Here is a 57,671-nt window from a genome sequence, read left to right as displayed (position 1 = left end):
GAGCTGTCCGGGCAGGCTCCAGGCTCCCAGGCGCACCTGTTCGGCATGGCGGGCGACTCCCTGGCCGATGCGTACGTGTCGGCCCTTGCCGCGGACTCGCAGCTCCAGCCACAGCAGGGCCAGGCACAACAGCAGCAGGACGGCCGACAGCATCGCCGCATTGGCGTTGCTGAATTCCAGTTCGAATTGCTGGTAGATCGCCGTGGTGAAGGTCTGCAGGCCCATGATCGACAGGGCGCCGAACTCCACCAGCATGTGCAAGGCAATCAGCAGCGATCCGGCCAGTAGCGATGGCCAGAGCAGGGGCAGGGTGATCTTGAAGAACACTCCCCAGCGGTCCTGCCCCAGGGTGCGCGCGGATTCCTCCAGGGATGGGTCGAGATTGCGCAGGGTAGCGGCTACTGGCAGGAATACCAGCGGGTACTTGGAGAGGGTCATCACCAGGATCGCCCCGCCCAATCCTTCGAAGCTGGCGCTCAGGGATACCCAGGTGAAACTGCTGACGAAAGCCGGCACGGCGAACGGCAGGCACAGCACCACGCCCCAGATCCTCCGGCCCGGCAGGTCGCTGCGCTCCAGCAGCCAGGCCAGGGACAGGCCGATGATCGCGCAGGCGCCGGTCGTTCCGAGCATCAGCAACAGCGTGTTGCGTAGCAGGCGGAATACGTAGGGGCGCCATAACAGGTGCCAGGCTTCTGCCCAGCCGGCTTGCCAGGCCTTGAGCACCACATAACCCAGGGGCAGGAGGCTCAGGCAGACCAATAGCAGGACCGGCAGTAGCAGCCAGGCAGGAGGGGGCTTGCGCCCCGGTGCGCGATGGGCGCGTGCTGCGGAAAACGAAGGGCCCATCAGTTCAGGCCGACATCACGTTCCAGCTCCAGGGCCTGTTCGGCATTGCCCAGGTCGGCGGGTGTCACCCGTGGAGGGTTCAGCTCGCTGAAGGGCTTGAGACCGCGGTTGGACTCCATGCCCTTGTGCAGCGGATATTCCGCGGTGGTCTGGGTGATGACGCGCTGGCCTTCTTCGCTGGCCATGTAGGCGAGGAATTGCTGGGCTTCCTTGGGATGCTTGCTGGACTTGAGTACCGCAGCACTGGAGACGGTGATCAGGCCGCCGGCGTCGCCATTGGTGAAGTAGTGCAGCTTGGAGTCCAGCTGGCCTCTTTCCCGTTGTAGGGCGAACCAGTAGTAGTTGTTTGCCAGGACCGCGGCCACTTCGCCGTTTTCCACGGCCTTGAGCGCGACCATGTTGTTGCTGTAGACCTTGCCGAAGGCTCGTAGCCCGGTCAGCCATTCTTCGGCTGCGTCCATGCCGTGCAGCTTGATGATCGCCACGGCCTGTTCCTGGAAAGCGCCGCTGGTGGGGACGAAGCCGATCTTGCCTTGCCATTGGGGCTGGGAGAATTCCAGTACCGATGTGGGCAGGTCCTTTTCAGCGACTAGCTTGGGATTGAAGGCCACCACGCGGACGCGGGCGGTGATGCCGATCCAGGTACCGTTGCTGGCCACATACTCCTTGGGCAGTAAGGCCAGGGTGGCGGTGTCGATCTGGGCCAGCAGGCCCTGTTCCCCCAGTTTGTTCAGGGGTGGGGATTCTTCGGAATAGATCACGTCGGCGGGGGAGCGCTCGCCTTCTTCGACTACCTGGCTGGCCAGCTGGTTGCTGCTGCCCTTGCGAACATTGACGTGAATGCCGGTCTTGGCTTCGAAGGCCTTGGCGACCGCTTCGCCGACTTCCTTGTGCTGGCCGTTGTACAGGGTCAGGGAAACGGGTTCAGCGGCCTGGGTGATTGAGGTTGCCAGGGTCAATCCCAGCAAAGTGATGGTCAAGCCACGCAGAAGGGATGTTGGTAGGAGGGTATTTCTGAACATCATTCGCAGGTTTCCTCACTCTTGCATTGCAAAAACTTGTAACAATCATAAACGATATCGTTTCTCATGTGCGCTTTGCGGAGGGCGAGTCTGGTGGAGAGAGGGAAAAACTGGAGGGCAGAAACGCAAAAACCCGCTTTCGCGGGTTTTTGTGAGACTTCAGAAAAAATCCTGAAGTTTTGAATTGGTGCCCAGAAGAAGACTCGAACTTCCACGGCCTTGCGGCCACCAGCACCTGAAGCTGGCGTGTCTACCAATTTCACCATCTGGGCAGTATCGCTGACGTCTCCGTCGTTGATGGGGCGAACTATACGGGCAGTATTTTGATCTGTAAACCCCTGTTTTGCTTTTATTAAATCAAATACTTAATAAAATCAGGGGCTTAGAACGCAAAAACCCGCTTTCGCGGGTTTTTGTCCGAGTCTTGAAATTGATCTAATCTCAAGCTCTTGAATTGGTGCCCAGAAGAAGACTCGAACTTCCACGGCCTTGCGGCCACCAGCACCTGAAGCTGGCGTGTCTACCAATTTCACCATCTGGGCAGTATCGCTGACGTCTCCGTCGTCGATGGCGCGCACTATACGGACGCTGTTTTGAGCTGTAAACCCCTGGATTCAAAAAAATTTGAAAAAATGCTCCGGGGGTAGACGGAAGGATGTATCAGAGGAGTGACGAGGTGTTTTCCAGCTTTGTCCAAGCCTGAAATTTCCCGTTTCAATACGCGTATGCCAAACTAACCGGGATATAGACAAGGTGAAATCTATCTAATGGCCGATTGGCAGTCCCTCGATCCCGAGGCCGCTCGTGAAGCGGAAAAATACGAAAACCCTATTCCTAGCCGCGAACTCATCCTCCAGCATCTGGCTGACCGGGGTTCGCCAGCTAGTCGCGAGCAGTTGGTGGAAGAGTTCGGTCTGACCACCGAAGACCAGCTCGAAGCCCTGCGCCGCCGCCTGCGTGCCATGGAGCGCGACGCTCAACTGATCTATACCCGCCGCGGCACCTATGCGCCGGTGGATAAACTCGACCTGATTCTCGGCCGCATCAGCGGTCACCGCGACGGTTTCGGCTTCCTCGTGCCGGACGACGGCAGCGAAGACCTGTTCATGAGCCCGGCGCAAATGCGCCTGGTATTCGACGGCGACCGGGCTCTGGCCCGGGTTTCCGGCGTGGATCGCCGCGGTCGTCGTGAAGGCGTGATCGTCGAGGTGGTATCGCGCGCCCATGAAAGCATCGTGGGTCGCTACTTCGAAGAAGGCGGCATCGGCTTCGTGGTCGCGGACAATCCGAAGATCCAACAGGAAGTGCTGGTGACCCCAGGCCGCAATGCCAATGCCAAGATCGGCCAGTTCGTCGCGGTGAAGATCACCCATTGGCCAACTCCGCGCTTCCAGCCGCAAGGCGATGTAGTCGAAGTGGTCGGCAACTACATGGCGCCGGGCATGGAGATCGATGTCGCCCTGCGTACCTACGATATCCCCCATGTCTGGCCCCAGGCCGTGCTCAAGGAAGCCGGCCGGCTCAAGCCGGAGGTAGAAGAGAAGGACAAGGAAAAACGCATCGACCTGCGAGACCTGCCCTTCGTCACCATCGACGGCGAGGACGCCCGGGACTTCGACGATGCGGTCTATTGCGAAGCCAAGCCCGGCAAGCTGCGCCTGTTCGGCGGTGGCTGGAAGCTGTACGTGGCGATCGCCGACGTCTCCAGCTACGTGAAGATCGGTTCGGCCCTGGATGCCGAGGCCCAGGTGCGCGGCAACTCGGTGTACTTCCCCGAGCGCGTGATTCCGATGCTGCCTGAGGCGTTGTCCAACGGCCTGTGCTCGCTGAATCCGAAGGTCGATCGCCTGGCCATGGTCTGTGAAATGACCATCTCCAAGTCCGGCGAAATGACCGACTACCAGTTCTACGAAGCGGTGATCCACTCCAAGGCGCGCCTGACCTACAACAAGGTCAGCTCGATGCTCGAGCACCCCAAGACCGGCGAAGCCAAGCAACTGCGCGGCGAATATGCCGACGTGGTGCCGCACCTCAAGCAGCTCTACGCGCTGTACAAGGTATTGCTGGGCGCGCGCCATACCCGTGGCGCCATCGATTTCGAGACCCAGGAAACCCGGATCATCTTCGGCTCCGAGCGCAAGATCGCCGAGATCCGGCCGACTACGCGCAACGATGCCCACAAGCTGATCGAGGAGTGCATGCTGGCGGCCAACGTGGCCACCGCCGAGTTCCTCAAGAAGCATGAAATTCCAGCGTTGTACCGGGTGCACGATGGCCCGCCGCCGGAGCGCCTGGAAAAACTGCGGGCCTTCCTCGGCGAGCTTGGCCTGACCCTGCACAAGGGCAAGGAAGGTCCGACGCCGAAGGACTACCAGTCCCTGCTGGAAAAGATCAAGGATCGCCCGGACTACCACCTGATCCAGACCGTGATGCTGCGCTCGTTGAGCCAGGCGGTGTACAGCGCCGATAACCAGGGCCACTTCGGCCTGAATTACGAAGCCTATACCCACTTCACCTCGCCGATCCGTCGCTATCCGGACCTGTTGACCCATCGGGCCATTCGCAGCGTCATCCATTCCCGGCAGGAGACGCCGCATGTGCGTCGTGCTGGCGCGACGAGCATCCCCAAGGCGCGTATCTATCCATACGACGAAGCCATCCTGGAGCAGCTCGGCGAGCAATGCTCGATGAGCGAGCGGCGTGCCGACGAAGCCACGCGGGACGTGGTGAACTGGCTCAAGTGCGAGTTCATGAAGGATCGCGTAGGCGAATCCTTCCCAGGTGTGATCACCGCCGTGACTGGTTTCGGCCTGTTCGTCGAACTGACCGATATCTATGTCGAGGGCCTGGTGCACGTCACCGCGCTGCCGGCGGACTACTATCATTTCGACCCTGTGCACCACCGCTTGGCGGGTGAGCGCACGGGTCGCAGCTTCCGCCTGGGTGACACGGTGGAGGTGCGGGTCATGCGCGTCGACCTGGACGAGCGCAAGATCGACTTCGAAATGGCGGAAAAAACCTTCAGCGCCCCTGTTGGCCGCAAGAAGCGCGGCGCGGCCGATGCTCCGGCGAGCAAGGTGGTCGAGGAGCGCGCTCCGGCCAAACCCGCTCGGCGCAGTTCCAGCAAGGAAAAGGCCTCCGATGCCTACCGTCCCAGCGATGCCGCGGCGAAAAACGCCGAGGTGCGCAAAAGCCGGGAGATGAAGAAGGCGTTGCTGGCCGAGGCCAAGGCCGGCGGCAAGCCCGCGGCTGGAAAGTCCGGCAAGCCGGCGTTCGACAAGCCTGCCAAGCCCACCAAGCATCGCAAGGGGCCGTCCAAGTCAGGCTCCGGCGCAAAGAGCGGTGGGGCGCGTAAACCTAAGGCCAAGCCATGAGTCAGTTGGAAAAAATCTACGGCGTACATGCCGTGGAAGCATTGCTGCGTCACCATCCCAAGCGGGTCAAGCAGATCTGGCTGGCCGAAGGCCGCAGTGATCCCCGGGTCCAGGTGCTGTTGGACCTGGCGGGGCAGAACCGGGTTGCGGTCGGTCAGGCCGAGCGTCGTGAGATGGACGCCTGGGTCGAGGGCGTGCACCAGGGCGTGGTGGCGGAAGTCAGTCCCAGCCAGGTCTGGGGCGAAGCCATGCTCGATGAACTGCTGGATCGAACTGAGGGTGCGCCGCTGTTGCTGGTGCTCGATGGCGTGACCGATCCGCATAACCTCGGTGCCTGCCTGCGTACCGCCGATGCTGCGGGGGCCTTGGCGGTGCTGGTGCCCAAGGACAAGTCGGCGACCCTGACGCCAACCGTGCGCAAGGTCGCTTGTGGCGCTGCAGAAGTGATTCCACTGGTGGCGGTGACCAACCTGGCCCGTACCCTGGAGAAGCTCCAGCAGCGTGGCCTGTGGATCGTCGGTACTGCCGGCGAAGCCGAGCAGGAACTGTACGATCAGGACCTGACCGGGCCGACCATCATCATCATGGGGGCCGAGGGCAAGGGCATGCGCCGCCTGACCCGCGAGCACTGCGACTATCTGGTGCGCTTGCCGATGGCCGGTAGTGTCAGCAGCCTCAACGTCTCCGTGGCCACAGGCGTCTGCCTGTTCGAAGCCATGCGCCAGCGCGGCGCCAAGGCCAAGGCCGCGCGCAAGTAACAGGCGGCGAGTCATGGGCGGCAGGTGCTATTGCCTGTCGCTCGCGACCCATGGCTTGCAGTTGTTGTTCAAATATTCACCAATTTCCTTGCGCCGCTGTTTCCCCTTCTCTACAATTGCGCCCCTTGCCGTACGGCAGGTATCCCTTTGTTCGTTTCTTGGGGGCCTGCGACCAGGCAAGACACACAAAGTGTCATTCACTCCTTGTCTGACCGCTTACAGGCGGCAGGCTACAACCCGTAAGGAGCATTCATGCGTCATTACGAAATCATCTTCCTGGTCCACCCGGATCAGAGCGAGCAAGTCGGCGGCATGGTTGAGCGTTACACCAAGCTGATCGAAGAAGACGGCGGCAAGATCCACCGTCTGGAAGACTGGGGCCGTCGTCAACTGGCCTACGCAATCAACAATGTTCACAAGGCTCACTACGTGATGCTGAACGTTGAGTGCACCGGTAAAGCCCTGGCTGAGCTGGAAGACAACTTCCGTTACAACGATGCAGTGATCCGTAACCTGGTCATCCGTCGCGAAGAAGCCATCACTGGCCAATCCGAGATGCTCAAGGCCGAAGAAAACCGCAGCGAGCGCCGTGAGCGTCGCGACCGTCCTGAGCATGCTGACAGCGCCGATGGCGACGACAGCAATGACAGCGACAACAGCGATAACGCTGACGAGTAATCCACGGATCTTTTGAGGAGCCAATCACATGGCACGTTTCTTCCGTCGTCGTAAATTCTGCCGCTTCACCGCTGAAGACGTGAAAGAGATCGATTACAAAGATCTCAACACTCTGAAAGCCTACGTATCCGAGACCGGCAAAATCGTTCCAAGCCGCATCACCGGTACCAAAGCTCGTTATCAGCGTCAGCTGGCCACCGCTATCAAGCGCGCCCGCTTCCTGGCCCTGCTGGCCTACACCGACAGCCACGGCCGCTGAGACCGGGCAGTCGACAAGTAGTAAGGGATTGAATGCATGCGCGCCTTAGCTGAGTTCATCATGCGCGGTCGTGTGCAGGCCACTCTGGTAGTGGCTGGCTGTTCGGCATTGCCGTTGTTGTATTGGTTGGGTGCTGCCGCTGCAAGCCTTGTGCTGCTGCGGCGCGGATTGCAGGGCGCCATTGGTGTCCTGGCTCTGGGAGTGCTGCCGGCGTTGCTCTGGTGGCTGACGTTCGATGATCCACGAGCGCTTCTGGTGCTGCTGGGGTCTTCGAGCCTTGCGTTGGTTTTACGCGCAAGCGAATCCTGGAACCGCGTGCTGCTGGTCAGCATAGCGATGGGGTTGGTGTTCGCTGGAGTCCTGGGTGCGGCATTCCGCCCTCAGATCGAAGCGCTGTCACAGGAACTGATCAAGATCCTGCCGATGGCCTTGGGTGAGGTCTACCAGCAGCTTTCGGTGGAAGAGCGAGCGCGCCTCGCCACGCTGATCGCTCCGATCCTGACCGGCCTGATAGCGGCCTTGCTGCAAGTCATCAGCGTGCTGAGCCTGATTCTTGGGCGTTACTGGCAAGCTGTGTTGTATAACCCGGGTGGTTTTGGTCGCGAGTTTCGCGCCATCAGAATCCCCCTTGGGCCAGCGATGTTGCTGCTGGCGTGCATGCTGGTCGGGCCGAGTTTCGGGCCGCAACTGGCCATGCTGACGCCGATGTGCAGTGTGCCGCTGGCCTTCGCCGGGCTGGCCCTGATCCACGGGCTGGTGGCGCAAGGGCGACTGGCCAGGTTCTGGCTGGTTGGGGTGTACATCACGATGCTGCCGTTCATGCAGCTGATCTATCCGTTGCTCGTGGTCCTGGCCATTGTCGACAGCCTGATTGATTTTCGCGGTCGTTTGGCGCCGAAAGACGCCGATAACGGTTCTGCGAACGGTGAAGGTTAAAAGTTAAGAGGTTATTACCAAATGGAACTGATCCTGCTGGAAAAAATCGCCAACCTGGGCAACCTGGGCGATAAGGTAAACGTTAAGGCTGGTTACGGCCGTAACTACCTGCTGCCTTTCGGCAAAGCCACCGCTGCTACCGCTGCCAACCTGGCTGCATTCGAAGCGCGTCGTGCCGAGCTGGAAAAACTGGCTGCAGAGAAGAAGGCTTCTGCCGAAACTCGCGCTGCGCAACTGGCTGAGCTGGAAGTGACCATCACTGCCACCGCTGGTGACGAAGGCAAGCTGTTCGGTTCGATCGGCACCCACGACATCGCTGACGCACTGACCGCCTCTGGCGTTGAAGTTGCCAAGAGCGAAGTTCGTCTGCCGAACGGCACCATCCGTAACGTGGGCGAGTTCGACGTAGCCGTGCACCTGCACGCTGAAGTCGAAGCTACCGTACGCGTTGTCGTGGTGGCTGCTTAAGCAGTACTAAATCGTCTGGCACCTCGTGTGGCTGACGGTTAACATCGGGCACGATCCTGTTCACAGGTCGTGCCCTTTGTCTTTCTGCCGATCCTGATTTCCGTCTCTAGAATTCCAAGTGGCCATGAACGATATTTCCGCTCCCGAGCAATACGATCTGCAAACCGCTGCCCTGAAGGTGCCGCCGCACTCCATCGAGGCCGAACAGGCCGTGCTCGGTGGTTTGATGCTGGACAACAACGCCTGGGAGCGTGTGCTGGATCAGGTCTCCGACGGCGACTTCTATCGACATGACCACCGCCTGATTTTCCGCGCCATCGCCCGCCTGGCCGACCAGAACCTGCCCATCGACGTGGTGACCTTGTCCGAGCAACTGGACAAGGAAGGCCAGACCTCCCAGGTCGGTGGCCTCGGCTATTTGGGCGAACTGGCGAAGAACACCCCGTCGGTCGCCAACATCAAGGCCTATGCGCAGATCGTTCGCCAGCGGGCGACCCTGCGCCAGCTGATCGGCATCAGCAACGAGATCGCCGACAGCGCGTTCAACCCCGAGGGGCGTACCGCCGAGGAGATCCTCGATGAGGCCGAGCGGCAGATCTTCCAGATCGCCGAAGCGCGGCCCAAGACCGGCGGTCCGGTGGGTGTCAACGAACTGTTGACCAAGGCCATCGATCGCATCGATACCCTGTTCAACACGTCCGACGCCATTACCGGCCTGTCCACCGGCTATACCGACCTTGACGAGAAGACCAGCGGGCTGCAGCCAGCCGACCTGATCATCGTCGCCGGCCGTCCATCCATGGGCAAGACCACCTTCGCCATGAACCTGGTGGAGAATGCGGTGCTGCGTAGCGACAAGGCCGTCCTGGTGTACTCCCTGGAGATGCCAGGCGAATCGCTGATCATGCGTATGCTGTCCTCCCTCGGCCGGATCGACCAGACCAAAGTCCGTTCCGGCCAGTTGGAAGACGATGACTGGCCGCGCCTGACCTCGGCGGTCAACCTGCTCAACGACCGCAAGCTGTTCATCGACGACACCGCGGGCATCAGCCCTTCGGAAATGCGGGCCCGGACCCGGCGCCTGGTGCGTGAGCACGGTGACATCGGCCTGATCATGATCGACTACCTGCAGCTGATGCAGATCCCGGGCTCCAGCGGCGACAACCGGACCAACGAGATTTCCGAGATCTCCCGTTCCCTCAAGGCCCTGGCCAAGGAATTCAACTGCCCGGTGGTGGCGCTGTCCCAGCTCAACCGCTCCCTGGAGCAGCGTCCCAACAAGCGTCCGGTGAACTCCGACCTCCGGGAATCCGGAGCGATCGAGCAGGACGCCGACGTGATCATGTTCGTGTACCGGGATGAGGTGTATCACCCGGAGACCGAGCACAAGGGCATCGCCGAAATCATCATCGGCAAGCAGCGGAACGGTCCCATCGGCTTCATCCGCCTGGCCTTCATCGGCAAGTACACGCGCTTCGAGAACCTGGCCCCGGGCAGCTACAACTTCGACGACGACGAGTAACCGCGTCTCTTGCGGCACTGGCTGAATGCGGCGAGAGCGCAGGTCTCTTCGTCGCGGATTGCCCTGGCCATGAATTCCGACTGGCGCAGTCGGAATTGGTCATTTTTTGTGCTATATTCCGCGCCCGCGAATTTCCCTGTCATTCAGCGCGTCCTTATCTGCGCCAACACCGGTCATCGACATGCAAGCAGCCAAGCCGTTATTCGACTATCCAAAGTACTGGGCCGAATGTTTCGGGCCAGCACCGTTCCTGCCCATGAGCAGGGAGGAGATGGATCAGCTCGGCTGGGACTCCTGCGACATCATCATCGTCACCGGTGATGCCTATGTCGATCACCCGTCCTTCGGCATGGCGATCATCGGCCGGCTGCTGGAAGCCCAGGGCTTTCGCGTAGGGATCATCGCCCAGCCCAACTGGCAGTCCAAGGACGACTTCATGAAGCTCGGCGAGCCGAACCTGTTCTTCGGTGTCGCGGCGGGCAACATGGACTCGATGATCAACCGCTACACCGCCGACAAGAAGGTTCGCTCCGACGATGCCTACACCCCGGGTGGCCTGGCGGGCAAGCGTCCGGACCGCGCCAGCCTGGTGTACAGCCAGCGCTGCAAGGAAGCCTACAAGCATGTGCCGATCATCCTCGGTGGCATCGAGGCTTCCCTGCGCCGAATCGCCCACTACGACTACTGGCAGGACCGGGTGCGCAACTCGATCCTGATCGATGCCTGCGCCGACATCCTGCTCTACGGCAACGCCGAGCGCGCCATCGTCGAGGTGGCCCAGCGCCTGTCCTACGGCCAGAAGATCGAAGACATCACCGATGTGCGCGGCACCGCGTTCATCCGTCGTGACACGCCCAGGGACTGGTACGAAGTGGACTCCACCCGCATCGACCGTCCGGGCAAGATCGACAAGATCATCAACCCCTACGTCAACACCCAGGACACCGCCGCCTGCGCCATCGAGCAGGAAAAGGGCCCGGTCGAGGATCCGAACGAAGCCAAGGTGGTGCAGATCCTGGCCAGCCCGAAGATGACCCGGGAAAAGACCGTGATCCGCTTGCCGTCCATGGAAAAGGTGCGTAACGACCCGGTGCTCTATGCCCACGCCAACCGCGTGCTGCACCTGGAGACCAACCCGGGCAACGCCCGTGCGCTGGTGCAGAAGCACGGTGAACAGGATGTCTGGTTCAACCCGCCACCGATCCCCATGACCACCGAGGAAATGGACTACGTGTTCGGCATGCCTTATCAGCGCATCCCGCATCCGGTCTATGGCAAGGAGAAGATCCCGGCCTACGAGATGATCCGCTTCTCGGTGAACATCATGCGTGGCTGCTTTGGTGGCTGCACTTTCTGCTCCATCACCGAGCACGAAGGGCGGATCATCCAGAACCGCTCCGAAGAGTCGATCATCCGCGAGATCGAAGAAATTCGTGACAAGGTCCCGGGTTTTACCGGGGTGATCTCCGACCTTGGCGGCCCAACCGCCAACATGTACCGCATCGCCTGCAAGAGCCCGGAAATCGAATCCGCGTGCCGCAAGCCGTCCTGCGTGTTCCCCGGCATCTGCCCGAACCTGAACACCGACCATTCGTCGCTGATCCAGCTGTACCGCAGTGCCCGCGCCTTGCCTGGCGTGAAGAAGATCCTCATCGCTTCCGGCCTGCGTTACGACCTGGCGGTGGAATCGCCGGAATACGTCAAGGAGCTGGTGACCCACCACGTCGGTGGCTACCTGAAGATCGCCCCGGAACACACCGAGGAAGGTCCGCTGAACCAGATGATGAAACCTGGGATCGGCACCTATGACCGCTTCAAGCGGATGTTCGAGAAGTACTCCAAGGAAGCGGGCAAGGAGCAGTACCTGATTCCGTACTTCATCGCCGCCCACCCGGGCACCACCGACGAGGACATGATGAACCTGGCCCTGTGGCTCAAGGGCAACGGCTTCCGCGCCGACCAGGTGCAGGCGTTCTATCCGTCGCCGATGGCCAGCGCCACCGCCATGTACCACTCGGGCAAGAACCCGCTGCGCAAGGTCACCTACAAGAGCGACGCGGTGACCATCGTCAAGAGCGAGGAGCAGCGCCGTCTGCACAAGGCGTTCCTGCGCTATCACGATCCCAAGGGCTGGCCGATGCTGCGCGAGGCCTTGCTGCGCATGGGCCGTGGCGACTTGATCGGTTCGGGCAAGCAGCAACTGATCCCGGCGCACCAGCCGTCTACCGACAGCTACCAGAGTGCCCGACGCAAGAACTCGACACCGGCCGGCAGCCACAAAGTAGCCAAGGAAACCCGGATCCTGACCCAGCACACCGGCTTGCCGCCGCGTGCCAGCGATGGCGGCAACGCCTGGGACAAGCGCGAACAGGCCAAGGCCGCAGCCTTCGCCCGCAACAAGCAAGCTGCCAAGGAGCGTGCCGACGCAGCCAAGGGCAAGGGCAAGAAGCCGACCCGCAAGCCGGTAGTGCCGCGCTGATACAACAAGACGCCAGCTATGAAGCTGGCGTCTTGCTTTTGCCCCCAGGGATTTTTAACGGGCACAGGGCAACAAAAGCCTGGCGCTTTGTTAAGGTTGGCGACCTTCATTCAGTGCATGCCGAGGTGGCCTCAAGCCATCAGGCAACCATCCACCGCCAGACCAAGGACGAATCACGTGGCCAGCGTTATCGACGGAGTCATCAGGGACCTCAACATCACCCAGGTCCTCGCCCGCCAGCGGATCGAAAGCCAGCTCAACCTGCCACGGCTGTTCGCCGCCATCGATACCGATCCGGCGATCGCCGGGGCGGGGGTGGTGTACATCGATGCCGACTTCAACGTGATTACCCTGCGCGAGTTCAGGCCGATTTGTAGCATCACCCCCAAGCGTGTGGTCCTGCGGGAAGCGAAGCGGTACATCGCGCCCCAGCAGTTCGTCGACCAGGTGAAGAACAACCCCCGCGAGTCACGCCTGGCTACCGAATCCTTCAATACCTCGCTGTCCTGTGCCGCCGCGGTGATCGGCTGGCTGGTGGTCTTCAGCGGGACCGTCGCCGTGCCCTTCACCGCCGGCGCCAGTGCCTGGATGGTGGCGCTCGGGGTGTCGGCGGCGGTAGCCGGGACCGCCCAGTGCGTGATCGGCGGGGCGCGGGTGATCAACGAGATCCAGGACCCGGCGGCCAACGACCGGATGGACGATGCCGAGTGGTACACCATCGTCTCGCCGATCCTGGATGGCATTTCCCTGGTAGGCGTCGGGGGCTCCGCGCTGACCACGGTCAAGCTGCTCAAGGCCAGCAAGGCGGCCAATACCGGCAAGAGCTGGACCCAGTTGCTCAAGGGCCTCAACCGCCAGGAGCGTGCCAGGCTGACCAAGGAGCTGTTGACCCTGCGCGATCCGAGCCTGACCCCCAAGTTGCTGAAGCTCAAGCAGCGCACCGAAGGATTGACCAAGCGCTATTCGACGACGCAGATCAGGCACGCGACCCTGACGCAGATGCAAGATGCCCTGGGCGCGGTCCTGAGCACCACCGGCAGCATTCGCTCCGGCAACCTGGGCACGGCGAAGACCCTGGCCGTGGGGCTCTACGAGGAGTTCGACGAATGATCGGCGGGGGCAGCATGCGCGAGTTCCTGGCGCGCTATTTTCCGACCTTCATGCTTACGGTGCTGCTGGGCTGCTTCAGCGCATCGTTGCTGTTGTCGCTGGCGCAAGTCACCTACTGGCGCGGCATGGCACCAGAGCAGAGCAACGACTACACGGGCCTGGGCCTGCTGGTGCTGATTGTGTTGCTGGTGGTTGGCAATCTGCTGGTGGTGCGCGGGATTGCCTGGGGCGTGTGGCTGGTGGCCGGTTACTTCGCCCTGTGCCTGGCCCTGGTGGCGCCGATGTTCCAGTACCATCCGCACCAGGGCATCTACCTGGTGGGGCTGTTGCTGCCCTTGCTGGGATTGCTTTTGCTCAACAGCCGCCGTCACCGGCAAATGCGTGAAAAGCTGCTGGAGATCCGTCATCAGCGGCAACGGCTCAAGGCGTCGTTGAAGCCGCAGCGCAAGCGCCCCTGAGAATCACTGTGGGGCGCCTGGGGGAGGGTTCAGCTCGGCTTTGAGTCGACCCACTTGGCCGAGACCGAAGGTTGCCAGGCGCTCAGGGCATCCAGCAGGCTGGCCGGCGACTGGTTGATCTGCAGCATCTGGCGGTGCGCAGTACTGACGAACCCCTCGCCGACGATATGGTCGAGGAAGCCTCCGAGTTTTTCGTAGAAGCCGTTCACTTCCAGCAGCCCCAGGGGCTTGCGGTGGTAACCCAGCTGGCCCCAGGTCCAGACTTCGAACAGTTCCTCCAGGGTGCCAAGGCCCCCGGGCAGGGCGATGAAGGCATCGCTGAGTTCGGCCATGCGTGCCTTGCGCGCATGCATGCCATCCACCACTTCCAGGCGGGTCAGGCCGTTGTGGCCGATCTCGATGTCTTTCAGGCTTTGCGGAATGATGCCCACGACTTCCCCGCCAGCGGCCATGGCCGCATCGGCGACGATGCCCATCAGGCCCACCGCGCCACCGCCGTAGACCAGGGTCAGGTTGCGTTCGGCGATGGCCCGGCCCATGGCCTGGGCGGCTTCACGGTAGGCAGGATTGGCGCCGGCGCTGGCGCCACAAAATACACAGACAGAAGTTAACGACATGTCTTGCTCCCAGCTCAAAGATCGCCTCAGGGTAAAGGCTCGATGAGTCGAGTCCAAGCATTAAACGTCGCGTTGCGGGGTCTCGTGGGTGCCACTGGCACCACAGGCGTAGGCGGCGAGCAAGCTGCGAAACAGGCTGTTGAACGACATGATCAAGGCTCCGGTGGGGTGGTGGCGGTGATTCTAGGGACAGCTCCCGGGGCTGGCTGCTTGATTGTTTCGATCGGCCTGATAGCAGAGAGTTGTATACAGTTTCTTGATGCAAATCATAGGCAGTAGCGAGAAATTCAGGCAGTCTTGGCTCCCATGGATTCAGATGGATTTTGTTAACCCTGCCTTGGAGATTCACCATGTTTGCCAAACTCGTTGCAGCATCCCTGTTGACACTGGCCAGCAGCCAACTGATGGCCGCCGAGTGCAAGATCGACGTCGACTCTACCGACCAGATGTCCTTCAGCACCAAGGAAATCACCATCGACAAGAGCTGCAAGACCTTCACCGTGAACCTGGGCCACTCCGGCAGCCTGCCGAAGAACGTCATGGGTCATAACTGGGTACTGAGCAAGACCGCAGACATGGCTGGCATCGCTGCCGACGGCATGGCCGCTGGCATCGACAAGAACTACCTGAAGGAAGGCGACACCCGCGTCATCGCCCACACCAAGATCATCGGTGCCGGTGAAAAGGATTCGGTGACCTTCGACGTGTCCAAGCTGACCGCTGGCGAGAGCTACCAGTTCTTCTGCTCGTTCCCAGGCCACAACTCGATGATGAAAGGCGCCGTGATCCTGAAGTAATCAGGCCAGGCTGCAACGAAAAAGCGCCCCTAGGGGCGCTTTTTTTGTGCCTGGCGCTCAGGGCGCGAAGGGCATGACCCGCTTGTGGTGGGTCTTGCGATAGGTGTCGCAGATGGTCTTGAAGGCTTCCTCGCGCACTGGCTGGCCGTGCAGGAAGGCATCGATCTCGGCATAGGTGACGCCATGGGAGGCTTCGTCCGGCTTGCCCGGCGACAGGTCCTCGAGATCGGCGGTGGGGATCTTCTCCACCAGCGACTCGGGGGCCCCGAAATACCGGGCAATGGCGCGCACCTGGTTTTTCACCAGGCCGCTCAGGGGGGCCAGGTCGCAGGCGCCGTCGCCGAACTTGGTGAAGAAGCCCATCACCGCCTCGGCGGCATGGTCGGTACCGATCACCAGGCCCTGGGTGGCGCCGGCGATGGTGTACTGGGCGACCATGCGCATCCGCGCCTTGGTGTTGCCCAGTACGAAGTCCCGGGATACCGCGTGCTGGCCTTCGAAGGCCGCCACTTCATTGGCCAGGGCCTTGACCGCCGGGCCGATGTTCACCGTGTGGCGCTCGTCGGGGTTGATGAAGTCCACCGCGGCCTGGGCGTCGTGCTCGTCGAACTGGGTCTCGTAGGGCAGGCGCACGGCGATGAAGCGGTAGCGCTGGTCGCCACTGCTGGCACGTAGCTCGACCATGGCCCGCTGAGCCAGCAGGCCGGCGGTCAGCGAGTCGACCCCGCCGCTGATGCCCAATACCAGGCTCTTGAGGCCGGAATTGACCAGGCAGTCCTGGATGAAGCGCACGCGCCGGGCGATTTCCGCTTCCAGGGCGGCGTGGTCGGGAAAAGGTGCTTGGACCTTGAGCTGCTGCGCAATCTCAAGCTGTACGGCTTGCATGATTCACTCCTTGCCAGGTTGGGCAGGTACTTGGAAAACGTGGCGCAAATAGGCGACGAAGTTCGGGTCCTTGCAATGGGTCTTGCCCGCTTCGTCGGAGATCTTGGCGACGGGCTGGTCATTGCAGGCGGCCATTTTAAGCACGATGCTCATCGGCTCCACACCGGGGATGTCACAGGTCAGGTTGGTGCCGATGCCGAAGCTGACGTTGATCCGCCCGCGCAGCGCCCGGAAGATCTCCAGGGAGCGCGGCAGGGTCAGGCTGTCGGAGAACACCAGGGTCTTGCTCATCGGGTCGATGCCCAGCTTGTGGTAGTGGGCGATGGCCTTTTCCGCCCAGAGGATCGGGTCCCCCGAGTCATGGCGCAGGCCGTCGAACAGCTTGGCGAAGAACAGGTCGAAATCCCCCAGGAACGCATCGGTGGTGATGCAGTCGGTCAGGGCGATGCCCAACAGGCCCCGGTACTCGCGGACCCAGCAATCGAGGGCGGCGATCTGGCTGTCGATCAACCGTGGCCCCAGCTGCTGGTGGGCCATGATCCATTCATGGGCCATGGTGCCCAGGGGCTTCATGCCCAGCTCGCGGGACAGGTGCACGTTGCTGGTGCCGACGAAACGTCCGGGGAAGTCATGCTTGAGCACATTCACCACCTCTTCCTGGACGCGATAGGAAAAGCGCCGGCGAGTGCCGAAGTCGGCCACCTGCAGTTCGCCCAGCTCCTCGCTGCTGGCATTGGCGGTCAGCCAGTCGAACTTGCGATACAACTGCTCACGGGCCTGCACCAGCTGGGTTTCCCGGTAGCGGTAGCGATTGCGCACTTCGCTGATGATGGCCAGCATCGGCACTTCGAACAGGATCACATGCAGCCATGGGCCACGCAGGCGGATGAACAACTCGCCGTTCTCGATGCCGGTGTGCACGTAGCGCAGGTTGAAGCGGAACAGCCCGAGAAAGCGCAGGAAATCCGCCTTGAGGAAACTGATGCGCTCGAGAAAGCCCAGCTGGTCGGGGCTCAGGCTCAACTCCGCCAGGTGCTCGAACTGATAGCGGATCTCTGCCAGGTAGGGCCGCAGATCCTCGCTGTTACGGCAGCGAAACTCCCATTCCACCTCGGCGTTGGGGTAGTTGTGCAGCACCGCCTGCATCATGGTCAGTTTGTAGAAGTCGGTGTCGAGCAGGTTCTGCACGATGCGATCGGCAAACACACTCTCGCTCATAACGGGAATCTCCATGCTGGCCGCGACTGACAGGTGCGGCACTCAGCTCTTTCAGTGAAGGCGCTAGTGGCGCATAGACGCCTTGGGCTTTGCCAGTGTTTTTTCGGCCCGGGGCTGAAGTCGGGGAACTACGGATCGATCCGCTCCAGCATCCAGCGCACGAAATCGCGAACCTTGGGCACTTCCGCCGCATGCTCGGGGTAGGCCAGGTAGTAGGCATCCTGGCTGGGCATGGCGTACTCCCAGGCGATCACCAGCTTGCCCTCGGCCAGTTCTTCCTCCACCAGGAACCGCGGCAGCAGGGCCACGCCGCAGCCGACCTGGGCGGCGCGGATGCACATGTAGAAGGTCTCGAAGCGCGGGCCGTGGTAGCTGTGCTCGGTCTGGTAGCCCTGCTGCTCGAACCACTCGTGCCAGCCCTGGGGCCGCGAGGCGTTTTGCAGCAGCACCAGGTCGGCCAGTTGCCGGGGATCGGTGAGCGGTTCGGCCGGCAGGCTGTCGGGGGCGCATACCGCCACCAGTTCCTCGCTGAACAGCTTCAGGCTCTCGGTGCCGGGGCGCGCGCCCTGGCCGAAGTAGAACGCCAGGTCGCTATGGCCCTGGAGCAGTTCGTCGGGCTCCTGTTCGTTGCACAGGTCCAGGTGGATGTGCGGGTGGCGCAGGCGCCAGCCCTTGAGCCTTGGCACCAGCCAGCGGGCGCCGAAGGTATAGGGCGTGGAGACCCGCAGTACTTCGGTCTCGCCGCCGTAGGAGCGCAGGTAGTGGGTGGACATCTCCACTTGGGTGAGGATCTTGCGCACTTCCACCAGGTACAGGTCGCCGGCCGGGGTCAGCTGCAGGCGCCGGCGCACGCGGCGGAACAACAAGTGCTGGAGCAGCTCTTCCAGCTGCGCCACCTGCTTGCTCACCGCGCTCTGGGTCAGGTTCAGCTCCTCGGCCGCGCGGGTGAAGCTCAGGTGCCGGGTCACGGCCTCGAAGCACTGCAGGGCCGTGATCGACGGCAGGTAGCGTTTGTTCAGCATGGCTTGTCCTTGTTCTTATCGGTGCTGGATGCCGGCCCAGCATGAATAAACGGAATGATATCTCGCTTAAAGGTCGTTTGTTGGCAAGTCTGCGGCCAGCTACAACTACAGGTCTCGACGACCGCCACGGCGGTCCTGGTCTTTCGCTTGCCACCTGTAAGGAGTTACCCATGGTTGCCGCATTGCTTGATCGTCTGGGCGTGAACCCGGCCCTCTACCAGTCGGGCGCACACCCTGTGCATTCGCCCATCGACGGCAGCCGGATCGCCGCGGTGAACTGGCAGGGTGCCGCCGAAGTGGAGCAGCAGGTCAGTCGCGCCGAGCATGCATTCGCCCTCTGGCGCAATGTCCCGGCCCCTCGCCGTGGCGAGCTGGTGCGGCAGTTCGGCGAAGTGCTGCGCGAGCACAAGGCCGACCTCGGCGAGCTGGTGTCCTGGGAGGCCGGCAAGATCACCCAGGAAGGCCTGGGGGAAGTGCAGGAGATGATCGACATCTGCGACTTCGCCGTCGGCCTGTCGCGCCAGCTCTATGGCCTGACCATCGCCTCCGAGCGCCCCGGCCACCACATGCGCGAAACCTGGCATCCACTGGGGGTGGTGGGGGTGATCAGCGCCTTCAACTTCCCGGTGGCGGTCTGGTCCTGGAACACCGCCCTGGCCCTGGTCTGCGGTAACCCGGTGATCTGGAAACCCTCGGAAAAGACTCCGCTGACCGCCCTGGCCTGCCATGCCTTGCTGGAGCGGGTGCTGAAGAACTTCCAGGACGCCCCCGAATACCTGAGCCAGGTGATCATCGGCGGTCGCGATGCCGGCGCGGCGCTGGTGGACGATCCCCGCGTGGCCCTGGTCAGCGCCACCGGCAGCACCCGCATGGGCCGTGAAGTGGCGCCCAAGGTCGCCGCGCGCTTCGCCCGCAGCATTCTCGAGCTGGGTGGCAACAACGCCATGATCCTCGGGCCCAGCGCCGACCTGGACATGGCCGTGCGCGCGATCCTGTTCAGCGCCGTCGGCACCGCCGGCCAGCGTTGCACCACCCTGCGCCGCCTGATCGCCCATGAATCGGTGAAGGAAGAGATCGTCGCTCGCCTCAAGACCGCCTATGCCAAGGTACGCATCGGCCATCCGCTGCAAGGCAACCTGATCGGCCCGCTGATCGACAAGCACAGCTTCGAGGCCATGCAGGATGCCCTGGAGCAGGCGCTGAGCGAGGGCGGGCGGGTGTTCGGCGGCCAGCGCCAGTTGCAGGACCAGTACCCCAACGCCTACTACGTGTCGCCGGCGATCGTGGAAATGCCCGAGCAGAGCGACGTGGTGTGCAGCGAGACCTTCGCCCCGATCCTTTATGTGATCGGCTACCAGGACTTCGATGAGGCCTTGCGCCTGAACAACGCCGTGCCCCAGGGGCTGTCCTCGTGCATCTTCACCACCGATGTGCGTGAGGCCGAGCGCTTCATGTCGGCGGTGGGCAGCGACTGTGGCATCGCCAACGTCAACATCGGCCCCAGCGGTGCGGAAATCGGTGGTGCCTTCGGTGGCGAGAAGGAAACCGGCGGCGGACGCGAGTCCGGCTCCGATGCCTGGCGTGGCTACATGCGTCGCCAGACCAACACCGTCAACTACTCCCGCGAGCTGCCGCTGGCCCAGGGCATTACCTTCGACTGAGCCCCGCGCGGCACGCCTGCCGGCCAGGCGTGCCAGGGGCGGTTGGTCCATGTGGGTTGATTTCGGAGTTGGCGATGGCACTACAAGAACAATGTCTATGGGAACGATTGACTCCGCAAAGGCCTGATCACGCACCGCTGCGGGGCGAGCAGACGGCGGATGTCTGCATCATCGGCGCCGGCTTCACCGGCTTGTCGGCGGCGGTGCATCTGCTGGAGCAGGGCAAGCGGGTCTGCGTGGTGGAGGCCCAGCGTGCCGGGCAGGGGGGCTCGGGGCGTAACGTCGGCCTGGTGAATGCCGGCATGTGGATTCCACCGGACGAGATCGAGGCCGGCTTCGGCGAACAAGTCGGCAGCCAGCTCAATCGCATGCTCGGTGCGGCGCCATCGCTGGTGTTCAGCCTGGTGGACAAGTACCGCATCGATTGCCAGTTGCGCCGCGAAGGCACCTTGCACATGGCCCACAACGCCCGGGGCGAGGCCGACCTGCGCAGCCGCGAGCAGCAATGGAAGCGTCGGGGCGCGCCGGTGGAGTTGCTCACCGGCGCGGCCTGTGAAACCGCCACCGGGACCAGGAAGATCGCCGCGGCCTTGCTCGATCGCCGGGCCGGGACCATCAACCCCATGGCCTATGTCAGCGGCCTGGCCAAGGCCGCGGCCGACCTGGGCGGCCGGCTGTTCGATCATTCGCCGGTAACCCGCCTGGAGCGCCAGGGCCAGCGCTGGTCGGTGCAGACCGACCAGGGCTCGGTGCTGGCCGAGCAGGTGGTGATCGCCTCCAACGCCTACACCGAGGGCGACTGGACCGAATTGCGGCGCAATTTCTTCCCGGGTTACTACTACCAGGTGGCCTCGGTGCCGCTGACCGAAGAGGCTGCCCTGCAGATCCTGCCCGGTGGCCAGGGTTCCTGGGATACCCGCCAGGTGCTGAGCAGCATCCGCCGGGATGCCGAGGGCCGCTTGCTGCTGGGCAGCCTGGGCAATGGCAACCAGAAGCCCCTGTGGTTCCTCAAGGCCTGGGCCGACCGGGTGCAACAGCATTACTTCCCCTACCTCAAGCCCGTGGAGTGGGAGTGCACCTGGACCGGCTGCATCGCCTTCACCCCCGACCACCTGATGCGCCTGTTCGAACCGGCCCCGGGGCTGGTGGCCGTCACCGGTTACAACGGCCGCGGGGTGACCACCGGCACCGTGGTCGGCAAGGCTTTCGCCGATTACCTGTGCAATGGCGACCCGCAGGCCTTGCCGATTCCCTTTGCGCCCATGCAGCCGTTGCCTGGCGCGGCCCTGCGCAGTTGCCTGTACGAGGCCGGGTTCTCCCTCTACCACGCCGGCCAATGCCTGCGAATCGTTATCTGAATGAGGAAATGCACAGCCATTGACGACGCTTTTCGATGCAGCGACTAGCCTGTAGTGGTGCGGCTCGTAGCAGTTGCGCACCACGGGTGTGCAGTTCGGTGACGCAGGCTGTTACAAGAGGGTTGCACGTTGAATTGTGTCGCGGTTGCAATGATGGCACGAGTGGGTTGCGCCCACTGGAAAACAGGGTTTTACCTTCCGCGGTTTAGACGGTTGCACGCCCAATGAAAATGGGCTCGAAACAGTCGAAATAACAATAAGACAGCGACTTTTCTAAGAATAAAAAACCACTGGCACGGCGCTTGCTCTGAGCATTGATGTAAGTCGCAGTGCCAACTAAAAAACCTTGGAGCATCACCTCATGTCCCAGACGTTTTACAAGAAAGGCTTCCTGGCCCTCGCAGTGGCAACTGCGCTGGGTGTTTCTGCGTTTGCTCAAGCCGACCTGAAGATCGGCGTAGCGGGTCCCATGACAGGCGCCAACGCGGCATTTGGCGAGCAGTACATGAAGGGTGCACAGGCAGCGGCTGACGAAATCAACGCCAAGGGCGGGGTCAACGGCGAGAAGATCGTGCTGGTCAAGGGCGACGACGCTTGCGAGCCGAAGCAGGCGGTCGCCGTGGCCAACCGCCTGGTGGACCAGGACAAGGTGGCCGGCGTGGTCGGGCACTTCTGCTCCTCGTCGACCATCCCGGCTTCCGAGGTCTACAGCGACGCCGGGGTGATTGCCATCACTCCGGGCTCCACCAACCCCCAGGTCACCGAGCGCGGCCTGTCGGCGATGTTCCGCATGTGCGGGCGTGACGACCAGCAAGGCGTGGTGGCCGGCGACTACATCATCGATGTGCTCAAGGGCAAGAAGGTCGTGGTGCTGCACGACAAGGACACCTACGGCCAGGGCCTGGCCGACGCCACCAAGGCGCAGTTGACCAAGCGCGGCGTGACCCCGGTGCTGTATGAGGGCCTGACCCGGGGCGAGAAGGACTTCAGTGCCGTGGTGACCAAGATCCGCGCCGCCGGTGCCGACGTGGTGTACTTTGGCGGCCTGCATCCCGAGGCCGGCCCGTTGGTGCGCCAACTGCGCGAGCAGGGCCTGAAGGACGTCAAGTTCATGTCCGACGACGGTATCGTCACCGACGAGCTGGTGACCACCGCCGGTGGCCCGCAGTACGTCGATGGCGTGTACATGACCTTCGGCGCCGACCCACGCCTGCTGCCGGACAGCAAGGCCGTGGTGGACGCCTTCCGCAAGGCCGGCACCGAGCCCGAGGGCTACACCCTGTACGCCTACGCCTCGATCCAGGCCCTGGCCGCCGGCTTCAATGGTGCCAAGTCGAACAAGGGCGAGGACGCCGCCAAGTGGCTCAAGGCCAATCCGGTGAAGACCGTGATGGGCGAGAAGACCTGGGACGCCAAGGGCGACCTGAAGGTCTCCGACTACGTGGTCTACCAGTGGGACAAGGACGGCAAATACCACCAGCTGGAAAAACAGAAGTGACATGAGTCCGCACGGACCGATACCGGCCCCTGGTATCGGTCCGTACTCGTGCAGTACTTGCCTTTTCTCGTAGAGCTGCACAACGGACGTGTTGCGCGGATGGGTGATCCCTGTCCGGCGTCGACGCCCTGTGCCGTCTCTCAAGTCCGTGAGATTGCGTTATGGATGGTATTTTCCTGCAGCAACTGATCAACGGACTGACCCTCGGGTCCGTCTACGGTCTGATCGCCATCGGCTACACAATGGTCTATGGCATCATCGGCATGATCAACTTCGCCCATGGCGAGGTGTACATGATTTCCGCCTACCTGGCGGCAATCAGCCTGGCCTTGCTGGCCTACTTCGGCATCGAATCCTTCCCGCTACTCATCCTCGGCACCCTGATCTTCACCATCGTGGTCACCGGGATCTACGGCTGGGTCATCGAGCGCGTCGCCTACAAGCCCCTGCGCAACTCCACCCGCCTGGCGCCGCTGATCAGCGCCATCGGCATCTCGCTGATCCTGCAGAACTACGCGCAGATCAGCCAGGGCGCCAAGCAGCAGGGCGTGCCCACCCTGCTGGCCGGGGCCTGGAAGGTGGATATCGGCAGTGGCTTCGTGCAACTGACCTACACCAAGATCTTCATCCTGGTGGCGGCTTTCGCCGGCATGGCACTGCTGACCTACATCATCAAGTACACCAAGCTCGGGCGCATGTGCCGGGCCACCCAGCAAGACCGCAAGATGGCCTCGATCCTGGGGATCAACACCGACCGGGTGATCTCCTACGTGTTCATCATCGGCGCGGCCATGGCCGCCCTGGCCGGGGTGCTGATCACCATGAACTACGGCACCTTCGACTTCTACGCCGGCTTCGTCATCGGCATCAAGGCCTTCACCGCCGCGGTGCTCGGCGGCATTGGCTCGCTGCCCGGGGCCATGCTCGGCGGGATCATCCTCGGTATCTCCGAGTCGTTGTTCTCCGGCTTGATCAACTCCGACTACAAAGACGTGTTCAGCTTCTCGCTGCTGGTGCTGATCCTGATCTTCCGTCCCCAAGGCCTGCTGGGTCGCCCACTCGTGGCGAAGGTGTAAGTATGTCTGCTGCCAATAAACCGATCGACATCAAGAAGAGCGTCGTCGACGCCGTGCTCGCCGGGCTGATCTCGCTGATCGTGTTCGGCCCCATCGTGGGCGTGGTCCTGGACGGCTACAGTTTCAACCTGGAACCGACCCGGGTCGCCTGGCTGGTGGCCATCGTCATGGCCGGGCGCCTGGCCCTGAGCCTGTTCCTGCAGACCCCGCGCGGGCTGAAGATCCTCCAGGGTTTCGAAAGCAGCGGCTCGGGCGTGCATGTGCTGGCGCCGGACTACAAATCGCGGCTGCGCTGGATCATTCCGGCGCTGATCGTGATCGCCATCGTCTTTCCGTTCTTCGCCAACAAGTACCTGCTGACCGTGGTGATCCTCGGCCTGATCTACGTGCTGCTGGGCCTTGGGCTGAACATCGTGGTGGGCCTGGCCGGGCTGCTGGACCTTGGCTACGTGGCGTTCTACGCCATCGGCGCCTACGGCCTGGCCCTGGGCTACCAGTACCTGGGCCTGGGCTTCTGGACGGTGCTGCCCCTGGCGGCGATCGCCGCGGCACTGGCGGGGTGCATATTGGGCTTCCCGGTGTTGCGCATGCATGGCGATTACCTGGCCATCGTGACCCTCGGGTTCGGCGAGATCATCCGCCTGGTGCTCAACAACTGGCTGTCCTTCACCGGTGGTCCCAACGGCATGCCGGTGCCGTCGCCGACCTTCCTGGGCCTGGAGTTCGGACGCAAGGCCAAGGACGGTGGAGTGCCGTTCCATGAGTTCTTCGGCCTGGAATACAACCCCAACCTGAAGTTCCTGTTCATCTACATCGTGCTGTTCCTGGTGGTGCTGCTGGTGCTCTACATCAAGCATCGGCTGACCCGCATGCCCGTGGGCCGGGCCTGGGAAGCCTTGCGCGAGGACGAGATCGCCTGCCGCGCCATGGGGCTGAACCATGTACTGGTGAAGCTCTCGGCCTTTACCCTGGGTGCCTCCACCGCGGGCCTGGCCGGGGTGTTCTTCGCCAGCTACCAGGGCTTCGTCAACCCGTCGTCCTTCACCTTCTTCGAGTCGGCGCTGATCCTCGCCATCGTGGTGCTGGGGGGCATGGGGTCCACCGTGGGCGTGGTGATCGCCGCATTCGTGCTCACCGTGGCGCCTGAACTGCTGCGCAGCTTCTCCGAATACCGGGTGCTGCTGTTCGGCATCCTCATGGTGTTGATGATGATCTGGCGGCCGCGGGGCTTGATCCGCATCAGCCGCACCGGGGTGACCCCGCGCAAAGGCGTTTTGACCCCAAGGAGCGCACCATGAGCGAATACATTCTTTCGGTCGAGAACCTGATGATGCATTTCGGCGGCATCAAGGCCCTCAGCGATGTCAGCCTCAAGGTCAAGCGCAACTCGATCTTCGCCCTGATCGGCCCCAACGGTGCCGGCAAGACCACGGTGTTCAACTGCCTCACCGGTTTCTACAAGGCATCCGGTGGCCGCATCGAACTCAATACCCGGGGCCAGCAGACCAACGTCATCAAGCTGTTGGGCGAGCCGTTCCGGGCCAGCGACTTCGTGTCGCCGAAAAACTTCTCCAGCCGCCTGTACTACAAGATGTTCGGCGGCACCCACCTGGTGAACCGGGCCGGCCTGGCGCGGACCTTCCAGAACATCCGCCTGTTCCGGGAAATGTCGGTGGTGGAGAACCTGCTGGTGGCCCAGCACATGTGGGTCAATCGCAACCTGCTGGCGGGAGTGCTCAACACCAGGGGCTATCGCAAGGCGGAAAGCGATGCCCTGGACCAGGCCTTCTACTGGCTGGAAGTGGTGGACCTGGTGGACTGCGCCAACCGCCTGGCCGGCGAGTTGTCCTACGGCCAGCAGCGGCGCCTGGAGATCGCCCGGGCCATGTGCACGCGGCCGCAGGTGATCTGCCTCGACGAACCGGCCGCGGGCCTCAACCCCCAGGAAACCGAGGCGCTGAGCGCGATGATCCGGTTGCTGCGCGACGAACATGACCTGACCGTGGTGTTGATCGAGCACGACATGGGCATGGTGATGAGCATTTCCGACCATATCGTGGTACTGGACCACGGCAACGTGATCGCTGAAGGCGGGCCGGAGGCGATCCGCAACGATCCGAAGGTGATCGCCGCCTACCTGGGTGCCGACGAAGAGGAACTGGCATGACTCAACCTATCCTCGAGCTCAAGGACCTGGATGTGTACTACGGGCCGATCCAGGCCTTGAAGAAGGTCTCGCTGCACATCGACGAAGGGGAAACCGTGAGCCTGATCGGCTCCAACGGCGCTGGCAAGTCGACCCTCTTGATGTCGATCTTCGGCCAGCCCCGGGCCGAGTCCGGGCAGATTCTGTACCGCGGTGTGGACATCACCCGCAAGTCGTCCCACTACATCGCGTCCAACGGCATCGCCCAGTCCCCTGAAGGGCGCCGGGTGTTCCCCGACATGACCGTGGAGGAAAACCTGCTGATGGGCACCATTCCCATCGGCGACAAGTACGCGAGCGAGGACATGCAGCGCATGTTCGAGTTGTTCCCCAGGCTCAAGGAGCGGCGCAACCAGCGCGCCATGACCATGTCCGGCGGCGAGCAGCAGATGCTGGCCATCGCCCGGGCCTTGATGAGCCGGCCCAAGTTGCTGTTGCTGGATGAACCGAGCCTGGGCCTGGCGCCGATCGTGGTGAAGCAGATCTTCGCCACCCTGCGGGAGCTGGCGGCCAGTGGCATGACCATCTTCCTGGTGGAGCAGAATGCCAACCATGCGCTCAAGCTGTCCGACCGCGCCTACGTGATGGTCAACGGCGAGATCCGCCTCAGCGGCAGCGGCAAGGAACTGCTGGTCAACGAGGAGGTGCGTAACGCCTACCTGGGCGGCCACTGACCGGCTGTGGATGAAAAGGCCCTGCCGGTTCGCGCCGGCGGGGCCTTTTTTATCCACACCCGCAGGTTCAGCCTGTTTTCCGGGGCTGGCCGTGAGGAGGGCGCTGATTTGCGTCCGACAATTGTGGAAAACCTCTTGAGCAAGTTGCCGGAACGCCGCATGAAGATGCCGCAAACGGTTGTTTTTTCACCGTTTTGAGTTGTCCCCGTTTGTTGTGGAGCGGGCTGTGGGTAACGTGGGAGTAGCTGGCTGAAAGCCTTGCAGGACGTGGCTTGCAAGCAATCGTTGGTTTTTTGATCAGCGGCTTTTGGCGATCTTCAGGACGGCTTTGTCAACCTTTTTATTGTCGCAGCAGGCGGTGGGCGAAGCCCTGTACAAGCCTGTGGATAAGTCTGTGGCTAAACTCTGGAAAGAACTCCCGGGGCGGCGTGGTTACTGGCCTCTGGCCTTCTATTGTTTGACCGTTCGGTCATCTTTTCAGGCTGCGGCGGCACGGACGGCCGGCCCAGGTCAAGGGAAAAACTTTGCCTGTGCCCGCGCAGGCCTTGTGAATCGTGGCCTGGAGTATTTGCCAGTTGCCCCCAAAGACTGTGGACCGCCCTGTGGATAAGGTGCGCGCACCTGGCTACAGGCCACGCAGGGCCTGGATTTGCGCCTAGTGGTTGTTTTTTGTACAGCATCCTGTGGATATCCACAGCGACTGCGGGCGCTGTGGCCATGAAGCTTCCTGGATACAGGGCCAGTTGCCGCCCGAAGCCGGGCCGGGCATGCTGCGAAACGTTTTTTTATTGAAATGGCGGCCCGCCCCCAGCAAGGAGAACACCATGACTTCCACTCTGTTCATCACAGGCGCGACTTCCGGTTTCGGCGAGGCCTGTGCCCGGCGCTTTGCCGAGGCCGGCTGGTCGCTGGTACTGACCGGTCGCCGCCAGGAGCGCCTCGATGCCTTGCGCGCGGAGCTCTCCAAGCAGACCGAAGTCCATGGCCTGGTGCTGGACGTGCGAGACCGCAAGGCCATGGAACAGGCCATCGACAACCTGCCGCCGACGTTCGCCAAGCTGCGCGGCCTGATCAACAACGCCGGCCTGGCCCTGGGGGCGGACCCTGCGCCCAAGTGCGACCTGGACGACTGGGACACCATGGTCGATACCAACATCAAGGGCCTGATGTACAGCACCCGCCTACTGCTGCCGCGGCTGATCGCCCATGGCCGTGGTGCCGGGATCGTCAACCTGGGCTCCGTCGCTGGGAACTACCCATACCCTGGCAGCCACGTGTATGGCGGCACCAAGGCCTTCGTCAAGCAGTTCTCCCTGAACCTGCGCTGCGACCTGCAGGGCACCGGGGTACGGGTGACCAACATCGAGCCGGGCCTGTGCGAAAGCGAGTTCTCGCTGGTGCGCTTTGGCGGTGACCAGGCCCGTTATGACGCCACCTACGCCGGCGCCGAGCCGATCCAGCCCGAGGACATCGCCGAGACCATCTTCTGGGTCATGAATACTCCGGCCCACGTCAACATCAACAGCCTGGAACTGATGCCGGTCAGCCAGTCCTGGGCCGGTTTCGCCATCGACCGCGCCAAGGCCTGACCTGCCAGGGTGCAGCTTCGCTGGCAGTGCGCGGTACTTTTGCCGCTGCTGAGCTGGCGAGGCTGCGCCAAGGTCCGCAGGACCTTGCACGGCGCCCATGATCATGCCCAGCGACAGCCGTTATCCACAGCCTCGCAGTGAGGTCGGACGCACGCGGAAATATATAAGCTGATTCGTTTCAGCTGGCCGAAGCCGAGGCACGCTAGAATTCCTCCCCTAAATTTGTACTGCCGCTGTTATCGAGGCGGTGTTTTCCAAGTTCCGTGGGAGGAATCGTGAGTAACCGAGGTGAGCAGGCTCTGCTCAAGCAATCGACCGTACTGATGTTCGCCGTGGCGATCGCCGGTATCGCCACAGGTTTTGTTTCTGGCGCCCAATCCATCCTGTTCGATGGTTTCTTTTCCCTGATCGCCACCTTCATCAAGGTGCTGATGCTGATCACCGCCAGGCTGATCACCAAGCCGGGCAACCAGCGCTTCCAGTTCGGCTTCTGGCACCTGGAACCCATGGTGCTGTTGATCGAGGGCAGCTTCCTGCTGCTGATCGCCATCTACGCCTTTCTCAACGGTGTGTTCGGCATCATCAATGGAGGCCGGGAGATCGAGCTTGGGCTGGTGATCGTCTACGCCGCAGTGTTCACCGTGGTGGAGTTCGCCTACTTCTTCTACGTGCGCCATCGCAACCGCAAGCTCAAGTCGTCGCTGATCCAGTTCGACAACATCAGCTGGCTGGTGGACGCCATGCTGTCGGTGGGCCTGCTGGTGAGCTTCCTCTGCGCCTTGTTGCTCAAGCACTACGGCCATGACCAGTGGGCGGTGTATGTCGACCCGCTGATCCTGATCGCCCTGGCCCTGAGCATGCTGGCGCCGGCCCTGAAGATCTTGCGCCCGGCCTTGCGCGAGGTGCTGGGCATCGCTCCCGACCAGTTGGACGAGACCGTGCGCACAGTGATGGAACAAGCCAAGGCCACCCATGGTTTCCAGGACTATGTCAGCTATGTGCAAAAGCACGGCCGGGCGCGTTTCATCGAGATCCACGTGGTGCTGCCGGCCGACTATCCGCTACAGGATGTCGCGACCCTGGACCGCTTGCGCGAGGACATTTCCCGCCAGTTGGGCGGAGCCGATGCCGCACGCTGGCTGACCATCAGCTTCACCGGCGATCGCAAGTGGATCGCCTGACCGGCCTGTGGGCCGGCCAGGCGTTTCAGCCGAAGTAGCCAGCCAGGGCCTGATAACAGGTGGCCAGGTGATAAGGCGTGGTCGAAGGCATGTCCTGGCGGCTGACCGCGCCATTGGCGTCCAGGCATTCGTACCAGCCGCCGGCATGCAGGAAGTTGCCTTGCAGCGCCTGGAGCTGGCGCTCCAGGAAGGCCTGGCCATCGGTGCGCAAGGTCAGCGCGCGCAGGTATTCGGCCTGGGCCCAGATACGCTGGGTGGCATCCCTGGGGCTGGCCTGGGGGGGCAGTTCGAGCATCGCGCACACCGCGCCGCTCTGGGGATCGACCCCCAGCCGTTCGCTGAGGGCGAAGGCTCGTTCCAGGCAGGCGTGCAGCGGCCCCTGGCGCAGCAGGGGCGAGGAGGCGAGGAGGAAATACCACTCGAACTGGTGTCCTGGCTCGAACCAGTTATCCACAGCCCCCAGGGGCTTCTCCATCATCACGCCCTGCTGTGGCTCGATGAAGTGCTGCTGCATGGCCTGGCACAACTCGAGCAAGGCCGCCTCCACCGAGGCATCGTCACGGGCCGCGAGGGTGGCGAGGAAGGCCTCGGCCAGGTGCATCGAGGGGTTCTGCAACGGACCGCTGCCCAGCAAGGACCAATCCTCGCCCAGGCTGGCTTCGTAGAGCCCCTCGCCCTGGGCGAAACGCTGGGCCACCACTTCCAGGGCGGCATTGAGTGTCGACTCCACCAGCGGTTCGCGGACCTTGGCCCAGTAGTGGGCGCAGGCGAAGACGATGAACGCGTGGGTGTAGAGGTCCTTGCGCCGGTCCAGCGGCGCGCCTTCGGGGTCGATGCTGTAGAACCAGCCGCCGTGCTCGGCATCGTGGAAATGCCGTTGCAGCGAGCGGAACAGTGCTGCGGCGCGCTCCGCGGCGAAGGGCGCGCTGGCCTCGCCGATCAGTTGGGAAAACACGTACAACTGTCGGGCGCAGGCCATGGCCCGATAGCGCTGCGGCGGCAGGGGCTGGTGCTCGGTGTCCAGCGCCTCGTAGGGCAGCGCCAGTTGCGGGTTCCAGCCCGGCCCTTGCCACAGGGGCACGATCACCTTGTGAAAATGCTGCTGCACGGCCTGGAACACAGCATTGGCGACTGGCGAGGGGGTAGGGCGGGATACATCGAGCATTGGCTGGCGTCTTCTAACGGCAGGTTTGAATGCGCGACATGTTAGCAGAGAAGGCCGTGCCGATTGGCCCTGCGTCGCAGCCACCGCGGCGGCTGCGACCTGAGGGTTTCAACCGGCGAGCAGCCACACGCCGGCGGCGGCAGAGGCCGCGCCGGCCATGCGCACCAGGGGCGCGGCGGTCCGCGGTAGCGCTCGCACCAGGGCGTACCCTGCGGCATGCAGGGCCGCGGTGGCGGCCACGAAACCTGCGGCATAGGCCCAGGGGCTGGACATCTCCGGCAGTTCCAGGCCATGGGCCACGCCGTGGAACAGGGCGAACAAGGCCGTGGCCGCCATGGCCAGGGCCAGCGGCGGGCGTACTGCCAGCGCGACCGCCAGGCCCAGGGCCAGGACCGAGGCGGCGATGCCGCTTTCCAGGGCTGGCAGTTGCAGGCCGGTGAAACCCAGCAGCCCGCCCAGCAACATGGTGCCGACGAAGGTGCAGGGCAGCGCCCAGCGCGCCACGTCTTGTTGCTGGGCGGCCCACAGGCCTACCGCGACCATCGCCAGCAGATGGTCGAGGCCGCCGAGCGGATGACCGATGCCGGCCACCAGGCCGTTGTCGCCATGGCCGGGGTGGGCCAGGGCCAGGGTGGGAGCCAGCAGCAGGGCCAGGGCCCCGAGGATGCGTTGGAAGGTCATGGATCGCTGTCCTTTTCGAGGGTCGAGGTTGGGTTCAGGCTGCGCTCAGCAGGCCCTGGCGTTCGATGAAGGCGATGATGTCCGCCAGGCCCTGGCCGGTTTTCTGGTTGCTGAAGACGAACGGCTTGCCGCCACGCATGCGCTGGGTGTCGCTGTTCATCAGGTCCAGGGAGGCGCCGACCAGCGGCGCCAGGTCGATCTTGTTGATCACCAGCAGGTCGGATTTGCAGATGCCGGGGCCACCCTTGCGTGGCAGCTTGTCGCCGGCCGAGACATCGATCACGTAGATGGTCAGGTCCGAGAGTTCCGGGCTGAAGGTAGCGGACAGGTTGTCGCCGCCGGACTCCACCAGGATCAGGTCCAGCCCCGGGAAGCGGCGGTTCAGCTGATCCACGGCCTCCAGGTTGATCGAGGCGTCTTCGCGAATGGCGGTGTGCGGGCAGCCGCCGGTTTCCACGCCGATGATGCGCTCCGGGGCCAGGGCCTGGTTGCGCACCAGGAAATCGGCGTCCTCGCGGGTATAGATATCGTTGGTCACCACCGCCAGGTTGTAGCGCTCGCGCAGGGCCAGGCACAGGGCCAGGGTCAGGGCGGTCTTGCCGGAGCCCACCGGGCCTCCGATACCGACGCGCAAGGGTTGTGTATTCATGTGTTTCTCCAAAATGACGGGCCCTCAGGAACGAAACAGGCGGCTGTACTGGCGCTCATGGGCCATGCTCGCCAGGGACAGGCCGAAGGCGGCGCTGCCGTAGTGTTGGGGATCAAGTGCGGTGGCCTGCTGCTGGGCCTGTTGCAGCAGTGGCAGCAGGTCGCTGGTCAGGCGCTGGGCGGCCTGCTGGCCCAGGGGCAGGGTCTTCATCAGCACTGCCATCTGGTTCTCCAGCCAGCTCCAAAGCCAGGCGGCCAGGGCATCGCGCGGGGCGATTTGCCAAGCACGGGCGGCCAGGGCCCAGCCCAGGGCCAGGTGCGGTTCGTCCTGTCGCGCCAGCATTTGTCGGGCGCCGGCGTCCAGTTCCGGCAGGCCTTCGAGCAGTTGCTTGAGGGAGTAGCCCATTTGCCGGCTCTCCAGGTACAGCTCGCGGGTTTCACGACTGGCCCGATGCTCTTCACCGAGCTGGTGCAGGCGCTGCCAGTCCTGCTCCGCTGCGGCCAGGCAATGGCCCCAGAGCAGCGGGGCCTCGAAGCGCGCCAGGTTGAGCAGCAACTGATCGCCGATCCAGCGCCGGGCGCTGTCAGGGTCATGCACCCGCTGTTGTTCCACCGCCATCTCCAGGCCCTGGGAGTAGCTGTAGCCACCGATGGGCAGTTGCGGACTGGCCAGGCGCAACAGGGCCCAGGCCGGGTTCACGGGCGAGCGCCGAACTGGTGCAGGCGTGGCGGGTAGTTGAAGTCCGCATCGCCGTGATGGGAGTGATGGTGTCCGCCCCCATAGGCGCCATGCTCGGGCTGGAATGGCGCCTCGATGACACTGGCGCTGGCCCCCAGTTGTTCGAGCATGGCCTTGAGCACGTAGTCGTCCAGCAACCGCAGCCAGCCATCGCCCACTTGCAAGGCCACGTGGCGGTTGCCCAGGTGATAGGCCGCGCGGGTCAGTTCCAGGGCATTGCCACAGGTGACATGCAGCAGGGTCTCGGCGCGGGCGCAGACCCTGACGATGCGCCCGTCCTCGGCGACCAGGAACTCACCATCATGTAGCGGTGGCTGGCCACGTTCCAGGAACAGGCCGACGTCCTCGCCCTCGACGCTGAAGCAGCGCAGGCGGCTCTTGCTGCGCGCTTCATAGGTCAGGTGCAGTTCAGCGGACCAGGAGGCCTGGGGGGTGGTTCGGCGATGGATCACCAGCATCGGAAAGCTTCCAGCTATGAACGATGCACAAGCCTGAGCAAGGGCCTTGCCAATCGCTCGAAGGAAAGGAAAACCCCTGGTACTGCGCCTGGAAAAGGGGCAAAACCTTGTTTCATCTTGTTACAAATTGCTGCGCCGAGCTGATTTATAGCACTGGCTTGGTGCGCTGCAAATGTTTTTGCCGCAATCCGGTGCCTGTTTGACGGGCAGGCGCAAAGGCCTGCTCCAGAGCAGGGCGGGGGAGATCTGGCGCAGTGGTGGGGGGAATTATTCGGTACTGCCCAAGCCGTTCCAGTGCTTGAGCCCGATGAAGATGAAGCGCAGCTGCTGGGTCATCTTCGCCTGGGGCGTGAGGTGTTCGGGCAAGGCCTGGACCGGTGGATCGATGATGTCCGGCAAGGTGGCGAACACGCTCTTGACCACCAGGTCGGCCATGACGCTGAGGTCGGCCACATCGAGGTGCTGCAGCTTGGGCATCAGCGCCAGGTCGGCGGCCAGGTCCGAGCTGATGTTTTCCCGCAGGCTGGCGATGGCTTGGCGTACCGGCAGCGAGCCGCCGTACTGCTCGCGAGCGAGAAACAGGAACTGCACGCGCTTGGCTTCCACCACATCGAGGAAGATGCGCACCGACGCGTCGATGATGCCGCCCATGACGAATTCGTTATGGCGGACCAGGCGGATGGTTTCGCGAAAGGTCTGGCCCACTTCGCTGACCAGCTCCAGGCCAAGCTGGTCCATGTCGCTGAAATGCCGGTAGAAACCAGTGGGGACGATGCCGGCGGCCTTGGCCACTTCCCGCAGGCTCAGGCTGCCAAAACCACGACCACCCTCCATCAGGTGCCGGGCGGCATCCATCAGGGCGTTGCGGGTCTGTTGCTTCTGTTCGGCGCGGGGCAGCATCTGGAAGGGAATTCTTCGCTTGGGAGAGCGGGGCACTCTAGCAAATCAACTTTGCCTGAGTCGAACTGGCGTCAGGCCTGGGTAGGCCGGGGATGGGATTGCTGCGCTGGAAAGTCAAAAGCCCGATCCAGGGACCGGGCTTTTTTCTGGGCCAGCATGGCCTCAGCTCGCAGCTTGATGACGTTCGGCCAGGCGATCGGCACCGCCTTCGGCAACGGTCTGGCCTTGTGGGGTACGGCTGTAGCCATCTTCGACCAGGCCTTTCTCTTCCAGGCGATCGCGGCCACCTTCGGCAACGGTCTGGCCTTGTGGGGTGCGGCTGTAGCCATCTTCGACCAGGCCTTTCTCTTCCAGGCGATCGCGGCCACCTTCGGCAACGGTCTGGCCTTGTGGAGTGCGGCTGTAGCCATCTTCGACCAGGCCTTTCTCTTCCAGGCGATCACGGCCGCCTTCGGCTACGTTTTGACCTTGTGGAGTACGGTCGTAGCCATCTTCGGCAACGCTCTGGCCTTGTGGGGTGCGATCATAGCCATCGGCGGCGACCTTGTTGCGTTCGATCAGGCGATCCGAACCACCTTCGGCCAGGGTCTGGGTGAACACGCTGCTATGGCTGGCCTGGACCTGTGGAGTGGCCTGTTCGGCGGCGGGCAGGGCGAAGGCGTTGGCGGCCAGGATGGATAAGGTCAGGCTCAAGAGGATGTGGCGTTTCATGATAGGGGGTGCTCCTTGGGAGGGCGAAAAACTGGGTACGGAGCTAATGTTACCGCCACAAAATCGATATAAAAGTTCATAAACACAATGATGATAATCAACAGAATTGATTGTTTGCCGCGAGGCTCTAGCCCGGGCTTCTCCGCTTGCAGGGTCGTGCACCGGGGTGGGTAGTTTCGACTCACCCATGCTCCAGGGAGGGGCCATGAGCGGTAACACATGGCTGTCCAAGTGGTCAGCAATGACCGCTTTTCCCCCCAGGTCGGCGTCGCCGATCAAACCTGTGGGGACTTTGTCAGTCGTAGTTCCAATGCCGGTGGTTTTGCCCCGGTTCTTCATCGATGCGTCGTGGTTCGGCGCTCAGTTGTCTCAAGGAGCCTCGTGCCATGACGCGCACTCGTAAAATCCTCGCCTGGACCTTCACCGGCCTGGTCCTGTTGCTGGCCCTACTGGTGCTGGTGGTGGCCTTTTTCGACTGGAACCGGATCAAGCCGGCCCTCAATGCCAAGGTGTCCGAGGAATTGCACCGGCCGTTCGCGATCAATGGCGACTTGTCGGTGGCCTGGCGGCGCGAGCCCGACGAGGGTGGCTGGCGGGCCTGGGTGCCTTGGCCCCATGTGGTGGCCGAGGACCTGACCCTGGGCAACCCGGACTGGTCCAAGGCACCGCAGATGGTCGGCCTCAAGCGGGTCGAACTGCGGATCTCGCCCCTGGCGCTGCTGGCGCGGCAGGTGAGCATCCCGCGCATCGACCTCACCGAACCCGAGGCGGCCTTGCAGCGGTTGGCCGACGGCCGTGCCAACTGGACCTTCACCTTCGATCCCGCGGACCCCGATGCCGAGCCATCCAGCTGGACGGTGGACATCGGCGCCATCGGCTTCGACAAGGGCCACGTGACCCTGGACGACCAGAGCCTCAAGACCCGCCTGGACCTTTTGGTGGAACTGCTCGGCCAGCCAATTCCGTTCAGTGACATCGTTGGCCAGAGCGAGGCGAAGAAAGCCGCCGAGCAAGGCGCCGAACCCCAGGCCTATGCCTTCGCCCTCAAGGTCAAGGGCCAGTACCACGGGCAGAAGCTCGCTGGCACCGGCAAGATCGGCGGCCTGCTGGCCCTCAAGGACAGCAGCAGGCCGTTCCCGCTCCAGGCCCAGGCGCAGATTGGCGACTCGCGCATCGAGCTGCGCGGCAGCCTCACCGATCCACTGAACCTGGGCGCCCTGGACCTGCGCCTGAAGCTGGCGGGCACTAGCCTGGGCAACCTCTATCCATTGACCGGGGTGACCCTGCCCGATTCCCCGCCGTACTCCACCGATGGCCACCTGAGCGCCAAGCTGCACGACCCGGCCGGCGCGACGTTCAGCTACAAGGATTTCAACGGCAAGATCGGCGACAGCGACATCCACGGCAACCTGACCTACGTGGCCAGCCAACCCCGGCCCAAGCTCAGCGGGGCGCTGGTTTCCAACCAGCTCCTGTTCCGCGACCTGGGGCCGCTGATCGGCGCCGACTCCAATGCCAAGCAGAAGGCCCGGGGCGGCGAGAGCAAGCAACCGGCGGACAAGGTGTTGCCGGTGGAGGAGTTTCGCACCGAGCGCTGGCGCGATATGGACGCCGACGTCGAGTTCACCGGCAAGCGTATCGTCCACAGCTCCGACCTGCCGTTCACCGATCTCTATACCCACCTGGTGCTCAACGACGGCCAGCTCAGCCTGGAACCCCTGCGCTTCGGCGTGGCCGGCGGCAAGCTCGATGCCCAGGTACGCCTCAATGGCCACACCGCGCCCATGGAAGGCCGGGCCCGGCTGACCGCGCGCAACTTCAAGCTCAAGCAACTGTTCCCCACCTTCGAGCCCATGAAGACCAGCTTCGGCGAGCTCAACGGCGATGCCGATCTTTCGGGGCGCGGCAACTCGGTGGCGGCCCTGCTGGGCAGCGCCAACGGCGACCTGAAGATGCTGATCAACGATGGCGCCATCAGCCGCGGGCTGATGGAGATCGCCGGGCTCAACGTCGGCAACTATGTGGTGGGCAAGTTGTTCGGCGACAAGGATGTGAAGATCAACTGCGCCGCCGCCGACTTCGGCATCAAGACTGGCCTCGCCACTTCGCGCCTGTTCGTCTTCGATACCGAGAACGCCATCATCTATGTCGATGGCACCGCCAACATGGCCACCGAGCAGCTGGATTTGACCATCACCCCCGAGTCCAAGGGCCTGCGCCTGTTCTCCCTGCGCTCGCCCCTCTATGTGCAGGGCAAGTTCATCCAGCCCAGCGCCGGGGTCAAGGCCGTGCCGCTGGTATTGCGTGGAGCGGGAATGGTGGCGCTGGGGGTGATCGCCGGTCCGGCGGCAGGGCTCCTGGCGTTGGTGGCGCCGAGCAACGACGAACCCAACCAGTGCGCGCCACTGTTGCAGCAGATGCGTGCGGGCAAGGCGCCGGCGACGGTCAAGCCGGGCAAGTAAGACAGGGACTGAGAGGGGCCGGCCCGCTCCTGCATCCAGGGGCGGGCCGGGCAGGCGCTACAGGTCTTGGAGGATGTCCGCCATGTCGTCGGCGTGCTCTTCTTCCTGGGCCAGGATCTCTTCGAACAGGCGGCGGGTGGTCGGGTCCTTGTCGCCGATGTACTGGATGATCTCGCGGTAGCTGTCGATGGCGATCCGCTCGGCCACCAGGTCCTCGTAGACCATTTCCTTCAAGCTACTGCCGGCCACGTATTGGGCATGGGACCTGGCCGACAGCAGGTCGGGGTTGAATTCCGGTTCGCCACCCAGCTGGACGATGCGCTCGGCCAGCTTGTCGGCATGCTCGGCTTCCTGGGTGGCGTGTTCGAGGAACTCGTCGGCGGCCACGCTGGCCTTGAGCCCGTTGGCCATGAAGTAGTGGCGCTTGTAGCGCAGCACGCAGACCAGCTCGGTGGCCAGGGCTTCATTGAGCAGGCGCAGCACTTCCTCGCGATCGGCGTTGTAGCCGGCGGTCACGGCGCCGTTCTCCACGTGGCTGCGGGCCCGTTCGCGCAGGCTGTTCACATCGGACAAATGCATCTGGCTCATCTTGGTTTCTCCTAGGGGGCTAATCCGTCTTGCGCCGGGCTCTGCGGGCCTGGTCGCTACCTAGGGTGTGAGTCGTGGGAGCGGCAAAAAGTTTGATCGGATGTGCCGCGACGGCCAGGCTTCAGCTGCGACCCAGCAACGGGTGCCCGGCCAGCAGCGCTTCCTGCTGCAACCACTGGAGGAATACCCGCACCGGTGGATGGCGCTCGCGCCCGGGCACGCACAACGCGCAATAGCCGGCGCCGCCCACATGGATGTCCGGGCGGTAGGCCTGCAACAGACCGCTGGCCACGCTCTGCGATACCAGGATATTGCTGGCCAGCACCAGGCCCTGGCCAGCGATGGCCGCTTGCAGGGCGTACTGCTCTTCGTCGTAGGAGCGTACCTGCGGCTGGCCCTCGAGCCAGTTTTCCCCGGCCTGGGCACACCAGGCCTGCCAGCCATCGGCATACAGCGTGGAGCTGCGCCAGTGCACGCTGATCAGCGCCGGCCGTTGTTGCCCGGCCAGCGCCACTTGTTGCGGCGAGCCATAGACCGCGAAGCGTTCATCGAACAGGCACAGGCCGTGCAAATTCAGGTAGCCGTCCTGGCTATAGCGGATGGCCACGTCGATGCTGGCATCCTGTTGCAGGTCCACCACCTCGCACTGGGTGTCCAGGCGCAGGTTGATGCCTGGATGCTGGGCGTAGAAGCGACCCAGGCGCGGCACCAGCCACAGGGCGGCGAAGGCGGCCGTGGTGGACACCGTCAACTGCCCGTTGTCCGGAGCCGGGCGCAGGGTGGCGACGCTCTGCGCCACATCCAGCAGGGCGCCATGCAGGCTGTGGAACAAGCGATCGCCGGCTTCGGTGAGGCGCACCTGGCGTGGCAGGCGTTCGAACAAGGGCACGCCCAGCCAGTGCTCCAGGCTGCGGATCTGATGGGACACTGCCGTGGGCGTCACCGACAGGTCGTCGGCCGCCTCCTTGAAGCTCAGCAAGCGCGCGGCAGACTCGAAGGTCCGCAGGGCGGTGAGAGGCAGGTGGGCAAACATAGAGCTCTCCATGGCTGAGTTGAATTCATCTGAATGGATTTTAATTCGTTTGTTGGCGAATGCCGCTGGCTCTAGCTTTAGCGCGAAATCGATAGGCATTCAAGGCCGTCCAGGTTCTAGCGCATGAGGAAGTTCAGATGAGTAAAGTTCTTGTAGTCCATGGCAGTCCCCGAGGCGAGCGATCCCACAGCCGGCGCCTGGCCGAGGTATTCCTGCAGGCCTGGCAAGCGGCCAACCCCCAAGGTTCGTTGACCCGCCGGGAAGTCGGGCGCGGGGCCATTCCCCATGTCAGCGAAGCCTTCATCGCCGCGGCGTTCTATCCACAACCCGAGGCCCGCCCGCTGTCGATGCAGGCCGACCTGGCCCTGAGCGATGAGTTGGTCGGCGAGCTGTTCGAGCACCAGCGCCTGGTGATCTCGGCGCCCATGCACAATTTCAGCGTGCCCAGTGGCATCAAGGCCTGGGTCGACCATATCGTGCGCCTGGGGCTGACCTTCGACACCCAGCTGGACAACGGCGTGGCCCACTACCAGCCGCTGGTACTGGGCAAGAAGGTGCTGGTCATCACCAGCCGTGGCGGCGGCGGTTTCGGCCCGGGTGGCGAGCACGAGGCGATGAACCACGCCGACCGCTGGCTGCGTACCGCCCTGGGCTTCATGGGCATCGACGACGTCACGGTGATCGCGGCCGAAGGCGAAGAGTCGGTGCCCGAGCGATTCCAGCAATCCTGCGCCCAGGCCGAACAGCAATTGCTGGCCCTGGCCCGGCGCTTCTGAGGTATGCCCATGGCCTGGGGATTGTTGTTGCTGGCTGCGGCCTTCGAGGTGGCGTTCGCTATGGGCATGAAGTACGCCGAAGGTTTCACCCGGCCCTGGCCGTCGCTGCTGACCCTGGTGGCGGCACTGGGCGGGGTCTACTTCCTGACCCTGGCCCTGCGCGAACTGCCGGTCAGCGTGGCGTATCCGATCTGGACCGCCATCGGCTCCCTGGGCACGGTGCTGCTGGGGTTCGCCTTGCTGGGCGAGAGCCTGACGCCGCTCAAGCTGGTGTCGGTAGGGTTGATCCTGGCGGGGGTAGTGGGGCTCAAGCAGGGCGCGTGAGGGCTTGTCATGGGGCAGTCGCCAAACGGTCACAAAGACTGACCACGGCCTTGGTTATGGTCTAGCTTTCAGCCAGGCCACCGTCTCCGTACAAGGATGTCCCCATGTCCCAAGAGCTTGCCACCCGTTATCCCCTGGTCCTGGTGCCCGGCATGCTCGGTTTTGTCCGCCTGCTGCTCTATCCCTATTGGTACGGGATCATCCCGGCCTTGCGCCAGGGTGGCGCCCAGGTGTTTGCGGTACAGGTCTCGCCGCTCAACTCCAGCGAGGTGCGCGGCGAACAACTGCTGACGCAGATCCAGCAGATCCTGGAGCAGACCGGCGCCGCCCGGGTCAACCTGATCGGCCATAGCCAGGGCGCGCTCACGGCACGCTACGCAGCGGCCCGGCGGGCCGACCTGGTGGCTTCGGTGACGTCGGTGGCGGGTCCCAACCATGGTTCCGAGCTGGCGGACTACCTGCAGCGGCATTCCCCGGCCCATAGCTGGCGCGGACGCATGCTGAGCCTGCTGCTGCGTGGGCTCTCGGCGCTGATGACGCTGCTGGAGACCGGCTATCGCGGGCCGAAGCTGCCTTCGGACATCCATGCCTCGCACCAGTCGTTGACCAGCGAGGGCGTGGCCCTGTTCAACCGCCAGTATCCACAGGGCCTGCCGGCGACCTGGGGCGGGCAGGGCGCGGAAGAGGTCGCCGGCGTGCGCTACTACTCCTGGTCCGGCACCTTGCAGCCGGGCAAGACCAATCGTGGCGGGAACTTGATGGACGGCTCGAGCCGCAGTTGCCGGTTGTTCGCCCGGACCTTCGTGCGCGAGGCTGGGCAGTGCGACGGCATGGTGGGCCGCTACAGCTCGCACCTGGGGATGGTCATCGGCGACGACTATCCCCTGGATCACTTCGATATCGTCAACCAGTCCCTGGGGCTGGTGGGCAAGGGCGCCGAGCCGATCCGCCTGTTCGTCGAGCATGCCCGGCGGCTGAAGGCGGCCGGGCTTTGAACCGGTGGTTCTTCAGGCCGCACGCAGGCGCGAGCCCAGCTCCTGGGTCCAGCGTTCGGACAGCACCACGCCGCCCAGGGTCAGGACGCCGCCCACCAGGTGGAACCAGGCCAGTTGCTCGCGCAGCACCACGGCGGCGATCAGCGCGGTGACCAATGGCAGCAGGTTGAAGAACAGCGTGGTCCGGCTCGGCCCCAGGCGTACCACGGCTTGCATCCAGGCCAGTGGCGCGAGCATCGAGGCCAGCAGGCAGGCGTAGAGCACCAGCGGGATGTTCTGCAGGGTCGGGCCCACTTTCGGCGATGCCAGGAACAACGGCAGCAGCACCAGCACCGCGACCAGTACCTGCAAGTACAGCAGCACCAGGGGTGGCAGGCGCAGCTGCCATTTCTTCAGCAGGGTGCTGTACACCGCATAGGCCAGGGTGGCCACCAGCATCATCGCGTCGCCCAGGTTGACCCCGTGCTGCAGCAAGCTGGCCAGGCTGCCCGAGGACACCACCACCAGCACCCCGGCGAAGGACAGCACCGCGCCGACCAGCGCCCCGGCGGTCAGGCGCTGGCCCAGCACCGCGATGGCCATGGCCAGGGACATCAGTGGCATCAGGGAAAGGATGATGCCCATGTTGGTGGCCGAGGTCTGGATGGCGGCGAAGTAGGCCAGGCTCTGGTACACCGCCATGCCCAGTACGCCGAGGACGAAGATCCGGCCAAGGTTCGGGCGGATCACCGGCCAGTGGCGGCGCACCGGCCCGAGCATGAACGGGGTGAACAACAGGCCCGCCAGCAGCCAGCGATAGAAACCGATCTCCGCAGGGAAGATCGCCCCCACAGCGAGTTTGTTGACCACGGTATTGCCGGCCCAGATGAAGACGGCCAGTAATGGATAAGCGTATTGCATGGAGACAGCCAGAGAAGTGAATGAGGGCTGATTATCCTCCTGTCCGGATCAACGCCTATACTGCGAACCGGACAACCCGCCCCTGCATCCGGACAGCATGAGCAAAAAACACATCGACCTGCTGGACTTCCATGGCCTGCCCGCGCCGGTGTACTTCCGCTATGCCGACTTCGCCGCCCACAGCCATGCCCTGGAGCACCGCCATCCCTGGGGTTGCCTGGAGTATTCGGCCCATGGCGTGATGCACATGGAGATCGCCGGCCAGCGCTTCATGTCGCCGCCCCAGTACGCGGTCTGGGTGCCGCCCTATACCGCCCACAGTTTCTATACCAGCCAGCCCATCAACTATCGCGCGGTGCTGCTGGCGCCGGAGCTGTGCCGCGACCTGCCGCAGCAAGGCTGCACCTTGAGCATCAGCGAGATCCTCAAGGCGATCCTCAAGGACTTCGCCAGCCGGGACGTGCAGATCCCCGAGGGCGCAGCCGACCAGCGCCTGGCCCAGGTACTGCTGGACCAGTTGCGCCAGGCTCCGGTGCACACCTGCTTCCTGCCCTACGCCAACAATCCCGACCTGCTGCGGGTGCTCCAGGCGCTGCAGGCCGAGCCGGGCAACAACCAGCCGTTGGCCTACTGGGCGCAACAGGCCCATGTCAGCGAACGGACCCTGGCCCGGCAGTTCGTGCGCGAGCTGGGCATGAGCTTCGGCGAGTGGCGCCAGCGCCAGCGGTTCCTGGCGGCGATCCAGGCCCTGGAGAGCCCCCGCAGCATCCAGGAGATCGCCTTCGACATGGGCTACAGCAGCGCCTCGGCGTTCATCGCGATGTTCCAGCGCCACGCCGGCTGCACCCCCGAGCAGTACCGCCGGGCCGGCCTGCAGAACAGGTGAAGGTGTAACAGGCTTTGTCTACACTGCCTGGGAGGCCGCGCCCATCGGTGCGGTGACAAGGAGAAAACTCCATGAAGATGTTGCGTATCCCGTTGCTGATGGTGGGCCTGCTGCTGTGCTCCCAGGGTTTTGCCGCTACCGCCCAGCAGAACAAGATGACCACCTGTAACACCGAAGCCACCGCCAAGAGCCTCAAGGGCGATGAGCGCAAGGCCTTCATGAGTACCTGCCTCAAGGCTGCGCCTGCCGCCGCCACGACGCCTTCCACGCCCCAGGAAAGAATGAAATCGTGCAACGCCGACGCCACGGCCAAGGCGCTCAAGGGCGATGCGCGCAAGACCTTCATGAGCGACTGCCTGAAGAAAAAATGATCGCGGATCGATGAGGGCGAGGCGCCGGAAGCCCGCTGGGTCCTGGCCCTCATCGAGCTCTGGCGCCATGAGCCAGCCATAAATATCCATTGTTTCAATTGGTTACCCAAGTAATTACCGTTCGTCGGTTTTTTAGGGGGTTGCCCGATTTACATTTAAAATTCGTGCCCTTCAAAAACAGGCGCCTGGATGCGCCGTACGGACCTTCCCCAGTGTCCGTTTCAAGGGAATGACGGCATGCCGCGTTTTGGCTGGTTGAAGCCTGTTGTAGCGTTTTGTGCTCTATCTGGTTCTTTTGTCGTTTGCGCCGCGCCTTTCCAGACGCCGGGCGACCGCGACCTGATTCGCGACCGCCAGCAGCAATTGCTGCAGGAACAGCAGCGACGTCTCGATGAACTCCAGCAACTGCCCGGCAAGACCTTGCCCGCCGAACCGGCTCCCCAGCCTGGTGAACAGCGCTGCTTCACCATCAGGACCGTGGTCCTCAAGGGCGCCGAGCACCTGAGCGCCGCCGACCAGGAGCGCCTGGTGGCGCCCTATCGCGACCAGTGCCTGTCGGTCGCACAGATCAACACCCTGCTCAAGGCCATCACCCACCACTACCTGCAACTGGGTTATGTCACCACCCGGGCCTACCTGCCGGCCCAGGAGCTGGGGGCCGGGCAACTGACGATCGTGGTGGTCGAAGGGCGCCTGGAGAGCCTGGACAGTTCTGCCCTGGCCAGTTCGCGGGAGCTGGCCATGGCGTTTCCCGGTACCACCGGCGAGGTGCTGAACCTGCGGGAGCTGGAGCAACTGGTGGATCAGCTGACCCGCCTGCCGTCGCGCCAGGTCGAATTGGAACTGGCCCCCGGCGCGCAGCTCGGCGATAGCCGGGTAGGGCTCAAGGGCGAGCGCCTCAAGCCCTGGCGGCTATCGGCGACGCGCAACAACAACGGTGACAAGAGCACCGGCGAACAGCAGATGGGCCTCGGCCTGGATTGGGACAGTCCTCTTGGGCTGGCGGACCAGTTGAGCCTGCGGGCCAACCAGGACGCGGTCAGCGACCGCTGGCGCCATTCCGACAACCAGAGCCTGTTCTACAGCCTGCCCTGGGGCTGGTGGACCTTCAGCTATTCCTATAGCCAGAGTTACTACCGCACCCGCAACGACGCCACCGGCTTCAATTTCTCCATGGATGGCCAGAGCAAGAACCAACAGTTGCGGGCCGAGCGCGTGCTGCACCGGGACAACCTCAGCAAGACCGGCATGAGCCTGGGGATCAGCCACCTGCGGACCCGCAACTACATCGACGACAACCTGATCGATGTTTCCAGCAATCGCATCACCGAAAGCCAGCTGGGGTTCAACCACGGGCGGCGCATTGGCAACGCCCTGGTCAACGCCGACATCGGTTGGCAGCAGGGCATCGGCGCCCTCGACGCCCAGGCCAGCGGACATCCCCACGGCAGCGAGCCGGTGTCGCGCTACAACAAGTACAGCCTGACCCTGAGCTACCTGCAGCCCTTTCGCTTGTGGAACGAAAACTTCAGCTTCGACAGCATGGCCACCGGGCAGCGTAGCGAAGACCCGCTCTTCAGCCCCCAGCGCATCAGCCTCGGCGGCCTCAACTCGGTACGCGGCTTCCAGGACCAGACCCTCTCCGGCAACAGCGGTGGCTACTGGCGCAACCAGCTGCGCTGGCGCCGGGCAGTGACCTGGCAGGCGCTGCAACCCTTCGTCCAGGAGTACGGCCTGGCCTTCGCCTACGACGTCGGGGCGATCAAGGGCGACCGCTACAACCGCGATGCCAAGGGGCGCCTGAGCGGCAACGCCATCGAACTCAATGCCCGCGGCCAATACCTGGCGGCATCGCTCAGTTTCGCCCGCTCCCTGGAGCGGCCGGCAATTATCGAGAGGCGAGAACACCCGGTGTACTTCCGGGTAGACCTGTTCTTCTGACCCTGCTCAACCGTTAGTGGATGGATGATTTGCACATGGACGTACGCAAGCCTTTTGCCCAATGCATTGCCTTGTCGCTGTCGGGGATCCTGTTCCTCAACCCGATCATCAGCGTCGCCGCCGACCTGGCCCTGGATCCGGCGGCCGGTGGCAACGCGACCATCGGGGCGGCGGGTAACGGCGTGCCCATCGTCAACATCAACGGGGCCAATGGCAGCGGTTTGTCCCATAACAAGTTCAGCGAATACAACGTCGGCAGTAACGGCCTGATCCTCAACAACGCCACTGGCTCGACCCAGAGCACCCAATTGGGTGGCTACATCCTCGGCAACCCCAACCTCAAGGGACAGGCGGCGCAGGTCATCCTCAACGAAGTCACCGGCAGCAACCGCAGCAAGCTGGCCGGTTACACCGAAGTGGCCGGCCAGGCCGCCCGGGTCATCGTCGCCAACCCCCATGGCATCACCTGCAACGGTTGCGGCTTCATCAACACCCCCAGGGCGACCCTGACTACCGGCAAGCCGGTTATCGAAGGCCAGCAGCTCGACCGGTTCCAGGTCGAAGGTGGTGACATCAGCATCGAGGGCGCCGGGCTCAATGCCAGCAACATCGACCAGTTCGACCTGATCACCCGCAGCACCAAGCTCAATGCCAACCTCTACGCCAAGAAGCTCAACGTCATCACCGGGCGCAACGATGTCAAGGCCGACGACCTGAGCGTCACGGCCCGCGACGGCGAGGCCGAGGCCAAGCCGGAGCTGGCCATCGACAGCTCGGCGCTGGGCGGGATGTATGCCGGGGCCATCCGCCTGGTGGGCACGGAACGGGGCGTGGGGGTGAACATGTCCGGGGACATGGCCGCCAGCACCGGCGATATCCAGATCGACGCCAATGGCAGGGTCACGGTAGCGGGTATCAGCGCCAACCAGGCCATCGTCGTGAAGGCCCGGGACATCGATCTCAAAGGCAAGGCCTATGCCGGTACCGAGGCGACCCTGCAGGCCAGCGAGCAGGTCCAGGTGCGCACCAGCCTGGCGGCCCGTGACCGGGTCCAGGTGATAGACGCCGCGCAGGTGGTCAACCACGGCATCATCGAGGCCGGGGTCAATGCCGACAACAGCCGCAACGACCACGGCGAGGTCAAGCTGGTCGCCGGCAACCTGGAGAACCGTGGCGATGTCCTGGCCAGTCGCAATCTCGAACTCAGGGCGCGCCAGGCCCTGAACAACCAGGGCGGGGTGATCCAGGGGCCCAAGATACAGGTCAACGCCGCACGAGTTCTCAACCAGGGCGAGCAGGCACGGCTGTTGGCCCAGAGTGAGTTGGTGCTCAATACTCCGGCCATTGCCAACCTGGGCGGCCTGATCCGCTTCGGCGACCGGCAAGCCGTGGACCTGGCGCTCGATAGCTTGAACAACAATGGCGGGCGCCTGGAGGTGGCCGCCGCGGGGTTGACCGTCAAGGCCCGCGAGGTGAGCAACCAGAAGGGCTCGGTGATCGCCGACAGGCTGCACATCACCGCCGATCGGCTGGATAACCAACAGGGCCTGATCGGCGCCAACCAGGACGCAGCGACCTTCGTCGTCGCCGAGCAGCTCAACAACAATGCCGGCCGGCTCCAGGCCCAGACCCTGCTCAAGACTTCCGGCGGCGAAGTGCTCAACCAGGGTGGCAAGCTGCTCGCCGACCAGGTCACGGTGACCGGCAAGCGCCTGGACAACAGCCATGACGGCCTGGTCAGCGCCGAGCAGGGCGCTTTGCACCTGGAGCTCGAGCAGGACCTGCTCAACGTCAGCGGCAAGCTCCAGGCCACGTCGCGGCTGGACCTCAAGGCCGACAGCGTCGACAACCACAACGGGACCCTGCACGGCCCGCAACTGATCCTCGACAGTGCCGGCAAGCTCGACAACCAGGGCGGCACCGTGGATGCCGGCAAGCTGGAGTTGCGGGTCGCCGATATCGACAACCAGGGCGGCCTGCTGCAAGGCAAGGAGCAGCTGCTGCTGGTGGCCAGGGACTTGGCGAACGACCAGGGCCAGGTCATCGGCAACGCGGTGGATGCCACCCTCGACAGCCTCAGCCAGAACCAGGGCGGGGTGGTGAGCGCCGAGGCTGGCAAGCTGACGCTGACCGTCACCCAGCACCTGAACAACGCCCTGGGCCATCTGCAGGCCAAGCATGGCGACGTGCAGCTCAAGACGGGCGGGTTGGCCAACCGGGGTGGCGTGGTGGTGGGCAACCAGGTGCAAGTCAGCAGCCATGGCGTGCTGGATAACCGTGGCGGGCAGTTGGTGGGGGATCGCCTGGCCATTGGCGCCCAGCGCCTGGACAACCGCGAAGTCGGCCTGCTGGCGGCGGGCAGCGATGGCCTGAAACTGACCCTGGAGGCCGACGGCGCGACCCCAGGCCAACTGTTCAACAGCCAGGGCCGCCTGCAAAGCGACGGCCATCTGCAACTGAGCGGTGGCCAGTTGAACAACGCCGGCGGGGTGCTGTTGGGTAACAGCGTCGGGATTGACGCCGCAGGCCTGGACAACAGCGCCGAGGGCGCGGTGGTGGCCAAGGCCGGTGCCGTGGAGCTGGACCTGAACAATGGCGTACTGGACAACCGCGGCGGCACCATCGATGCCGCCGAGCAGAAGCTGCGCGCCAGCCAGTTGGCGCTGCTGGACAACCAGGGCGGTACGCTCAAGGGCAAGCGCCTCGAGGTCCAGGGCACGACCCTGGACAACCGCCAGGGGCAACTGCAGGCCGGCGCCGATGGCTTGAGCCTGGTGGGTGACAGCCTGAAGAACAGCCAGGGCCTGGTCCTGGCCAAGGACGGCCATGGCGAGATCGCCCTGGGCCAGGGCACCCTCGACAACCAGGGTGGCACCGTACAGGGCGCATCCCTGGGCGTGACTGCCGGAGTCTTGGACAACAGCGCCCTGGACGGCAAGGGCGGTCTGGTCAGCAGCCAGGCCGGCACCCTCAAGCTGGTGGTGGACCGCCTGACCAACCAGGCGGGCAAGCTCTACGCCAATGGCCTGCTCAAAAGCACCGGGCAGGTTATCGACAACCGCCTGGGCGGCCAGATCAGTGCCCAGCAGCTGGACCTGAATGCTGCGGCCAACCTCTACAACCAGGGTGGCCTGATGGAGTCGGCCGGTTCCCTGCTACTGCTGGGCGGCAACCTCGACAACAGCGCCGGCGGTCGCGTCCGGGCCCTGGCTGGCGAGCAGAGCCGGATCACCCTGGGCGGCGTCCTGAACAACCAGGGCGGCAGCCTCGCCCTGGGTTCCAGCGCCCTGGCACTGAGTGCCGGGCAATTGAGCAACCTCGGTGGTGGTGTCGAACATGCTGGTACCGGCCTGTTCAAGCTCGACCTGGGTGCGCTATCCGGCGCCCAGGGGCGCATCACCGGCCTGGGCCATGGAGACTGGGATATCGGTGCCGTGGATCGTAGTGGGCTGATGCAGCTCAACGGTGCGCTGGACCTGAGCACCGGCGGCGACCTCACGCTCAACGCCGGCGACCGCATCGCCAGCGCCAGCGGCCTGCGCCTGGGCGCCGCGACTCTGAACAACGCTGGCGAACTGGCCAGCGATGGCTACCTGACCCTGGACCTGGGCGGCAACCTGAACAACAGCGGCCTGTTGTCGGCCCGGAGCAAGCTGACCGTAGGGGCTGGCGACCTGAACCAGAATGGCGGGCGCATCGCCAGTGGCGGCGATACCGAGCTGAACCTGCGTGGCACCCTGGACAACCTCGGCCGGCTGATCGCCAGCCAGAACCTCTACACCTCGGCGGCGCAGATCAACAACCGTGGCACCCTCGGCGCCCTGGGCCAGGTGCAACTGCGCTCCGGCAATGGCATCGGCAACAGCGCCGATAGCCTGATCTACAGCGGTGCCGACATGCTTCTGCGGGGCAACAGCCTGAACAACAGCTACGGCGACATCTACAGTGTCGGCAACCTCGGTTTCGCTGCCCTCGACGGTGGCCGCGCCAGCTTGTTGAGCAACCGTTCCGGGACCATCGAGAGCGAAGGTGACATGCACCTCAACATGGTGACCCTGGAGAACGCCATGGACTGGTACAAGACCCGCCAGAGCATGGCCAAGCGCTCCATCGAGGTGAATTGCACCGACTGTTCCGGCGGTCACCACACCGGTACGTTCATCGTCAACACCACCTACCAGGACGTCATGGGCGACCATGCGGCGGCCGCGCGCCTGGTGTCCAACCGTGACCTGACCATCACCGCCGACACCGTGCAGAACCAGCAGAGCCTGATCGCCGCCAACCGCAATGTCTCGCTCACGGCCAACAACTTCTATAACCGTGGCCTGACCCTGGACGAGCGGATCGAAAGCAACACCTACTACTTGCTGGGCGTGAAGAAAGGTGTGTTTCGCGCCACCTTGCGAGCTGTCGATGCGTGGAATGCCAGCAACCGGAACCGTGCTCCGGACCAGCAGGATCCGCTGCCGAGCCAGTTGACCCGCTACCCGCAGCTTGCGCCCCATACCGTGGTTCGCCCGGGTACCCAGACTGCGTACGCCGCTACCCTGCAGGCCGGACAACGCCTGGACCTGAACGTCAGCGGCAACCTGGAAAATGGTGTATTGAGCCAGCAGGCCCGGGCTCAACTCACCGGCCAGACACTGCAGAACAGCCTGTCCCAGGTAGGCGGCCAGGTGATCACGGTCAACGCGCAGAGCTCCGCCGCCGCCAACCAGGTGGCCAAGGACGTGCAGCGAGTCGAGCGGGTCGCCGCCGATGGCACGACCCAGGTCACTTTCGTTCCGGTGGACTTCGCCGGCGTACCTTTTGCCGCCGTGGACCCGACATCGCTTTCCAGCTTCCGCGTGCCCCAGGGTGAATACGGCCTGTTCGTCAAGAGCCAGAACCCGCAAGGCCGCTACTTGATCGAGACCAACCCGACCTTTACCGACCTCTCGCGCTTCATGAGCTCGGACTACATGCTCGGCCACTTGAACTACAACGACGACAAGACCTGGCGCCGCCTGGGCGACGGGCTCTATGAGACCCGGATGATCCGTGATGCGGTGCTGGCCCAGACCGGGCAACGCTTCCTGGCCGCCGGATTGACCAGCGACTACGACCAGTATCGCTACCTGATGGACAACGCCATCGCTTCCAGGGACCAGCTCAAGCTCAGTGTCGGTGTGTCCCTGACTCCGGCGCAGGTGGCTTCGCTGACCCACGACATCGTGTGGATGGAAACCCGCGAAGTGCAGGGCGAGAACGTGCTGGTGCCGGTGCTGTACCTGGCCCAGGCGGACAGTCGCAACCTGCGCGGCGCCAGCCTGGTACAGGGGCGCGACATGCACCTGATCGCCGGGGGCGACCTGAGCAACGTCGGTACCTTGCGCGCCAGCAACGACCTGAACGTGAACGCCGGGGGCAGCCTCTACCAGGGCGGCCTGATCGAAGCCAACGAGCGCGTCAGCCTGATGGCCCAGGACAGCGTGCGCAACGCCCTGGCCGGAGAGATCCGCGGCAACCAGGTCAGCGTCAGCGCCATCAAGGGCGACATCCTCAACGACCGTACGGCGGTAGCGGTGGGCTATGGCTCCGGCAGCCGGACCATCCTCGACCAGGGCAGCCAGATCAGCGCCCGGCAGAAGCTCGACCTCAGCGCCGGCCGCGACCTCACCAACAAGGGCCATATCGCCAGCGCCGGCGATGCCAAGCTCAGTGCCGGGCGCGACATCGACCTGCTGGCGGTGCAGGACCATACCTTCACCCAGAGCGCCATCCGCCGTGGCCTGGTGACCAAGGATACGGTGCAGACCCTGGGCTCCAGCGTGAGTGCTGGCGGCAACCTGCAACTCGATGCCGGACGCGATCTGGCAGTGGTGGCGAGCAAGGTCGATGCCGGCCATGACCTGTCGCTCAATGCCAAGCGCGACATGGTCATAGCTTCGGCCCAGGACGAGCAGTCCTCGACGTTCCAGCAGAAGAAAAAGGGCTCCTGGGGCAAGAGCAAGACCACGCGCAGTGCCGACTCCTCGACTACCAATGTGGCCTCGCAAATCAGTGCCGGGCACGACCTGATGGTCAACGTCAGCCAGGATAAGGACGGACGCATCAGCCTCAACGGCGGGCATGACGTCACAGTGGTCGGCAGCCAGCTCAAGGCCGGCAACGACCTGTTGGTTGGCGCCACCCACGATGTCAGCCTGGTTTCGGCCCAGGAGCACCAGGAAAGCTCCTACAGCCAGAAGAAGAAAGGCAGCTTCGGTTTGAGCAAGAGCGGCAATAGCCGCAACTCCAGCAGCACCACCCAGGTGGGCAGCGAGCTCAGCGCCGGCAACGATGCGGTGATCATCGCCGGGACCAACGTCAACCTCTCGGCCAGCTCCGTGGAGGCCAAGCGCGATGCCGAGGTGCGGGCCGGGCTGGTGGACAAGAACGGCGACATCAACCTGATGGACGCGGCCAACACCTCCAGCAGCCAGAGCGAGAAGTACAAGAGCAAGGTGGGCCTTTCCACCTCTGGAGGCTTGGTCTCCATTGCCTCGTCGAAGAAGTCGGGGCAGGAACAGCAGCAGAGCCAGAGTGTCGGCAGCCTGGTCAGTGCCGGGCGCGACACTACCCTGCAGGCGGCCCGGGACGTGAACATGATCGGCAGCAGCGCGGCCGCCGAACGTAACCTCAACGTCGGCGCGGGGCGCGACATCAATGTCCTGGCCGGCAGCAACAGTCAGGACCAGAGCCACTGGAAGTCCGAGAAACACACGGGCGTGAGCCTGCAGAGCGATCGCAATGGCGTCACTGCATTCCTGGGCAATGAGGCCCTCAAGAAAAAATCCCGTGATGCCCAGGAAACCGTGGCGCCGAGCCAGTTGCTGGCCGGACAGGATGCGACCATCAAGGCTGGTCGCGACTTGACCATGGAAGGTTCGCGGGTGGATGCCAAGCGTGATCTCAACCTGCAAGCCGGGCATGACATCAACATCGACGCCGGCAAGGAAACCTTCATCGAGGAACACAGCAAAAGCCGTGAGCGCAATGGCCTGACGGTCAATGTCAGCCATAACTTCGGCAATACCATGGACGCCCTCAAGGGCACCGGCAAAGGCCAGGACAACGTAAGCAAGGCGTCCAGCGTGCTGAGCACCGTGGACGCGATCAACCAGTTCACCTCGGGTCCCACCACGGCTACCCACTTTGGCTCGTCCAGCCAGTCCAGCAGCTCGCGGCAGGAGACCCACGGCAATAGCCCGAGCAGCCTGGGTGCCGGGCGCGATATCAGTGCGGTGGCCGGCAACGACATCAGCATCCGCGGCGGGCACTTCGATGCCGGGCGCGACATCACCCTGGCCGGACGTGATATCACCGTCGATGTGGCCCGTGGTTCGGTGGCTGAAGAGCGCAAGAACAGCCGAAGCCAGACCGGTATCAACGGTCAGAGTGGCGGCGGTAGCGCTCGCGCCGGGATCGGTGGCAGCCATGGCACGGCGAGCGAGCAAATGAGCCAGGGCACCAGCACGCCATCGGTGCTCCTGGCTGGGCGCGACGTCAGCCTCGAGGCCAAGGACAACCTGACCCTGGTGGGCACCCAGGTGCAGTCGGGACGCGACATCGACCTCAGTGCCGGCAAGGACTTGACCATTCGCGCGGCGCAGAACGACTCCAGCGCCGAGTCCAAGCGGCGCAGCGGTGGTGGCGAGGTGGGCCTGGCCCTGGGCGGCAAGGACTTCATCTCGGTCTATGCCAGCGTCGACATGGGCAAGGGCAAGCTGGAGCGCGAGGGCCAGGCCCAGCAGAACGCCAACCTGGTGGCCGGCGACCAACTGCGCTTCAGTAGCGGCAAGGACACTACTATCGCCGGTGCCACCCTGCGTGGTGGCGAAGTCATTGGCCGGGTCGGTGGCGACCTGACGGTCTCCTCGGTGCCGGACACCGGCAAGGTCAGCGGCAAGGAAATGGATGCCAGCGTCACCGTGAGCATCGGCCTGGGCGGCGGTGGCAGCGTCAGCGGCTCCCTGGGCCTGGGCAAGACCACCGGCAAGACCAACTGGGTGCAGGAGCAGACCAGCATCACCGGCAAGAACGGCGTGGATATCCGTACCGAGAACCACACCCAGCTCGACGGCTCGGTGGTTTCCGCCGACAACGGCAAGCTCAAGCTGGACACCGGCACCCTGGGCTTTCGCGATATCGCAGGGCAAGACAAGGAGCACAGCTACTACCTGAATGCCGGTGGCACCTTCGGCTGGGGCGCTGGCGACGGGGCCAAGGCCACCGGCGGCAAGGACGTGGCCTTCACCACCGACAAGAGCCAGGAAGGCCGGGGCAAGACCGGCAGTTCCGGCTGGAGCGTCAGCGGCTACGACTACCGCAAGGACCGCGAGCAGGAGGTACGCGCCACCGTGGGCGCCGGCAGCATCGTGGTGCGCAACGATGCCAAGACCGGCTTGGACTCCACCAGTGGCCTGAATCGCGACCTGTCCCGGGCCTACGAAATCACCCGTGACAAGGAGAAGCGTACCGACCTGTATGTCTCGCAATCATCCCTGGATTCGGTGAGCCATCCGTTGCAGACCCTGAATCAATGGAAGGAGGGGATGAAGAACTATGGCAAGAATGCCTCCGATGCCTTCACCCAGTACGGCAACCTGACCGCCGCGGCGGACAAGGCCGTGGCCGATAACCCGTCGTTGCTGCCGCTGGCCTGGGTGCCAGGGTTGTTGGAGACCGTGCTCGACAAGGCCGGTAAATATACCGGTGGTGTCATGCCTGGCGTGGAGAACCACGGCGGCCTGATCACCCAGGTCCCGACCCTGATCACCGGTGACATGCGTTTCTACCAGGTCCAGAGCCAGTACCAGTACGAGGCCGATGGCAAGACCATCAAGATCGATGCCGATGGCAAACCGATGATCACCCAGGTTCCGAACCTGATGGAGATCGAGCGACCTGCCGGCGATGGCGCGATCTTCACCAACGGCATCCAGAACTCATTGCTGGCGGCGCTGGTCAACGGCTCGATGCAGACCGGATCGGACACCTTCACCCAGGCCTACAACCCGGAGCACGGCTTGCTCGGGGACTTGGTCGAGTCGTTGTGGGACGTAGCTCTGGGAGGCACGGTGCGCTCCGGCACTGCCCAGCAGTTGCACGACTTCTTCCAGGCCGGTGTCGATGACAAGTTCAAGCTCGACATTACCGGCCACAGCCAAGGGGGGCTGTTGACCTACCGGGCCATTTCGGGAGTGGACTTCAATCTCAATGGCAAGGTCGGCAGCATCCAGCTTTCCGGAGCTCCGGTCGCCTCGGCGGACTTCTTCCAGGCAGCCAAGGATGCCGGTTTCAACATCGAGGATGGAGCTTTCTTCCAGGTGAACCGGCCTAATTCGAAGACCTTCTTCGGGATGTTGCCGGTTACCGATACGGTTTCGGACTTCCTGGGTTTCAACGCTGCGCACTCCTCCGAGCCTGTGGCCCGGTTCTTCGGCTCCTTGGCCACCAGTACCCAGTTGTTCCAGGCCTCCAGTCCCCACTCGAACTACCTGTGCGTGTCCAAGGCCTTGTGTGGCGACAAGCCCAATGCCTTGCAGGACCAGTTCAAGGGCAACTCGCGCTACATTACGCCGACGTTGATCGACGCCAACGGCAACCATGGGCGCATCCCGGATCCTGCGAACAAGACCAACAACCTATGAGTTTGAACAAAATACTGGGGGCCTGCTTGTCGATGCTGCTGTTGAGTGGTTGCGGCAAGCCGTCCCTGGTCTACGAGAACCAGCGCCTCGATTCGCGGATGTTGTGTACCGAAGGGGCGAAGCGCGTCACCCTGACCCAGCGTTACTCCTTCGATCTGCCGGAGCCTTTGCGGCATGCGGAGTGTGGAACGCTCAGTAGCGGTTTTACTTACCGCAAAGGCGATGATGCGCTGTCCGTCGGGACCTCGGGCACATTCGTCTATGGGAATGTCCAGGTCACGGCGGGGTCGCTTTACATGGGAGTCGACAGCTTCCTAAGTGGCAAGGGTGATGGCCTGCTGTATCCCAAGGATGTGTTCGCCAAGGCCAAGCTGGCCGCGCTGGCGTTACCGGGGAGCGGGTTCAAGCCCAACCAGGTGGACTGGGTCACCCGCGGGGGATATCAGTGCCTGCGATTCTACGATTCGTGGAAGGGCCAGGCGGTAGGGCTGCAAGAGGATGAGGTCAAGTACTGGTGCTGGGAGGGCGAGAGTGGTCTCAAGCAACCGTTCTATGTGCATGCCGGGCAGCGCATGCCTCTGGGCGCCAAGGGCTACGATCTGGACCAAACCTTTATCCTGCCATTTTTCCACAGCTTGAAGATCAATCCCTTGCCGGAGTCGGTGCTGGCAGCATCGCAACGCAAGTTGCAGGAGATCTGCGCTCATGCGAAGTCTCGCTACGACCAAGGACTGCCCTGGGGCAGCGATTATCCGGATAAACGCCTGACCCTCACCGAGTTGCATTACTGCGGCTACGACGTGCCCTTGCCTGATCTCAAGGCACCGACGCCATCTGACGACATAAGGAAATGAACATGCATAAGTACTTGATGATCACCGGGTTGCTCCTGGTAATGGGTGGTTGTGCTTCGCAACCGGCGCCAAAGAGCCAGGAAGCGGTGCTGGCCGAAGTAGCGGGCCTGATGTCGCGGCAGGGCCAGGCCACCGACCAGCCGCCTTCGTTACTGGTTACCCGGATCAACAGCCACGGCCTGCTGGCCGATCGTGTGACGATCGCGGCGGGAGGCGGGCAGGATCGTATGAATGTGCGTGAGCTGTTCGCCCAGGCTGCTGCCAGCGGCGGCGCCCGGGTGGTGATCTTCGGGGCCAGCCCGGCCCTGGACCAGGCTATCGTCGGTGGGGCGCTGAGCGAGCAGCGTTTTCCCGGCGTCTGGCTGCTCTTCGTCGGTGAGCCAGAGCAGTCCCGGCAGATGCAGGCCAGCGCCGAAGCGGCGGGCCTCAGGTACTCGTTCATCAGCCGCTACCAATGACCCTCCGGACGTCTTCCACGGCTGGCTGAACCTCGGCTGTCACAGTCCGCAGGTAGGCTGCGAGCAGGCTCCCGCAGGGCGCCCGGCACTATTCCTGCGGGGTGAAGGCTGGCAGACTGCGGGTCTTTTCCCGCTGTCTGTCTTGAGGCTGTATGCCAACGTTTTCACAGCGTCACCTGTTGTTCATCAGTTGGATCATCATCTTTGGCGGCCTGCTGCTGGCCCTGCCGCTGCGCTTGCTGCCCAGCCTGCTGGCGGGCTTGTTGGTGTTCGAACTGGTGAACATGCTCACCCCGCAACTGCAGCGCCTGATCGAGGGCCGGCGCGCGCGCTGGCTGGCGGTGGCCCTGCTCGGCACCCTGGTGGTCAGCCTGCTGACCCTGCTGTTCGCCGGGGCCATCAGTTTCCTGTTGCATGAAGCGGAGAACCCCGGCGCCTCGCTGGGCAAGTTCATGCTGGTGGTGGACAAGGCCCGGGGCCAGCTGCCGCCGTTCCTCGACTCCTACCTGCCGGCCAGCGCTGCCGAGTTCCAGGCGGCCATCGGCGCCTGGGCCAGCAAGCACCTGAGCGAGCTGCAACTGGTGGGCAAGGACGCGGCGCACATGTTCGTGACGCTACTGATCGGCATGGTGCTGGGGGCGATCATCGCCTTGCAGCGCATTCCCGACCTGACCAAGCGCAAGCCCCTGGCGGCGGCCCTGTTCGACCGCCTGCACCTGCTGGTCCAGGCGTTTCGCAACATCGTCTTCGCGCAGATCAAGATTTCCCTGCTCAACACCTTCTTCACCGGGATCTTCCTGGCCCTGGTGCTGCCGATGTTCGGGGTCAAGCTGCCGCTGACCAAGACCCTGATCGTCCTGACCTTCCTGCTGGGGCTGCTGCCGGTGATCGGCAACCTGATCTCCAACACCCTGATCACCATCGTCGGCCTGTCATTGTCGATCTGGGTGGCGGTGGCGGCCCTGGGCTACCTGATCGTGATCCACAAGCTGGAATACTTCCTCAATGCACGGATCGTCGGTGGGCAGATCAGCGCCAAGTCCTGGGAGCTGCTGCTGGCGATGCTGGTGTTCGAAGCGGCGTTCGGCCTGCCGGGGGTGGTGGCAGGACCGATCTACTACGCCTACCTGAAAAGCGAATTGAAGCAGGCGGGCCTGGTTTAGGACGGCAGCCGCAAGCCGCAAGCTTCAAGCTAAAGCCGATCCGCTGCTGCTTTTACTTGTGGCTTGCCGCTTGAAGCTTGCCGCTGTTTTTATCCGTAGCGCTTCTTGGCCTCGATGGCCAGGCCGCTGCCGATGCTGCCGAAGATGTTGCCTTCCACGTGCCGGGCATTGGGCAGCATTGCCGCCACGCTCTGGCGCAGGGCTGGAATGCCGCTGGAACCACCGGTGAAGAACACCGTGTCGACC

At 63.6% G+C, this 57,671-nt stretch carries 49 protein-coding genes and 2 tRNA genes (2 of these 51 running past the window's edge); 32 read left to right on the top strand and 19 right to left on the bottom strand.

From position 1 onward, the window contains the following. From CAG11_RS06380 to CAG11_RS06365, 4 genes are all read right to left on the bottom strand, one after another. Positions 1-849, bottom strand: partial view of an iron ABC transporter permease gene (locus tag CAG11_RS06380; protein WP_085595491.1) — the 5' portion only. It extends 711 nt beyond the left edge of the window; only the first 849 of its 1,560 coding nucleotides appear in the window; the start codon lies at positions 847-849; the stop codon falls past the left edge of the window. Further along, entirely contained in the window at positions 849-1,874 is a 1,026-nt protein-coding gene (locus CAG11_RS06375) for an extracellular solute-binding protein (protein WP_085595489.1), read from the bottom strand. Before CAG11_RS06375 ends, CAG11_RS06380 begins: the two co-directional genes overlap by 1 nt. A 182-nt stretch (positions 1,875-2,056) precedes the next feature. Continuing rightward, positions 2,057-2,143, bottom strand: a tRNA-Leu gene (locus CAG11_RS06370). Positions 2,144-2,326: 183 nt separating this feature from the next. Continuing rightward, positions 2,327-2,413, bottom strand: a tRNA-Leu gene (locus CAG11_RS06365). 225 nt (positions 2,414-2,638) lie between these two features. Between CAG11_RS06365 and rnr the strand changes: the two genes are divergently transcribed. The 10 genes from rnr (at position 2,639) to CAG11_RS06315 (ending at position 13,913) form a co-directional block, all read left to right on the top strand. Then, positions 2,639-5,245, top strand: coding sequence for a ribonuclease R (rnr, locus tag CAG11_RS06360; protein WP_085595487.1), 2,607 nt, complete (start codon positions 2,639-2,641; stop codon positions 5,243-5,245). Further along, on the top strand, positions 5,242-6,003 hold the full coding sequence (gene rlmB / locus CAG11_RS06355; RefSeq protein ID WP_022641808.1) for a 23S rRNA (guanosine(2251)-2'-O)-methyltransferase RlmB: 762 nt from the start codon (positions 5,242-5,244) through the stop codon (positions 6,001-6,003). The genes rnr and rlmB overlap by 4 nt, the downstream gene beginning before the upstream one ends. Positions 6,004-6,255: 252 nt before the next feature. Next, positions 6,256-6,681: a 30S ribosomal protein S6 gene (rpsF, locus tag CAG11_RS06350; protein WP_022641809.1), complete on the top strand. Its 426-nt coding sequence runs from the start codon at positions 6,256-6,258 to the stop codon at positions 6,679-6,681. A 28-nt stretch (positions 6,682-6,709) separates the two neighbouring features. Beyond that, complete coding sequence (gene rpsR / locus CAG11_RS06345; RefSeq protein ID WP_002551829.1) at positions 6,710-6,940, top strand: 30S ribosomal protein S18; 231 nt, start codon at positions 6,710-6,712, stop codon at positions 6,938-6,940. Positions 6,941-6,976: 36 nt separating this feature from the next. Beyond that, positions 6,977-7,876, top strand: a complete 900-nt coding sequence (locus CAG11_RS06340; protein ID WP_085595485.1) for a hypothetical protein — start codon at positions 6,977-6,979, stop codon at positions 7,874-7,876. A gap of 21 nt (positions 7,877-7,897) precedes the next feature. After that, positions 7,898-8,344 (top strand): 50S ribosomal protein L9, encoded by a 447-nt coding sequence (rplI, locus tag CAG11_RS06335; protein ID WP_007921484.1) that lies wholly within the window; start codon positions 7,898-7,900, stop codon positions 8,342-8,344. Positions 8,345-8,468: 124 nt separating this feature from the next. Beyond that, a complete protein-coding gene (gene dnaB, locus CAG11_RS06330) occupies positions 8,469-9,866 on the top strand; it encodes a replicative DNA helicase (protein WP_053132335.1) in 1,398 nt (465 codons plus the stop codon). Positions 9,867-10,047: 181 nt separating this feature from the next. Then, positions 10,048-12,345 (top strand): YgiQ family radical SAM protein, encoded by a 2,298-nt coding sequence (locus CAG11_RS06325; RefSeq protein WP_085595483.1) that lies wholly within the window; start codon positions 10,048-10,050, stop codon positions 12,343-12,345. Positions 12,346-12,522: 177 nt separating this feature from the next. After that, positions 12,523-13,455 (top strand): NAD synthetase, encoded by a 933-nt coding sequence (locus CAG11_RS06320; RefSeq protein WP_053132331.1) that lies wholly within the window; start codon positions 12,523-12,525, stop codon positions 13,453-13,455. Next, entirely contained in the window at positions 13,452-13,913 is a 462-nt protein-coding gene (locus CAG11_RS06315) for a hypothetical protein (protein WP_085595481.1), read from the top strand. Before CAG11_RS06320 ends, CAG11_RS06315 begins: the two co-directional genes overlap by 4 nt. Before the next feature lie 29 nt (positions 13,914-13,942). On the opposite strand, the gene CAG11_RS06310 is transcribed toward CAG11_RS06315, so the two are convergent. Further along, entirely contained in the window at positions 13,943-14,530 is a 588-nt protein-coding gene (locus tag CAG11_RS06310; protein ID WP_085595479.1) for a TIGR00730 family Rossman fold protein, read from the bottom strand. A gap of 350 nt (positions 14,531-14,880) precedes the next feature. On the opposite strand from CAG11_RS06310, the gene azu reads away from it, so the two are divergent. After that, positions 14,881-15,327 (top strand): azurin, encoded by a 447-nt coding sequence (azu, locus tag CAG11_RS06305; RefSeq protein WP_022641902.1) that lies wholly within the window; start codon positions 14,881-14,883, stop codon positions 15,325-15,327. Between the two features lie 57 nt (positions 15,328-15,384). Here the strand turns inward: azu and nadE are convergent, their stop codons facing one another. The 3 genes from nadE to CAG11_RS06290 all read right to left on the bottom strand — a co-directional run bounded on the left by nadE (position 15,385) and on the right by CAG11_RS06290 (position 18,452). Continuing rightward, positions 15,385-16,212: an ammonia-dependent NAD(+) synthetase gene (gene nadE, locus CAG11_RS06300; protein ID WP_085595477.1), complete on the bottom strand. Its 828-nt coding sequence runs from the start codon at positions 16,210-16,212 to the stop codon at positions 15,385-15,387. 3 nt (positions 16,213-16,215) lie between these two features. Next, positions 16,216-17,430: a nicotinate phosphoribosyltransferase gene (gene pncB, locus CAG11_RS06295; RefSeq protein WP_085595475.1), complete on the bottom strand. Its 1,215-nt coding sequence runs from the start codon at positions 17,428-17,430 to the stop codon at positions 16,216-16,218. Positions 17,431-17,558: 128 nt separating this feature from the next. Beyond that, positions 17,559-18,452: a LysR family transcriptional regulator gene (locus CAG11_RS06290; protein WP_022641905.1), complete on the bottom strand. Its 894-nt coding sequence runs from the start codon at positions 18,450-18,452 to the stop codon at positions 17,559-17,561. Positions 18,453-18,622: 170 nt separating this feature from the next. Between CAG11_RS06290 and CAG11_RS06285 the strand changes: the two genes are divergently transcribed. The 10 genes from CAG11_RS06285 to CAG11_RS06240 all read left to right on the top strand — a co-directional run bounded on the left by CAG11_RS06285 (position 18,623) and on the right by CAG11_RS06240 (position 29,695). Further along, positions 18,623-20,113, top strand: a complete 1,491-nt coding sequence (locus CAG11_RS06285; protein ID WP_085595473.1) for an aldehyde dehydrogenase family protein — start codon at positions 18,623-18,625, stop codon at positions 20,111-20,113. A 74-nt stretch (positions 20,114-20,187) separates the two neighbouring features. Further along, complete coding sequence (locus CAG11_RS06280) at positions 20,188-21,471, top strand: FAD-binding oxidoreductase (protein ID WP_085595470.1); 1,284 nt, start codon at positions 20,188-20,190, stop codon at positions 21,469-21,471. Positions 21,472-21,832: 361 nt separating this feature from the next. Beyond that, positions 21,833-22,969 (top strand): branched-chain amino acid ABC transporter substrate-binding protein, encoded by a 1,137-nt coding sequence (locus tag CAG11_RS06275; RefSeq protein ID WP_022641908.1) that lies wholly within the window; start codon positions 21,833-21,835, stop codon positions 22,967-22,969. 161 nt (positions 22,970-23,130) lie between these two features. Then, positions 23,131-24,045, top strand: a complete 915-nt coding sequence (locus CAG11_RS06270) for a branched-chain amino acid ABC transporter permease (RefSeq protein WP_022641909.1) — start codon at positions 23,131-23,133, stop codon at positions 24,043-24,045. A 2-nt stretch (positions 24,046-24,047) separates the two neighbouring features. Next, on the top strand, positions 24,048-25,343 hold the full coding sequence (gene livM, locus CAG11_RS06265; protein ID WP_053132324.1) for a high-affinity branched-chain amino acid ABC transporter permease LivM: 1,296 nt from the start codon (positions 24,048-24,050) through the stop codon (positions 25,341-25,343). Then, positions 25,340-26,212, top strand: coding sequence for an ATP-binding cassette domain-containing protein (locus tag CAG11_RS06260; RefSeq protein WP_022641910.1), 873 nt, complete (start codon positions 25,340-25,342; stop codon positions 26,210-26,212). Before livM ends, CAG11_RS06260 begins: the two co-directional genes overlap by 4 nt. After that, positions 26,209-26,925, top strand: coding sequence for an ABC transporter ATP-binding protein (locus CAG11_RS06255; RefSeq protein ID WP_022641911.1), 717 nt, complete (start codon positions 26,209-26,211; stop codon positions 26,923-26,925). The genes CAG11_RS06260 and CAG11_RS06255 overlap by 4 nt, the downstream gene beginning before the upstream one ends. Before the next feature lie 6 nt (positions 26,926-26,931). Continuing rightward, positions 26,932-27,123, top strand: a complete 192-nt coding sequence (locus tag CAG11_RS33100) for a hypothetical protein (RefSeq protein WP_143494509.1) — start codon at positions 26,932-26,934, stop codon at positions 27,121-27,123. Positions 27,124-27,749: 626 nt separating this feature from the next. Further along, a complete protein-coding gene (locus CAG11_RS06245) occupies positions 27,750-28,514 on the top strand; it encodes an SDR family oxidoreductase (RefSeq protein WP_085595468.1) in 765 nt (254 codons plus the stop codon). Positions 28,515-28,789: 275 nt separating this feature from the next. Continuing rightward, positions 28,790-29,695 carry a cation diffusion facilitator family transporter gene (locus tag CAG11_RS06240; protein WP_085595466.1) on the top strand — a complete coding sequence of 302 codons (906 nt, stop codon included), beginning with the start codon at positions 28,790-28,792 and terminating at the stop codon, positions 29,693-29,695. A gap of 25 nt (positions 29,696-29,720) precedes the next feature. Here CAG11_RS06240 and CAG11_RS06235 read toward each other — a convergent pair whose 3' ends face one another. The 7 genes from CAG11_RS06235 to CAG11_RS06205 form a co-directional block, all read right to left on the bottom strand. Beyond that, positions 29,721-30,860, bottom strand: coding sequence for an AGE family epimerase/isomerase (locus CAG11_RS06235; protein ID WP_085595464.1), 1,140 nt, complete (start codon positions 30,858-30,860; stop codon positions 29,721-29,723). Positions 30,861-30,968: 108 nt separating this feature from the next. Next, a complete protein-coding gene (locus CAG11_RS06230; RefSeq protein WP_085595462.1) occupies positions 30,969-31,541 on the bottom strand; it encodes a HupE/UreJ family protein in 573 nt (190 codons plus the stop codon). A gap of 34 nt (positions 31,542-31,575) precedes the next feature. Further along, positions 31,576-32,190: an urease accessory protein UreG gene (ureG, locus tag CAG11_RS06225; protein WP_022641998.1), complete on the bottom strand. Its 615-nt coding sequence runs from the start codon at positions 32,188-32,190 to the stop codon at positions 31,576-31,578. A gap of 24 nt (positions 32,191-32,214) precedes the next feature. Further along, positions 32,215-32,889 carry an urease accessory protein UreF gene (locus CAG11_RS06220; protein WP_085595460.1) on the bottom strand — a complete coding sequence of 225 codons (675 nt, stop codon included), beginning with the start codon at positions 32,887-32,889 and terminating at the stop codon, positions 32,215-32,217. Further along, positions 32,886-33,386, bottom strand: coding sequence for an urease accessory protein UreE (gene ureE / locus CAG11_RS06215; RefSeq protein ID WP_085595458.1), 501 nt, complete (start codon positions 33,384-33,386; stop codon positions 32,886-32,888). The genes CAG11_RS06220 and ureE overlap by 4 nt, the downstream gene beginning before the upstream one ends. 267 nt (positions 33,387-33,653) lie before the next feature. Further along, on the bottom strand, positions 33,654-34,286 hold the full coding sequence (locus tag CAG11_RS06210; RefSeq protein WP_022642001.1) for a TetR family transcriptional regulator: 633 nt from the start codon (positions 34,284-34,286) through the stop codon (positions 33,654-33,656). Between the two features lie 162 nt (positions 34,287-34,448). Next, positions 34,449-34,997 (bottom strand): hypothetical protein, encoded by a 549-nt coding sequence (locus CAG11_RS06205; protein WP_022642002.1) that lies wholly within the window; start codon positions 34,995-34,997, stop codon positions 34,449-34,451. 386 nt (positions 34,998-35,383) lie between these two features. Between CAG11_RS06205 and CAG11_RS06200 the strand changes: the two genes are divergently transcribed. Further along, entirely contained in the window at positions 35,384-37,459 is a 2,076-nt protein-coding gene (locus CAG11_RS06200; protein ID WP_053132311.1) for an AsmA family protein, read from the top strand. 57 nt (positions 37,460-37,516) lie between these two features. Here CAG11_RS06200 and CAG11_RS06195 read toward each other — a convergent pair whose 3' ends face one another. Together CAG11_RS06195 and CAG11_RS06190 are read right to left on the bottom strand one after the other, a co-directional pair. Further along, complete coding sequence (locus CAG11_RS06195) at positions 37,517-38,047, bottom strand: bacterioferritin (protein ID WP_085595456.1); 531 nt, start codon at positions 38,045-38,047, stop codon at positions 37,517-37,519. Positions 38,048-38,168: 121 nt separating this feature from the next. Next, on the bottom strand, positions 38,169-39,080 hold the full coding sequence (locus tag CAG11_RS06190; RefSeq protein ID WP_022642005.1) for a LysR substrate-binding domain-containing protein: 912 nt from the start codon (positions 39,078-39,080) through the stop codon (positions 38,169-38,171). Between the two features lie 137 nt (positions 39,081-39,217). Here CAG11_RS06190 and CAG11_RS06185 point away from each other — a divergent pair, with 137 nt between their 5' ends. From CAG11_RS06185 to CAG11_RS06175, 3 genes are all read left to right on the top strand, one after another. Further along, positions 39,218-39,856, top strand: coding sequence for an FMN-dependent NADH-azoreductase (locus CAG11_RS06185; protein ID WP_022642006.1), 639 nt, complete (start codon positions 39,218-39,220; stop codon positions 39,854-39,856). A 9-nt stretch (positions 39,857-39,865) separates the two neighbouring features. Further along, positions 39,866-40,180: a multidrug efflux SMR transporter gene (locus CAG11_RS06180; RefSeq protein ID WP_022642007.1), complete on the top strand. Its 315-nt coding sequence runs from the start codon at positions 39,866-39,868 to the stop codon at positions 40,178-40,180. A gap of 104 nt (positions 40,181-40,284) precedes the next feature. Further along, positions 40,285-41,175, top strand: coding sequence for a triacylglycerol lipase (locus CAG11_RS06175; RefSeq protein WP_085595454.1), 891 nt, complete (start codon positions 40,285-40,287; stop codon positions 41,173-41,175). Between the two features lie 12 nt (positions 41,176-41,187). On the opposite strand, the gene CAG11_RS06170 is transcribed toward CAG11_RS06175, so the two are convergent. Then, positions 41,188-42,075 (bottom strand): DMT family transporter, encoded by an 888-nt coding sequence (locus tag CAG11_RS06170; RefSeq protein ID WP_085595452.1) that lies wholly within the window; start codon positions 42,073-42,075, stop codon positions 41,188-41,190. 97 nt (positions 42,076-42,172) lie between these two features. Between CAG11_RS06170 and CAG11_RS06165 the strand changes: the two genes are divergently transcribed. From CAG11_RS06165 to CAG11_RS06135, 7 genes are all read left to right on the top strand, one after another. After that, positions 42,173-42,961, top strand: a complete 789-nt coding sequence (locus CAG11_RS06165; RefSeq protein ID WP_085595450.1) for a helix-turn-helix transcriptional regulator — start codon at positions 42,173-42,175, stop codon at positions 42,959-42,961. A gap of 71 nt (positions 42,962-43,032) precedes the next feature. Next, entirely contained in the window at positions 43,033-43,332 is a 300-nt protein-coding gene (locus CAG11_RS06160) for a PsiF family protein (RefSeq protein ID WP_085595448.1), read from the top strand. Positions 43,333-43,569: 237 nt separating this feature from the next. After that, on the top strand, positions 43,570-45,273 hold the full coding sequence (locus tag CAG11_RS06155) for a ShlB/FhaC/HecB family hemolysin secretion/activation protein (protein ID WP_085595446.1): 1,704 nt from the start codon (positions 43,570-43,572) through the stop codon (positions 45,271-45,273). Between the two features lie 35 nt (positions 45,274-45,308). Further along, positions 45,309-54,950 (top strand): hemagglutinin repeat-containing protein, encoded by a 9,642-nt coding sequence (locus CAG11_RS06150; RefSeq protein WP_085595444.1) that lies wholly within the window; start codon positions 45,309-45,311, stop codon positions 54,948-54,950. A 32-nt stretch (positions 54,951-54,982) separates the two neighbouring features. Continuing rightward, a complete protein-coding gene (locus tag CAG11_RS06145) occupies positions 54,983-55,804 on the top strand; it encodes a hypothetical protein (protein WP_085595770.1) in 822 nt (273 codons plus the stop codon). Between the two features lie 2 nt (positions 55,805-55,806). After that, positions 55,807-56,262, top strand: a complete 456-nt coding sequence (locus tag CAG11_RS06140) for a hypothetical protein (protein WP_085595442.1) — start codon at positions 55,807-55,809, stop codon at positions 56,260-56,262. Between the two features lie 152 nt (positions 56,263-56,414). After that, entirely contained in the window at positions 56,415-57,425 is a 1,011-nt protein-coding gene (locus CAG11_RS06135; RefSeq protein ID WP_031320782.1) for an AI-2E family transporter, read from the top strand. 89 nt (positions 57,426-57,514) lie between these two features. On the opposite strand, the gene CAG11_RS06130 is transcribed toward CAG11_RS06135, so the two are convergent. After that, positions 57,515-57,671, bottom strand: the end of a protein-coding gene (locus tag CAG11_RS06130; RefSeq protein ID WP_085595440.1) for an Hsp70 family protein. Its footprint extends 1,109 nt past the window's final position; the window shows 157 of its 1,266 coding nt (coding positions 1,110-1,266); its start codon lies beyond the right edge, outside the window; it ends in the stop codon at positions 57,515-57,517.

The sequence above is a fragment of the Pseudomonas sp. B6(2017) genome (assembly GCF_002112765.1).
GTDB classification, from domain to species: Bacteria; Pseudomonadota; Gammaproteobacteria; order Pseudomonadales; family Pseudomonadaceae; genus Aquipseudomonas; species Aquipseudomonas piscis.
This window is presented reverse-complemented; position numbering and strand designations above follow the sequence as displayed.

Excerpts from the sequence above, each read along its gene's own strand:
- CAG11_RS06375 (WP_085595489.1), bottom strand. The coding sequence starts at position 1,874 with ATGATGTTCAGAAATACCCTCCTACCAACATCCCTTCTGCGTGGCTTG.
- rnr (WP_085595487.1), top strand. The coding sequence starts at position 2,639 with ATGGCCGATTGGCAGTCCCTCGATCCCGAGGCCGCTCGTGAAGCGGAA.
- rlmB (WP_022641808.1), top strand. The coding sequence starts at position 5,242 with ATGAGTCAGTTGGAAAAAATCTACGGCGTACATGCCGTGGAAGCATTG.
- rpsF (WP_022641809.1), top strand. The coding sequence starts at position 6,256 with ATGCGTCATTACGAAATCATCTTCCTGGTCCACCCGGATCAGAGCGAG.
- rpsR (WP_002551829.1), top strand. The coding sequence starts at position 6,710 with ATGGCACGTTTCTTCCGTCGTCGTAAATTCTGCCGCTTCACCGCTGAA.
- CAG11_RS06340 (WP_085595485.1), top strand. The coding sequence starts at position 6,977 with ATGCGCGCCTTAGCTGAGTTCATCATGCGCGGTCGTGTGCAGGCCACT.
- rplI (WP_007921484.1), top strand. The coding sequence starts at position 7,898 with ATGGAACTGATCCTGCTGGAAAAAATCGCCAACCTGGGCAACCTGGGC.
- dnaB (WP_053132335.1), top strand. The coding sequence starts at position 8,469 with ATGAACGATATTTCCGCTCCCGAGCAATACGATCTGCAAACCGCTGCC.
- CAG11_RS06325 (WP_085595483.1), top strand. The coding sequence starts at position 10,048 with ATGCAAGCAGCCAAGCCGTTATTCGACTATCCAAAGTACTGGGCCGAA.
- CAG11_RS06315 (WP_085595481.1), top strand. The coding sequence starts at position 13,452 with ATGATCGGCGGGGGCAGCATGCGCGAGTTCCTGGCGCGCTATTTTCCG.
- CAG11_RS06310 (WP_085595479.1), bottom strand. The coding sequence starts at position 14,530 with ATGTCGTTAACTTCTGTCTGTGTATTTTGTGGCGCCAGCGCCGGCGCC.
- azu (WP_022641902.1), top strand. The coding sequence starts at position 14,881 with ATGTTTGCCAAACTCGTTGCAGCATCCCTGTTGACACTGGCCAGCAGC.
- nadE (WP_085595477.1), bottom strand. The coding sequence starts at position 16,212 with ATGCAAGCCGTACAGCTTGAGATTGCGCAGCAGCTCAAGGTCCAAGCA.
- pncB (WP_085595475.1), bottom strand. The coding sequence starts at position 17,430 with ATGAGCGAGAGTGTGTTTGCCGATCGCATCGTGCAGAACCTGCTCGAC.
- CAG11_RS06290 (WP_022641905.1), bottom strand. The coding sequence starts at position 18,452 with ATGCTGAACAAACGCTACCTGCCGTCGATCACGGCCCTGCAGTGCTTC.
- CAG11_RS06285 (WP_085595473.1), top strand. The coding sequence starts at position 18,623 with ATGGTTGCCGCATTGCTTGATCGTCTGGGCGTGAACCCGGCCCTCTAC.
- CAG11_RS06280 (WP_085595470.1), top strand. The coding sequence starts at position 20,188 with ATGGCACTACAAGAACAATGTCTATGGGAACGATTGACTCCGCAAAGG.
- CAG11_RS06275 (WP_022641908.1), top strand. The coding sequence starts at position 21,833 with ATGTCCCAGACGTTTTACAAGAAAGGCTTCCTGGCCCTCGCAGTGGCA.
- CAG11_RS06270 (WP_022641909.1), top strand. The coding sequence starts at position 23,131 with ATGGATGGTATTTTCCTGCAGCAACTGATCAACGGACTGACCCTCGGG.
- livM (WP_053132324.1), top strand. The coding sequence starts at position 24,048 with ATGTCTGCTGCCAATAAACCGATCGACATCAAGAAGAGCGTCGTCGAC.
- CAG11_RS06260 (WP_022641910.1), top strand. The coding sequence starts at position 25,340 with ATGAGCGAATACATTCTTTCGGTCGAGAACCTGATGATGCATTTCGGC.
- CAG11_RS06255 (WP_022641911.1), top strand. The coding sequence starts at position 26,209 with ATGACTCAACCTATCCTCGAGCTCAAGGACCTGGATGTGTACTACGGG.
- CAG11_RS06245 (WP_085595468.1), top strand. The coding sequence starts at position 27,750 with ATGACTTCCACTCTGTTCATCACAGGCGCGACTTCCGGTTTCGGCGAG.
- CAG11_RS06235 (WP_085595464.1), bottom strand. The coding sequence starts at position 30,860 with ATGCTCGATGTATCCCGCCCTACCCCCTCGCCAGTCGCCAATGCTGTG.
- CAG11_RS06230 (WP_085595462.1), bottom strand. The coding sequence starts at position 31,541 with ATGACCTTCCAACGCATCCTCGGGGCCCTGGCCCTGCTGCTGGCTCCC.
- ureG (WP_022641998.1), bottom strand. The coding sequence starts at position 32,190 with ATGAATACACAACCCTTGCGCGTCGGTATCGGAGGCCCGGTGGGCTCC.
- ureE (WP_085595458.1), bottom strand. The coding sequence starts at position 33,386 with ATGCTGGTGATCCATCGCCGAACCACCCCCCAGGCCTCCTGGTCCGCT.
- CAG11_RS06210 (WP_022642001.1), bottom strand. The coding sequence starts at position 34,286 with ATGCTGCCCCGCGCCGAACAGAAGCAACAGACCCGCAACGCCCTGATG.
- CAG11_RS06205 (WP_022642002.1), bottom strand. The coding sequence starts at position 34,997 with ATGAAACGCCACATCCTCTTGAGCCTGACCTTATCCATCCTGGCCGCC.
- CAG11_RS06200 (WP_053132311.1), top strand. The coding sequence starts at position 35,384 with ATGACGCGCACTCGTAAAATCCTCGCCTGGACCTTCACCGGCCTGGTC.
- CAG11_RS06195 (WP_085595456.1), bottom strand. The coding sequence starts at position 38,047 with ATGAGCCAGATGCATTTGTCCGATGTGAACAGCCTGCGCGAACGGGCC.
- CAG11_RS06190 (WP_022642005.1), bottom strand. The coding sequence starts at position 39,080 with ATGTTTGCCCACCTGCCTCTCACCGCCCTGCGGACCTTCGAGTCTGCC.
- CAG11_RS06185 (WP_022642006.1), top strand. The coding sequence starts at position 39,218 with ATGAGTAAAGTTCTTGTAGTCCATGGCAGTCCCCGAGGCGAGCGATCC.
- CAG11_RS06180 (WP_022642007.1), top strand. The coding sequence starts at position 39,866 with ATGGCCTGGGGATTGTTGTTGCTGGCTGCGGCCTTCGAGGTGGCGTTC.
- CAG11_RS06175 (WP_085595454.1), top strand. The coding sequence starts at position 40,285 with ATGTCCCAAGAGCTTGCCACCCGTTATCCCCTGGTCCTGGTGCCCGGC.
- CAG11_RS06170 (WP_085595452.1), bottom strand. The coding sequence starts at position 42,075 with ATGCAATACGCTTATCCATTACTGGCCGTCTTCATCTGGGCCGGCAAT.
- CAG11_RS06165 (WP_085595450.1), top strand. The coding sequence starts at position 42,173 with ATGAGCAAAAAACACATCGACCTGCTGGACTTCCATGGCCTGCCCGCG.
- CAG11_RS06160 (WP_085595448.1), top strand. The coding sequence starts at position 43,033 with ATGAAGATGTTGCGTATCCCGTTGCTGATGGTGGGCCTGCTGCTGTGC.
- CAG11_RS06155 (WP_085595446.1), top strand. The coding sequence starts at position 43,570 with ATGCCGCGTTTTGGCTGGTTGAAGCCTGTTGTAGCGTTTTGTGCTCTA.
- CAG11_RS06150 (WP_085595444.1), top strand. The coding sequence starts at position 45,309 with ATGGACGTACGCAAGCCTTTTGCCCAATGCATTGCCTTGTCGCTGTCG.
- CAG11_RS06145 (WP_085595770.1), top strand. The coding sequence starts at position 54,983 with ATGCTGCTGTTGAGTGGTTGCGGCAAGCCGTCCCTGGTCTACGAGAAC.
- CAG11_RS06140 (WP_085595442.1), top strand. The coding sequence starts at position 55,807 with ATGCATAAGTACTTGATGATCACCGGGTTGCTCCTGGTAATGGGTGGT.
- CAG11_RS06135 (WP_031320782.1), top strand. The coding sequence starts at position 56,415 with ATGCCAACGTTTTCACAGCGTCACCTGTTGTTCATCAGTTGGATCATC.